The sequence below is a fragment of the Streptomyces sp. NBC_00876 genome (genome assembly GCF_045207435.1).
Taxonomy (GTDB): domain Bacteria; phylum Actinomycetota; class Actinomycetes; order Streptomycetales; family Streptomycetaceae; genus Streptomyces.
In genome coordinates this window covers 976,229-1,031,708 of sequence record NZ_CP108800.1, presented here as the reverse complement: position 1 = coordinate 1,031,708, position 55,480 = coordinate 976,229, and the positions used below count along the sequence as shown (strand labels likewise).

General features: G+C 71.5%; 53 protein-coding genes, 1 pseudogene and 1 riboswitch (2 of these 55 cut by a window edge). Of the genes and pseudogenes, 21 read left to right on the top strand and 33 right to left on the bottom strand.

Features of this window, described 5'->3' with window-relative positions:
- The 3 genes in view from bioD to bioB are tightly spaced (at most 1 nt apart) and all read right to left on the bottom strand, a layout consistent with a single transcriptional unit that may run on beyond the window.
- A protein-coding gene (gene bioD / locus OG782_RS04405; RefSeq protein WP_406448072.1) for a dethiobiotin synthase crosses the window boundary here: on the bottom strand, positions 1–282 show its beginning. It extends 408 nt beyond the left edge of the window; 282 of the gene's 690 nt are visible here — the first part of the coding sequence; its start codon is at positions 280–282; the stop codon falls past the left edge of the window.
- A gap of 1 nt (position 283) precedes the next feature.
- Positions 284–1,588, bottom strand: coding sequence for an adenosylmethionine--8-amino-7-oxononanoate transaminase (locus tag OG782_RS04400; RefSeq protein ID WP_406448071.1), 1,305 nt, complete (start codon positions 1,586–1,588; stop codon positions 284–286).
- On the bottom strand, positions 1,581–2,747 hold the full coding sequence (bioB, locus tag OG782_RS04395) for a biotin synthase BioB (RefSeq protein WP_406448070.1): 1,167 nt from the start codon (positions 2,745–2,747) through the stop codon (positions 1,581–1,583). The genes OG782_RS04400 and bioB overlap by 8 nt, the downstream gene beginning before the upstream one ends.
- A gap of 142 nt (positions 2,748–2,889) precedes the next feature.
- Here bioB and OG782_RS04390 point away from each other — a divergent pair, with 142 nt between their 5' ends.
- Positions 2,890–4,032, top strand: a complete 1,143-nt coding sequence (locus tag OG782_RS04390; RefSeq protein ID WP_406448069.1) for an 8-amino-7-oxononanoate synthase — start codon at positions 2,890–2,892, stop codon at positions 4,030–4,032.
- 169 nt (positions 4,033–4,201) lie between these two features.
- Here OG782_RS04390 and OG782_RS04385 read toward each other — a convergent pair whose 3' ends face one another.
- Positions 4,202–4,408 (bottom strand): DUF397 domain-containing protein, encoded by a 207-nt coding sequence (locus tag OG782_RS04385; protein WP_406448068.1) that lies wholly within the window; start codon positions 4,406–4,408, stop codon positions 4,202–4,204.
- A gap of 24 nt (positions 4,409–4,432) precedes the next feature.
- Positions 4,433–5,293 carry a helix-turn-helix domain-containing protein gene (locus tag OG782_RS04380; RefSeq protein ID WP_406448067.1) on the bottom strand — a complete coding sequence of 287 codons (861 nt, stop codon included), beginning with the start codon at positions 5,291–5,293 and terminating at the stop codon, positions 4,433–4,435.
- A gap of 209 nt (positions 5,294–5,502) precedes the next feature.
- Between OG782_RS04380 and OG782_RS04375 the strand changes: the two genes are divergently transcribed.
- A complete protein-coding gene (locus OG782_RS04375) occupies positions 5,503–5,934 on the top strand; it encodes an ATP-binding protein (RefSeq protein WP_406448066.1) in 432 nt (143 codons plus the stop codon).
- A 121-nt stretch (positions 5,935–6,055) separates the two neighbouring features.
- Here OG782_RS04375 and OG782_RS04370 read toward each other — a convergent pair whose 3' ends face one another.
- Entirely contained in the window at positions 6,056–6,976 is a 921-nt protein-coding gene (locus OG782_RS04370; RefSeq protein WP_406448065.1) for a LysR family transcriptional regulator, read from the bottom strand.
- A gap of 72 nt (positions 6,977–7,048) precedes the next feature.
- On the opposite strand from OG782_RS04370, the gene OG782_RS04365 reads away from it, so the two are divergent.
- Positions 7,049–7,693: a LysE family translocator gene (locus OG782_RS04365; RefSeq protein WP_406448064.1), complete on the top strand. Its 645-nt coding sequence runs from the start codon at positions 7,049–7,051 to the stop codon at positions 7,691–7,693.
- A gap of 33 nt (positions 7,694–7,726) precedes the next feature.
- Here OG782_RS04365 and OG782_RS04360 read toward each other — a convergent pair whose 3' ends face one another.
- The 3 genes from OG782_RS04360 to OG782_RS04350 form a co-directional block, all read right to left on the bottom strand.
- Complete coding sequence (locus OG782_RS04360) at positions 7,727–8,200, bottom strand: C40 family peptidase (protein ID WP_406448063.1); 474 nt, start codon at positions 8,198–8,200, stop codon at positions 7,727–7,729.
- Between the two features lie 3 nt (positions 8,201–8,203).
- Positions 8,204–8,399: riboswitch (cyclic di-AMP (ydaO/yuaA leader) on the bottom strand.
- A gap of 305 nt (positions 8,400–8,704) precedes the next feature.
- Positions 8,705–9,013 carry a hypothetical protein gene (locus OG782_RS04355; protein WP_406448062.1) on the bottom strand — a complete coding sequence of 103 codons (309 nt, stop codon included), beginning with the start codon at positions 9,011–9,013 and terminating at the stop codon, positions 8,705–8,707.
- Between the two features lie 7 nt (positions 9,014–9,020).
- Entirely contained in the window at positions 9,021–9,656 is a 636-nt protein-coding gene (locus tag OG782_RS04350; protein ID WP_406448061.1) for an ATP-dependent Clp protease proteolytic subunit, read from the bottom strand.
- Between the two features lie 846 nt (positions 9,657–10,502).
- On the opposite strand from OG782_RS04350, the gene OG782_RS04345 reads away from it, so the two are divergent.
- Positions 10,503–10,787, top strand: coding sequence for a type II toxin-antitoxin system Phd/YefM family antitoxin (locus tag OG782_RS04345; protein WP_406448060.1), 285 nt, complete (start codon positions 10,503–10,505; stop codon positions 10,785–10,787).
- A gap of 65 nt (positions 10,788–10,852) precedes the next feature.
- Here the strand turns inward: OG782_RS04345 and OG782_RS04340 are convergent, their stop codons facing one another.
- The gene (locus tag OG782_RS04340; protein WP_406448059.1) at positions 10,853–11,845 is read right to left on the bottom strand and encodes an ABC transporter permease; all 993 of its coding nucleotides are present in this window, start codon (positions 11,843–11,845) and stop codon (positions 10,853–10,855) included.
- Between the two features lie 109 nt (positions 11,846–11,954).
- Here OG782_RS04340 and OG782_RS04335 point away from each other — a divergent pair, with 109 nt between their 5' ends.
- From OG782_RS04335 to OG782_RS04300, 8 genes are all read left to right on the top strand, one after another.
- The gene (locus tag OG782_RS04335) at positions 11,955–12,584 is read left to right on the top strand and encodes a TetR/AcrR family transcriptional regulator (RefSeq protein ID WP_406448058.1); all 630 of its coding nucleotides are present in this window, start codon (positions 11,955–11,957) and stop codon (positions 12,582–12,584) included.
- 138 nt (positions 12,585–12,722) lie between these two features.
- Positions 12,723–13,025, top strand: a complete 303-nt coding sequence (locus OG782_RS04330; RefSeq protein ID WP_406448057.1) for an urease subunit gamma — start codon at positions 12,723–12,725, stop codon at positions 13,023–13,025.
- A gap of 13 nt (positions 13,026–13,038) precedes the next feature.
- Positions 13,039–13,350 carry an urease subunit beta gene (locus OG782_RS04325; protein ID WP_406448056.1) on the top strand — a complete coding sequence of 104 codons (312 nt, stop codon included), beginning with the start codon at positions 13,039–13,041 and terminating at the stop codon, positions 13,348–13,350.
- Positions 13,343–15,064 (top strand): urease subunit alpha, encoded by a 1,722-nt coding sequence (locus tag OG782_RS04320; protein WP_406448055.1) that lies wholly within the window; start codon positions 13,343–13,345, stop codon positions 15,062–15,064. Before OG782_RS04325 ends, OG782_RS04320 begins: the two co-directional genes overlap by 8 nt.
- Positions 15,065–15,077: 13 nt before the next feature.
- Positions 15,078–15,740 carry an urease accessory protein UreF gene (locus OG782_RS04315; RefSeq protein ID WP_406448054.1) on the top strand — a complete coding sequence of 221 codons (663 nt, stop codon included), beginning with the start codon at positions 15,078–15,080 and terminating at the stop codon, positions 15,738–15,740.
- A 35-nt stretch (positions 15,741–15,775) separates the two neighbouring features.
- A complete protein-coding gene (ureG, locus tag OG782_RS04310; RefSeq protein WP_406448053.1) occupies positions 15,776–16,453 on the top strand; it encodes an urease accessory protein UreG in 678 nt (225 codons plus the stop codon).
- Positions 16,450–17,223 carry an urease accessory protein UreD gene (locus OG782_RS04305; RefSeq protein WP_406448052.1) on the top strand — a complete coding sequence of 258 codons (774 nt, stop codon included), beginning with the start codon at positions 16,450–16,452 and terminating at the stop codon, positions 17,221–17,223. Before ureG ends, OG782_RS04305 begins: the two co-directional genes overlap by 4 nt.
- Positions 17,224–17,432: 209 nt before the next feature.
- The gene (locus OG782_RS04300; RefSeq protein ID WP_406458840.1) at positions 17,433–18,956 is read left to right on the top strand and encodes an alpha/beta hydrolase; all 1,524 of its coding nucleotides are present in this window, start codon (positions 17,433–17,435) and stop codon (positions 18,954–18,956) included.
- A gap of 65 nt (positions 18,957–19,021) precedes the next feature.
- Here the strand turns inward: OG782_RS04300 and OG782_RS04295 are convergent, their stop codons facing one another.
- The 13 genes from OG782_RS04295 to OG782_RS04235 form a co-directional block, all read right to left on the bottom strand.
- Positions 19,022–20,071, bottom strand: coding sequence for an NAD-dependent epimerase/dehydratase family protein (locus tag OG782_RS04295; RefSeq protein ID WP_406448051.1), 1,050 nt, complete (start codon positions 20,069–20,071; stop codon positions 19,022–19,024).
- A 64-nt stretch (positions 20,072–20,135) separates the two neighbouring features.
- Positions 20,136–20,849 carry a lysophospholipid acyltransferase family protein gene (locus OG782_RS04290; protein WP_406448050.1) on the bottom strand — a complete coding sequence of 238 codons (714 nt, stop codon included), beginning with the start codon at positions 20,847–20,849 and terminating at the stop codon, positions 20,136–20,138.
- A 291-nt stretch (positions 20,850–21,140) separates the two neighbouring features.
- Complete coding sequence (locus tag OG782_RS04285; RefSeq protein ID WP_406448049.1) at positions 21,141–23,258, bottom strand: glycoside hydrolase family 6 protein; 2,118 nt, start codon at positions 23,256–23,258, stop codon at positions 21,141–21,143.
- Positions 23,259–23,481: 223 nt separating this feature from the next.
- Positions 23,482–24,975: a GH12 family glycosyl hydrolase domain-containing protein gene (locus OG782_RS04280; RefSeq protein ID WP_406458838.1), complete on the bottom strand. Its 1,494-nt coding sequence runs from the start codon at positions 24,973–24,975 to the stop codon at positions 23,482–23,484.
- Between the two features lie 44 nt (positions 24,976–25,019).
- The gene (locus OG782_RS04275) at positions 25,020–27,776 is read right to left on the bottom strand and encodes a glycoside hydrolase family 48 protein (RefSeq protein ID WP_406458836.1); all 2,757 of its coding nucleotides are present in this window, start codon (positions 27,774–27,776) and stop codon (positions 25,020–25,022) included.
- Between the two features lie 148 nt (positions 27,777–27,924).
- Entirely contained in the window at positions 27,925–29,457 is a 1,533-nt protein-coding gene (locus tag OG782_RS04270; RefSeq protein WP_406448048.1) for an endo-1,4-beta-xylanase, read from the bottom strand.
- Positions 29,458–30,232: 775 nt separating this feature from the next.
- Complete coding sequence (locus OG782_RS04265; RefSeq protein ID WP_406448047.1) at positions 30,233–30,631, bottom strand: cupredoxin domain-containing protein; 399 nt, start codon at positions 30,629–30,631, stop codon at positions 30,233–30,235.
- 3 nt (positions 30,632–30,634) lie between these two features.
- The gene (locus OG782_RS04260) at positions 30,635–31,216 is read right to left on the bottom strand and encodes a hypothetical protein (protein ID WP_406448046.1); all 582 of its coding nucleotides are present in this window, start codon (positions 31,214–31,216) and stop codon (positions 30,635–30,637) included.
- Between the two features lie 212 nt (positions 31,217–31,428).
- Positions 31,429–31,587 (bottom strand): hypothetical protein, encoded by a 159-nt coding sequence (locus tag OG782_RS04255; RefSeq protein WP_393055031.1) that lies wholly within the window; start codon positions 31,585–31,587, stop codon positions 31,429–31,431.
- A 66-nt stretch (positions 31,588–31,653) separates the two neighbouring features.
- A complete protein-coding gene (locus OG782_RS04250; protein ID WP_406448045.1) occupies positions 31,654–32,604 on the bottom strand; it encodes a cytochrome c oxidase assembly protein in 951 nt (316 codons plus the stop codon).
- 118 nt (positions 32,605–32,722) lie between these two features.
- Positions 32,723–33,748 carry a 6-phosphofructokinase gene (locus OG782_RS04245; protein WP_406448044.1) on the bottom strand — a complete coding sequence of 342 codons (1,026 nt, stop codon included), beginning with the start codon at positions 33,746–33,748 and terminating at the stop codon, positions 32,723–32,725.
- A gap of 143 nt (positions 33,749–33,891) precedes the next feature.
- Positions 33,892–34,620, bottom strand: a complete 729-nt coding sequence (locus tag OG782_RS04240) for a type 1 glutamine amidotransferase (RefSeq protein ID WP_406448043.1) — start codon at positions 34,618–34,620, stop codon at positions 33,892–33,894.
- Between the two features lie 34 nt (positions 34,621–34,654).
- Positions 34,655–35,893, bottom strand: coding sequence for a MurT ligase domain-containing protein (locus tag OG782_RS04235; protein WP_406448042.1), 1,239 nt, complete (start codon positions 35,891–35,893; stop codon positions 34,655–34,657).
- 254 nt (positions 35,894–36,147) lie between these two features.
- Between OG782_RS04235 and def the strand changes: the two genes are divergently transcribed.
- Positions 36,148–36,702, top strand: coding sequence for a peptide deformylase (def, locus tag OG782_RS04230; protein WP_406448041.1), 555 nt, complete (start codon positions 36,148–36,150; stop codon positions 36,700–36,702).
- A gap of 14 nt (positions 36,703–36,716) precedes the next feature.
- Here def and OG782_RS04225 read toward each other — a convergent pair whose 3' ends face one another.
- A complete protein-coding gene (locus OG782_RS04225) occupies positions 36,717–37,367 on the bottom strand; it encodes a TetR family transcriptional regulator (RefSeq protein ID WP_406448040.1) in 651 nt (216 codons plus the stop codon).
- A 172-nt stretch (positions 37,368–37,539) separates the two neighbouring features.
- Here OG782_RS04225 and OG782_RS04220 point away from each other — a divergent pair, with 172 nt between their 5' ends.
- Entirely contained in the window at positions 37,540–38,769 is a 1,230-nt protein-coding gene (locus OG782_RS04220; RefSeq protein ID WP_406448039.1) for an acyl-CoA dehydrogenase family protein, read from the top strand.
- 154 nt (positions 38,770–38,923) lie between these two features.
- Positions 38,924–39,322, top strand: a complete 399-nt coding sequence (locus tag OG782_RS04215) for a hypothetical protein (RefSeq protein WP_406448038.1) — start codon at positions 38,924–38,926, stop codon at positions 39,320–39,322.
- Between the two features lie 42 nt (positions 39,323–39,364).
- Here the strand turns inward: OG782_RS04215 and OG782_RS04210 are convergent, their stop codons facing one another.
- Together OG782_RS04210 and OG782_RS04205 are read right to left on the bottom strand one after the other, a co-directional pair.
- Positions 39,365–39,853 (bottom strand): glutathione peroxidase, encoded by a 489-nt coding sequence (locus tag OG782_RS04210; RefSeq protein ID WP_406448037.1) that lies wholly within the window; start codon positions 39,851–39,853, stop codon positions 39,365–39,367.
- Positions 39,854–39,888: 35 nt separating this feature from the next.
- Positions 39,889–40,893 (bottom strand): Lrp/AsnC family transcriptional regulator, encoded by a 1,005-nt coding sequence (locus tag OG782_RS04205; RefSeq protein ID WP_406448036.1) that lies wholly within the window; start codon positions 40,891–40,893, stop codon positions 39,889–39,891.
- 150 nt (positions 40,894–41,043) lie between these two features.
- On the opposite strand from OG782_RS04205, the gene OG782_RS04200 reads away from it, so the two are divergent.
- From OG782_RS04200 to OG782_RS04190, 3 genes are all read left to right on the top strand, one after another.
- Entirely contained in the window at positions 41,044–42,603 is a 1,560-nt protein-coding gene (locus OG782_RS04200) for an amidase (protein WP_406448035.1), read from the top strand.
- 106 nt (positions 42,604–42,709) lie between these two features.
- Positions 42,710–44,140 (top strand): MFS transporter, encoded by a 1,431-nt coding sequence (locus OG782_RS04195; RefSeq protein ID WP_406448034.1) that lies wholly within the window; start codon positions 42,710–42,712, stop codon positions 44,138–44,140.
- A 47-nt stretch (positions 44,141–44,187) separates the two neighbouring features.
- Entirely contained in the window at positions 44,188–45,435 is a 1,248-nt protein-coding gene (locus OG782_RS04190; protein ID WP_406448033.1) for an amidohydrolase family protein, read from the top strand.
- Here OG782_RS04190 and OG782_RS04185 read toward each other — a convergent pair.
- Positions 45,405–45,971, bottom strand: coding sequence for a GNAT family N-acetyltransferase (locus OG782_RS04185; protein WP_406448032.1), 567 nt, complete (start codon positions 45,969–45,971; stop codon positions 45,405–45,407). The genes OG782_RS04190 and OG782_RS04185 overlap by 31 nt on opposite strands.
- A gap of 13 nt (positions 45,972–45,984) precedes the next feature.
- On the bottom strand, positions 45,985–46,557 hold the full coding sequence (locus OG782_RS04180) for a helix-turn-helix domain-containing protein (protein WP_406448031.1): 573 nt from the start codon (positions 46,555–46,557) through the stop codon (positions 45,985–45,987).
- A gap of 171 nt (positions 46,558–46,728) precedes the next feature.
- On the opposite strand from OG782_RS04180, the gene OG782_RS04175 reads away from it, so the two are divergent.
- Positions 46,729–47,163 (top strand): hypothetical protein, encoded by a 435-nt coding sequence (locus tag OG782_RS04175; RefSeq protein ID WP_406448030.1) that lies wholly within the window; start codon positions 46,729–46,731, stop codon positions 47,161–47,163.
- A 31-nt stretch (positions 47,164–47,194) separates the two neighbouring features.
- Here the strand turns inward: OG782_RS04175 and OG782_RS04170 are convergent, their stop codons facing one another.
- Together OG782_RS04170 and OG782_RS04165 are read right to left on the bottom strand one after the other, a co-directional pair.
- Positions 47,195–48,535, bottom strand: coding sequence for a chloride channel protein (locus OG782_RS04170; RefSeq protein WP_406448029.1), 1,341 nt, complete (start codon positions 48,533–48,535; stop codon positions 47,195–47,197).
- A 132-nt stretch (positions 48,536–48,667) separates the two neighbouring features.
- Entirely contained in the window at positions 48,668–50,089 is a 1,422-nt protein-coding gene (locus tag OG782_RS04165; protein WP_406448028.1) for a DUF2252 domain-containing protein, read from the bottom strand.
- A 166-nt stretch (positions 50,090–50,255) separates the two neighbouring features.
- On the opposite strand from OG782_RS04165, the pseudogene OG782_RS04160 reads away from it, so the two are divergent.
- Positions 50,256–52,039, top strand: a pseudogene (locus OG782_RS04160) (glycoside hydrolase family 15 protein).
- A gap of 23 nt (positions 52,040–52,062) precedes the next feature.
- Here the strand turns inward: OG782_RS04160 and OG782_RS04155 are convergent.
- Positions 52,063–53,832 carry a cation:proton antiporter gene (locus OG782_RS04155; RefSeq protein ID WP_406448027.1) on the bottom strand — a complete coding sequence of 590 codons (1,770 nt, stop codon included), beginning with the start codon at positions 53,830–53,832 and terminating at the stop codon, positions 52,063–52,065.
- A gap of 212 nt (positions 53,833–54,044) precedes the next feature.
- Positions 54,045–54,734, bottom strand: coding sequence for a hypothetical protein (locus tag OG782_RS04150; protein WP_406448026.1), 690 nt, complete (start codon positions 54,732–54,734; stop codon positions 54,045–54,047).
- A 67-nt stretch (positions 54,735–54,801) separates the two neighbouring features.
- Between OG782_RS04150 and OG782_RS04145 the strand changes: the two genes are divergently transcribed.
- Positions 54,802–55,026 carry a DUF6011 domain-containing protein gene (locus OG782_RS04145; RefSeq protein WP_406448025.1) on the top strand — a complete coding sequence of 75 codons (225 nt, stop codon included), beginning with the start codon at positions 54,802–54,804 and terminating at the stop codon, positions 55,024–55,026.
- 4 nt (positions 55,027–55,030) lie between these two features.
- On the opposite strand, the gene OG782_RS04140 is transcribed toward OG782_RS04145, so the two are convergent.
- A protein-coding gene (locus tag OG782_RS04140) for an acyl-CoA thioesterase (RefSeq protein WP_406448024.1) crosses the window boundary here: on the bottom strand, positions 55,031–55,480 show its 3' portion. Its footprint extends 432 nt past the window's final position; only the last 450 of its 882 coding nucleotides appear in the window; its start codon lies beyond the right edge, outside the window; its stop codon occupies positions 55,031–55,033.

Genomic DNA, 55,480 nt, shown 5'->3' with positions numbered 1-55,480 from the left:
GGCCGCGGCGATCTCGTACGGGCGCACCGGCGCCATCCCTGCGCGCCGGGCGGCCGTCGCAGGCGCCAACGGCTCGGGGAAACGGGCCAGTTCGACCGCCGTCACATGGCTGCCCGCCAGCCGGGCAACCTCGGCGGCGTCGCCCGGCTCACCCGGTTCCAAGCCCGTCTGGGCCGGTTTGAGCACGGCCACCCGATGGCCCGCACAGGCCGCCGCGACGGCCGCGGTCACGATCGTCTTGCCGATCTCGGTGCCGGTTCCGCTCACCACGAGAATGTTCATCTCAGCCCTCCCGCGCCGCCGCGCACACCGCGCGGCAGATGCGCGCCACATCGTCGTCACCGGTCACGTACGGGGGCATCGTGTACACGAGATCGCGGAACGGCCGCAGCCATACGCCCTCGCGCACCGCCGCCCGGGTCGCCGCCGCCATGTCCACCTCGTGATCGAGCTGGACGACGCCGATGGCGCCCAGTACCCGCACGTCCCGGACCCCGGGCAGGTCCGCCGCAGGCGCCAGACCGTCGCGCAGACCGGCCCCGATCCGCTTGACCTCCTGCTCCCAGTCCTGGCCGAGCAGCAGATCGATGGAGGCGCAGGCCACCGCGGCGGCGAGCGGATTGCCCATGAACGTCGGACCGTGGGCGAGCACCGGTACCTCGCCGCGCGAGATGCCGTCGGCCACCTCAGTCGTGCACAGCGTCGCCGCCATCGTCAGATAGCCGCCGGTCAGCGCCTTGCCCACGCACATCACATCGGGTGAGACACCGGCGTGGCCGGCGGCGAACAGCCGGCCCGTCCGCCCGAATCCGGTCGCGATCTCGTCGAACACCAACAGCACACCGTGCTCGTCGCAGGCCTCGCGCAGCACGCGCAGATACGCGGGGGAGTGGAACTGCATCCCACCCGCCCCCTGGACCACCGGCTCCACGATCACGGCGGCCAGCTCATCGGCGTGGTGCGCGATCAGCTCCCGCAGATGCGCCGTGTACGCGGCGTCGGGCTCCGCGTCGAAACCGGCCGGCGGCGCGTCGGCGAAGACCTGGCGGGGCAGCGCCCCCGACCACAGCTCGTGCATGCCGCCCTCGGGGTCGCAGACCGACATCGGCTGCCAGGTGTCCCCGTGGTAACCCCCGCGCCAGGTCAGCAGCCGCTGCTTGGCCGGACGTCCGGCCGAGCGCCAGTACTGCAGGCACATCTTCACGGCGACCTCGACCGAGACGGAACCCGAGTCGGCGAGGAAGACGTGCTGAAGCGGTTCCGGGGTGATCTCGACCAGCCGGGCAGCCAGCCGCACGGCGGGCTCGTGCGTGAGCCCGCCGAACATCACATGGCTCATCCGGCCCAGCTGGTCGCGCGCCGCCTCGTTCAGCACCGGATGGTTGTACCCGTGCACGGCCGACCACCATGAGGACATGCCGTCGACCAACTCGTGCTGCCCGTGCGCCGGTTCGGCGAGCCGGAGTCGTACGCCGGACGCGGACTCCACGACCAGCGGGTCCTGCCGGCCGGGCATCGGGCCGTAGGGGTGCCAGACGTGCGCCCGGTCCAGCGCCAGCAGCGCGGCGGGGGAGAGCGGCTCAGGCATTGGGGGCGAGATCCGTGCCCGCGCCGCGCCTGCGGACCGCCACCAGGTCCGTGCGCGCTCCCGGGACCTCGGCCTCCTGCGCGGTGTCCGTCGCGGAGGCGTCGCCGCACGGCTCGCATCCGCCGGAGTGCGAACCGCAGCCGCCGCCCGCGTCCGTACGGTGCCCGGGCAGCGTCGTCGTCCCGGCGCCCTCCACCTCGAACCCGGCGTCCGCGATCATGTCGAGGTCCGCCTGGCCCGCCTGGCCCTCACTGGTCAGGTAGTCGCCCAGGAAGATCGAGTTGACCAGGTTCAGGGCCAGCGGCTGCATCGAGCGAAGATGGACCTCGCGCCCGCCCGCGAGCCGCACCTCCACGTCGGGGCAGACGAACCGCACCATCGCCAGGATGCGCAGGCAGCGCTGCGGCGTCAGGTTCCACTCCTTGGCGAGCGGGGTCCCCTCGAACGGGATCAGGAAGTTGACCGGTACCGAATCGGGGTCGAGCTCGCGCAGGGCGAAGACGACGTCGACCAGGTCCGCGTCGCTCTCCCCCATGCCGGCGATCAGCCCGGAACAGGCGGAGAGACCGGCGGCCTGCGCCTGGTGCACGGTCTCCACCCGGTCCGCGTAGGTGTGAGTGGTCGTGATGTCCCCGTACGTCCCCTCGGACGTGTTGAGGTTGTGGTTGTACGCGTCGGCGCCCGCCGACCGCAGCCGGTCGGCCTGTCCGTCGGAGAGCAGACCGAGGCAGGCGCACACCTCGACGCCCTCGTTCTGTTCCTTGATCGCCTCGATGGTCTGCGAGACCCGGTCGACGTCCCGGTCGGTCGGGCCGCGGCCGCTGGCGACCAGGCAGACGCGCTTGGCGCCCCCGGCCACTCCTGCGGCCGCCGCCTTCGACGCCTCGTCCGGCTTCAGCCAGGTGTACTTGAGGATCTCGGCCTTGGAGCCCAGCCGCTGCGAACAGTACGAGCAGTCCTCGGGGCAGAGACCGGACTTCAGATTGACCAGATAGTTCAGCTTCACCCGCCGCCCGAACCACTGACGGCGCACCTTTCCGGCCGCGGCCACCACGTCGAGCAGCTCTTCGTCCGGGGTTGCCAGGACGGCGAGCGCTTCTTCACGGGTCGGCAGCTCGCGCCGCAGCCCCTTGTCCACCAGCGTGTTCAGGAGGTCCATGGCGATGATCCTGACGCACGGCACCGCTCCGAGCCAAGGAGGAACCGGACAACAGAGTCCGCGGAGGGTGTGTGCATTGCCACACCATGCCTGATTGCGACCCCGGCTAGGGTCTGTGAGCTGCCTACAAAAGGGACCGTCCATGTCCTTCACCCCGTTCGACTGGATCGACGACGAGGCCCTCCGCCGCGCGGACGCCGGGCTCGTCCGCAGGCTGCGGCCCCGGAGCGCCGAAACGGAACTCCTGGATCTCGCGAGCAACGACTACCTCGGCCTGACCCGGCACCCGGAAGTCACCGCCGCGGCGGCCGAGGCGGCACGCTGCTGGGGCGCCGGGGCCACTGGCTCCCGGCTCGTCACCGGTTCGACCGCACTTCATGCGGAACTCGAACGAGAGCTCGCGGACTTCTGCGGATTCGAGGCCGCGCTCGTCCTGTCCTCGGGCTACGCCGCCAACCTCGCGGCCCTCACCGCCCTCACGGGCCGGGGCTCCCTCATCGTCTCGGACGCGGGCAACCACGCCTCCATCGTCGACGGCTGCCGGCTCTCACGGGCCGAGACCGCCGTCGTTGCGCACGCCGACCCCGAGGCCGTGCGCAAGACCCTGCACGCGCACACGGGCCGGGCGCTGGCCGTCACCGACTCGGTCTTCTCGGTCGACGGCGACGCCGCCCCGCTGGCCGGACTGGCCGCTGCCTGCCGCGAGGAGAACGCCGCACTCCTCGTCGACGACGCGCACGGCCTGGGCGTGCTCGGCGACGGAGGGCGCGGCGCGCTCGCGGCCACCGGTCTCGCCGGCCGTGAGGGCGTCGTCGCCACACTCACCCTCTCCAAGTCCCTGGGCAGCCAGGGCGGAGCGGTCCTCGGCCCGGCCCGGGTCATCGACCACCTGGTCAATACCGCCCGCACGTTCATCTTCGACACCGGGCTGGCGCCGGCCGCCGCCGGCGCCGCCCTGGGCAGCCTGCGGCTGCTGCGCCGCGAACCGGAGCGCGCGGGCCGGGCCCGTACGGTGGCCACCGCGCTGTACGAGGGGCTGACCGCGGCGGGGCTGACCGCGGTCCGCCCCGACGCGGCCGTCGTGTCCGTGCGCGCGCCGTCGGCGGATGCCGCGGTGCGCTGGGCCGCCGACTGCCGTACGGCGGGGATGGCGGTCGGGTGTTTCCGGCCGCCATCGGTCCCGGACGGCATCTCCCGGCTGCGGCTGACCGCGCGCGCCGATCTGACGGACGAGCAGATCGCACACGCGGTGGCGCTCGTGCGGCGGACCGCACCGGCCGGCTGACCCAGCAGGGACCGCCACCCGGCGCCGTGCGCCGCGGTGTCAGCTGACCCGACCCACCACTGAGAGTGGAGACAGCCATGGTGTCAGCCGACCGAATCACCACTCGGAGTGGAGACAGCCACGGTGTCAGCCGACCGAATCACCACTCGGAGTGGAGACAGCCGCGACGTCAGCTGACCGAATCACTGCTCAGAGTGGAGACGAAGGACGTCCAGGCCGCCGCCGAGAACTGCAGAGCCGGCCTGGACACGTCCTTGGAGTCGCGCACGGCCAGTCGCCGCAGGCCCAGTTGCGCGGCTTCCACGCAGTTGTTCATTCCCGTGCTGCGGCTGCTGCGCCGCCACCGTAACGCGTGCTGTGCGAGTCCATCCGGCATGACGCTCCCTCGGGCAGTCCGGGGTCACCGACCGCCGCGGTCGATTGCGGCGATCAGGTCCAACGAGTGCTCCGGCGACAGCGCGTGCGCCTGCAGAGTGCGGAAGGCCGAGCTGTACGCCTCAAGGTCTTCTTTCCGCTCCAGGTAGAGGCTACTCGTCAAATGGTCAAGAACGACCACGTCTAGATCAGAAGCGGTCGGAAATGAGAAAATAACGAACGGTCCGGTGAGTCCCACGTATCCGCCCACCGAGAACGGCAGTAACTGCAGCTGTACGTGAGGAAGCTGGGCGATCCGGGCGAGGTGACGCAGTTGCTCGCGCATCACCCGGCCACCGCCCACCTCCCGCCGCAGCACGGCCTCGTCGAGTACCGCGGTCAGCCGCAGCGGCGGATCACTCCGGAGCACGCCCTGCCGGGCCAGCCGCACTTCGACCAGCGAGTCCAGCTGACCGGAGGGCAGCCCGTCGAGCGATGCCCGGGTCACCGCGCGGGCGTAGTCGGCGGTCTGCAGCAGACCGGGCACCACCGATGTCTCCAGCGTGCGCGCCGTGCGCGCCTGCGACTCCAGGCTGATGAAATCGCGGTACTGCGGGGGGATCAGACCCCGGTACGCATGCCACCAGCCTGCGCCCCCGCCGCCCGCCGAACCGGCAAGTGCCTCCAGGACCTCGCGCAGCTTCGGGTCGTCCATGCCGTACGTGTCCAGCAGCCGGGACACGTCCCCGGGCCGCACTCCGCTGACGCCGGTCTCGATCCTGCTGACCTTCGACTGGTGCCACCCGAGCAGGCGCGCCGCGTCCCGGCTCGTGAGTCCCGACGCGTGGCGCAGCCTCCGCAGCTCCTCCCCGAGCTTGCGGCGTCGCACCGCAGGGCCGTGCTGCATGTGATGTCTCCCTCCCACTGCCTGCCGAGCCGACAGTGTGGCGCCCGTACGGGGCATCCGGGGCAGAGTTCACCGCTTCGAGCGACAGATATATGCATATCTTGGCGGATCGCCGTCACAGAGGGCAGCATCAATGGCAATCTGGCGCGAAGCGAAACCCGGACCGTCGATCGCGGGGCCGGTAGCGGGTGGGAAAGGGACGGCTCGCCATGGCAGACCATCAAGAAGCAAGCGTCACTCTGCCGAGCGAGCCGGTCTCGGTCTCCGCGGCCCGGAGATATGTGGCCCGGATACTGGCCGAATGGGGACTGCCCGACGACACCGAGACTGCCGACACCATCCGGCTCATCGTCTCGGAGCTCGCGACCAACGCGGTCCAGCACACGTTCGGGCAGTCACCCACCTTCACCGTGGACCTGAGGCTGGAGCGTGAGGAGCAGCTGCGTCTCGGGGTGACGGACAGTCACCCCCGCTGGCCGCAGAAGCTGCCCGCGGCCGTCCAGCAGGACAACGGACGCGGCATGGTGATCATCCGCTCGCTGGCCAAGGAGTACGGGGGCCGGCTGACCGTCACCCCCACCCCCGACGGCGGCAAGACCGTCTGGATCGCGCTGCCGTGGCACGTGCCTGTCCAGCAGTGAGCGGTGCCGTGGAGGGTTCCCGTCCAGCAGTGAGCGGTGCCGTGGAGGGTTCCCGTCCGGCAGTGAGCGGTGCCGTGGAGGGTTTCCGTCCGGCAGTGAGTGCTTCCGGCGGCCGCCACGCTCACTGCGGCGCCGCGGCCGCCCGTCCGAAGCCACTGCGCAGCAGGGCCCGCAGCGTCGCCGCCGCGGCGCTCGTCCCTTCGCCGCGGTGCACCACCGAGATCGTCCTGCTGAACGCCGCCGGCTCCAGCCGCCGGACGGCCAGTGGCGTCGGCGACATCGCGGCGACCATCTCGGGCACCACCGCCATCCCGATGCCCGCACTGACCAGGGCGCACACCAGCGCATAGCCGGGCGACTCGCAGACCACCGCCGGCAGCGCCCCCGCCTCGGCGAGTGCGCTCTCCACACCCCGGCGCGGCGGATGGGTGGGCGCGCTGCTGATCAGGGGCCGGCCCGCCAGCTTCGTCACCGGGAGCCGACCGCTGCCGTCGGACAGGACCTGTCCGACGGCGGTGATCAGCACCAGCTCCTCGATCAGGAGCGGCTCGGCCAGGACGCCCGAGGGCAGCGCCGTCGCGGCAGCGGGCTCGTAGGCGTGGGTCAGCGCCAGATCGACCTCGCCCGCCGCCACCGCGGCCACCCCGTCCGGCGGCTCGTACTCCGTGACGACCAGCTCCACGTCCGGGTGCGCCCGGCGGAACGCGCTCAGCACGGGGGGCAGCAGATGGATACCCGCCGTGGTGAAGGTGCCGACCCGCAGGCGCCCGCCGGAGAGCCCGGCGAGACGGGCCAGTTCGTGACGGGCCTGATCCATCTCGTCCAGGACCCGCCGGGCGCGCCCGGCGAGCAGTTCGCCCGCCGCCGTCAGCCGGGCCCCCCGGTGGTGGCGCACCAGCAGGGCCGCCCCCGCCTCCCGCTCCAGCTTGGCGAGCTGCTGGGAGAGGGCCGGGGCGGTGTAGCCCAGGCGTGCGGCGGCCCGGGTGATCGAGCCGGCCTCGGCGACCGCCACCAGCGCCGCGAGCCGCGTCGGGTCGTACATTAAGCATTCCTTTTGGCAGACCCAGGAGATTGCAAGTACATGCTAAAGGCTCCTGGGGTCCAGGGTGGAGCCATGGACGCACAACTGACCGCCTTCATCGGGGTCGCCGCCGCCATGGTCGCGCTGCCCGGCGCCGACTTCACCGTCGTCGTACGCAACGCCCTCGCCTCGCGGGCGGCGGGAGTGGCGACCGCGCTCGGAGTCGCCGGAGGGTTGCTCGTCCACACCGCGCTCGCGGTCGCCGGACTGGCGGCCGTGCTGGTGGCTGTGCCGGTGCTGTTCCGGACCGTCCAGCTCCTGGGCGGCGCCTATGTGCTCTATCTGGGGATCAGTGCCCTGTACGCGGCCAGGCACCGCACGGGCCGGGCGCCGGGCCCCGGGGACGGGGCGGACGGCGGGCGGGCCGTCGACGGGACCGGGCGTGCCCTGCGCCAGGGATTCCTCACCAACGCACTGAACCCCAAGGCGCCCGTACTCTTCCTCAGCCTCCTTCCGCAGTTCGTCCCGGCAGGGGCCGCGCCGCTGCCCAGGACACTGCTGCTCGCCGCGATCGTGGTGCTGCTGGCGCTGATCTGGTTCCCGGCCGTGGTGCTCCTGGTGGACCGCCTGGGCCGGTGGCTGCGCCGGCCGCGTACCGCCCGGGCGATCGAGGGCGGCAGCGGCGCGGCGCTCACCGTACTGGGGCTGGTCCTGGTGACCGGCCCGCTGCTGCACTGACGCAGGGGCCCGGTCCAGGACGGGGAAGGGGCCTCAGCGGACCCGTCCGTAGTAGACGCTCTTCGACCAGATCTTCTCCAGCCGGACCACGGCGCCGGTCTTGGGCGAATGCCAGATCTTCCCGCTGCCCGCGTAGATGCCCACGTGGTAGATGCTGCGGCCGGAATGGAAGAAGACCAGATCGCCGCGCTGCCGGTTGGAGGACGAGATGTGGCGGGTCTTGTTGTACTGCTGCTGGGCGGTGCGCGGGAGCGTCTTGCCCGCCTTCTTGAACGAGTAGAGCGTCAGACCGGAGCAGTCGAAGCGGCTGGGGCCCGTGGCGCCCCAGCGGTACGGCGCCCCCTTCTTGGACGCGGCGACGTTGAGCGCCTTCATCGAGTGGGTCGCGGCCTGGGCCTCGGCCGCGGCGCCGGGAACGAACAAGGTGCCGCCGACGGCGGCGAGAGTCATCACCGAGGCCGTCGTGGCCCGGGCAAGCAGAGACGGGACATGAACCTGCGCAGACATGCGCAACCCTTCGTCAGCCGCCTGTGAAGGATGACCTGTCGGGTTCGGGCTGGCGAAGTTGCCCGGCCGCGGATGCGGCTTCACCCCGAGGGACGACCGGAAATCCGGTCGGCCCGTTGTGCTCGGGTCCTCCACTCCTGCCGATCCACTCCTGTCGACCAGGCATCCGGACGGCGGCAGGACTCGGCGTCCGCCCGGACCGCCCCGCCGCGGTGGCGGGGGCTTGTCGTCCCAGGGATCTTGACTCACCGAGTGCCTGATTTCCGAGGTGAAACGACGATATGTGAGGCTCATCACCACTGACCCGTTCGGGTGGACAGGTGGCTATTCGGGAAACTGCCTGCCCGTGCCGACCGGTGCCGTACCAGCGAAGAAACGGGAGATTTCACCCACCGTCCACCTCGAAAACGCAAATTGAGTTGTCCCTCGTGCGAGCTAACGCCTACGCCGAACGAGCGAGAAAACTCGGTCCCCCCGCCGGGCGTGTCGCGGTGGGGGAGCCGGTCAACTCGGCGGGGCGGGGGGCACGATGACCCGCGCGGCGCGCCGTTCCCCGTCCAGCACGCGCAGCGCCCGGGTCAACGTGGCCGTATGGATCAGTGCTTCGCCCCGCGTGTGCATCAACGCGAGCGCGTCCCGCAGCGCGACCGAGTGCGAGGCCAGCGCCTGGGCCGCGCGCAGGGCCTGGTAGGTGTCGCCGCCGCGGGCCGGATTGATCCGGCCCACCTGGTCCAGGACTTGCAGGTAGCGGTCGATGAACTCGCCCTCCGCGCGGGTCAGGGCGGGCAGTGGCGTGAACTCCGGGGGCGGCATCGGGGATTCACCGCCCGGTGTGCGGCGCCGGCGACGGTCCGCGGTTCTGCAGGATGTGGTCGATCAGCCCGTACGCCTTGGCTCCCTCGGCGTCGAGGATGAGATCGCGCTCGGTGTCGGCGGTGATCTGTCCGGCGGAGCGGCCGGTGTGACGGGCCAGCATCCCGGTCAGCGTGTCGCGCATCCGGGCCACTTCCCGCGCCTCGATCTCCAGGTCGGAGGGCTGTCCCCGTACCGGCTCGGCGAGTTCGGGCTGCTGCACCACCACGCGGGCGCCGGGCAGGGCGTGCCGTCGCCCGGGGGTGCCCGCCGCGAGCAGCACGGCCGCGCCTGCGCCCGCCTGGCCGAGGCAGAAGGTCTCCACCTCGCAGGAGAGGTACGCCATCGTGTCGTAGAGCGCGGTCATGGCGCCGAACTCGCCGCCGGGAGAGTTGATGTAGAGCGAGACCGGCCGGTCGGGCGCGTCGTACTCCAGATACATGAACTGCGCGATCAGGTCATTGGCGGCCGTGGCGTCGACGGGTGTGCCGAGGAAGACGACCCGTTCGGCCAGCAGTTTGGAGTACGGATCGAGGGTGCGGGTTCCCTGGGACGTGCGCTCGGTGAACTCGGGCAGTACGTAGCGGGCGGCGGGGCGGTGCATGGCGGGGCCTCTCCTCCGGGGTGCCGGGCGCCGGAGGGCGACGTGCACCTGTCTGTAGAAAATGTACAGGACGTACAGAAGATTGTGATGGGTAGGCCCTGGTGATCCACTGAAATCCCCGGGACGGATGCTGTTCTGACTGTTCGTGAGGGCGGACATCCCGCCAAATGCTGGACGCCTTGGTCATCAGGCTGCTTCGCCCTCGCTGAAACCGAGTGGGAAGTGAGGCGGTCCGAGGTGATGCCGGGCCCTCGGGGCTCGGGTGGAGCCGGGCAGCGTGTCGGCACGGAGCTCCAGGACCGGGCTTGTGACGCCGGGGTGACCCGCGCGACGCGGCCGGGGCGAGGTGTGCTCGCGGCTGAGGTGGCCCACGGGTCATTGGGCGGCATGGGTGGTGCACCCCATGCGTGCGGCGACTCCGACGGCTCCTGCCGGCCGGTGACCACCCTGCTTCGGACGAGTCCGAGCAGGCTGCCACGCGGCAGCCGCCCCCCACGAGGACGATTGCTGTGGGCCCCGGCCCAGGCGCCGGCCAACCGGCCTTGAAGCAACCTCGACCCCACGGGCGTGGACTAGATCCTCGGCGGGCTGCAGGCGGACATGACTCTGGACCTCTGCCCTCTGATCCGGGTGCCCCGAAGTGTCCGGGGCCCGGGATCAGGCGTGGCGCTCGCTCTCACCGACGGCGCGGCCCTGCCGCGCCCCGAACCGGCCGACCGGCTCCGGCCGGGCGCGCCGTCTCGCACGGCGCGGGCCGGACGAGAACGTGCGGGAGCGTCTGACCTGGACGATCGCTGTCGCCATGGACCAGGGCCGACCAGCTGGACATTACGTAGGCTGGGGAGCATGGCCTACGAGATTCCGGTGACGCAAGCCCGAGCTGAGCTCGCCGAACTGATCAACCGAGTCGTCTACGGCGGCGAGCGCGTGGTCGTGACGCGGCACGGCAAGCCGCTCGTGGCGTTCGTATCGGCTGCTGACCTGGAGCGACTTGAGAGCGATGAGGCGGCGGAGCAGGAGCAGGTGATCAGCTCGGTCTCCTCGATCGGCACCTCGCCGTCCGCTGCGGGCGAACGGCGCCGTTTCGGGATCGCCGCCGAACACCGGGGACATCAGGCCCCGGGGAGCTGACCCGGACGCGAGGAGGCCGTGCACCCCGGCGGTTGCGGGGTGCACGGCCTCCGGTCGTGGATGGCTCAGCCCGCCAGGGCGGGCTGCCGCGCGGGTTCGGCGTCGGGTGCGTGGGGTGCCGGGGGCCGGCGGCGGCCGCCGATGACCACCGCGGCCAGTCCGAGTGCGGCCCACAGGGCCAGGGTCAGAGCAGGTCCACCCGCCGCGTGTCCGTCGAAGAACGCGACCGACCGCAGCAGTGAACCGCCCGCGCCCGGCGGCAGCCACTGGCCGATCGTCCCGACCGGCGCGGGAAGCAGTTCGGGAGCGCTGGTCACTCCGGAGAACGGGTTGCCCACGAGCACCATCAGCAAGGCCCCGAGGCCGACGCCCGCCGGGCCGATCAGCGCCGCGAGGCCCGCCACCGTCCCTCCGATGGCGAGCACGGTGAGGCCGAGGGTCCCGGCTTCGCTCCACCAGCCGCCGGTGATGACGCCGAGCCAGCTGTCGGTGAGCGCGGTGGCGATGATCCCCGCCAGGGCGGCCACGCCGAGCAGCGCGACGCCCGCCCGCCCGCCGCGCAGCCGCAGCAGGGTCACGGCCGAGCCGGCGGCCACGCCCGCGATGGCCAGCGGCAGGATGCTCGCGCCGAGCACACTGCCGCGCGGATCCGCGGCCGGCGCCGCCACCACGTCCGTGACCGGCACCGTAGTGCCGGCCGGGAGGGATGCGGTCAGGGCGTCGTGCAGCAGCTGGGCGACCACGGGGCCGGCCGCGGACGCGGTCAGCAGTTCAGGGCCCTTCGCGGTGGCGACCACCGCGCCGTATACGGCCCGGTCCTGGATCGCGGTGCGGGCCGCCCCCTCGGAGTCGTACCGATGGACCTCGAAGGCGCCGACGCGCTCCTCGAGCTGTCGCTGGAGCTGATCGGCGGCCGGTGCGGAGCCGGCGACGCCGACGGGCAGCTCCCGGGGTGCCATCCGGGCGGCGGGCCAGGCGAAGGCCCAGAGGGCGAGGGCCACCACCGCGGGGACCAGCAGAACGACCGCCACCAGGCGGCGGTTCGGGGCAGCGGACATGACGGGGGCCTCGATTCAAAGAGAATGATCGTTCGTTTTACTTGACGGCGCCACTGTCCTGCCGCGTGGCCCGCTTGTCAAGAAAGAACGTTCGTTTTAGATTGGGGTCATGGCCCGTGTATCCCAGGAACACCTCGATGCCCGCCGCCGGCAGATCCTCGACGGTGCGGCCCGCTGCTTCGCCCGCGACGGATTCCACGGCACCTCCATGCAGGACGTCCTGAAGGAGGTCGGGCTGTCCGCGGGGGCGGTCTACCGCTACTTCAGTGGCAAGGACGACCTGATCGCGGCCATCGCGGGGGAGGCGGTCGGCGGTGTCCGCGAGGCGTTCGAGCAGGCGGCCCGCCTCAGCCCTCCGCCGGCGCCCGATGTCCTGATCGGGAGCGTCGCGCGCACCCTCTTCGGTGGCGAGGCGGATGCGGCGCGCGGCCTGGACCGGCGGGCCTATGCCGGTCTGATCGTGCAGGTGTGGTCGGAGACCCTGCGCAGCGAGCGGCTGGCGAAGACTCTCGGCGAGGCCTACGCGGGCCTGCGGGCGGCGTGGGCCGAACTGGTCGGGGTGTACCGCGAGACCGGCGCGCTCGCCGCCGACGTGCCGGACGACGATGTCGCCCGCACCCTGATCGCCACCGCGCAGGGGTTCATCGCCCAGCTCGCCATGTTCGGTGACGCCGGTCCCGAGTTCCTGGAACGCGGCCTGCGGGGGCTGATGTCCATGGATCTGCAAAAGATCAGTTAACGCGCCGGAAAAACTTCGGCTCTAACGTGCAATACCTCGCCGTGCGGCACCGGTTCGACATTCAACAGACTGTTGAGGGCGGCTAGTGTCTCGCTGCGCCCAGGGCCGGTACTGGGCGGACGACTGTGAGGTGGACACGTGCAACTGACCCCGCACGAGCAGGAACGCCTGCTCATACATGTAGCCGCGGATGTGGCCGAGAAGCGGCGCGCACGCGGACTGCGGCTCAACCACCCCGAGGCGATCGCCCTGATCACCTCCCATCTGATGGAGGGTGCGCGCGACGGCCGTACGGTCTCCGAGCTCATGGCATCCGGACGCAAGGTGCTCACCCGCGACGACGTCATGGACGGCATAGCCGAGATGGTCCATGAGGTCCAGGTCGAGGCGACCTTCCCGGACGGCACCAAGCTCGTCACCGTCCACGATCCGATCGTCTGACGGGGCGCCGCTCATGATTCCCGGAGAGATCCTGTACGCCGAGGGCCCCGTGCCGCTCAACGCGGGCCGGCCCGTCATCCGTCTCACCGTCCTCAACGCGGCCGACCGGCCGGTCCAGGTCGGTTCGCACTACCACTTCGCCGAGGCCAACCCCGGCCTCGCGTTCGACCGGGCGGCCGCCCGCGGACTCCGGCTGAACATCGCGGCCGGCACCGCTGTCCGTTTCGAGCCCGGCGTCCCCGTCGACATCGAACTCGTGCCCCTGGCCGGACGGCGCGTCGTCCCCGGCCTGCGCGGCGAGACCGGAGGCCCTCTCGATGGCTGAGCTCCACCGCGCCGTGTACGCCGACCTGTTCGGCCCCACCACCGGCGACCGGATCCGCCTCGCCGACACCGATCTGCTCGTCGAGATCGAGGAGGACCGCTGCGGCGGCCCCGGACTCGCGGGCGACGAGGCGGTGTTCGGCGGCGGCAAGGTGATCCGCGAGTCCATGGGCCAGGCCCGCACCACTCGTGCCGAAGGTGCCCCCGACACCGTCATCACGGGCGCCGTCGTCATCGACCACTGGGGCATCGTCAAGGCCGACATCGGTATCCGCGACGGCCGGATCACCGGAATCGGCAAGGCCGGCAACCCCGACACGATGGACGGTGTCCACCCGGACCTCGTCATCGGGCCGGAGACCGAGATCATCGCGGGGAACGGCAAGTTCCTCACGGCCGGAGCCGTCGACGCGCATGTGCACTTCATCTCGCCGACCCTCCTCGACCAGGCACTGTCCAGCGGCATCACCACCCTCGTCGGCGGCGGCACCGGTCCGGCCGAGGGCACCAAGGCCACCACCATCACGCCCGGCCCCTGGCACCTTGCCCGGATGTTCGAGGCGCTGGAGGCCTACCCCGTCAATATCGGTCTGCTCGGCAGGGGCAACACGATGTCCCGCGAGGCCATGCACTCCCAACTGCGGGCCGGGGCGCTCGGGTTCAAGATCCATGAGGACTGGGGTGCGACGCCCGCCGTCATCGACGCCTGCCTGGGTGTCTGCGAGGAGACCGGCGCCCAGCTCGCCATCCACACCGACACGCTCAACGAGGCCGGCTTCGTCGCCGACACCCTGGCGGCCATCGCAGGTCGCTCCATCCACGCCTACCACACCGAGGGCGCGGGCGGCGGGCACGCTCCCGACATCATCAGCGTCGTCTCGGAGCCCTACGTTCTGCCGAGCTCCACCAACCCGACGCGGCCGCACACCGTCAACACCATCGAGGAACACCTCGACATGCTGATGGTCTGTCACCACCTGAACCCGGCCGTGCCGGAGGATCTGGCGTTCGCCGAATCACGGATCCGGCCCTCCACCATCGCGGCCGAGGACATCCTCCACGACCTCGGCGCGATCTCGATCATCTCCTCCGACTCCCAGGCCATGGGACGCATCGGTGAGGTCGTCATGCGCACCTGGCAGACCGCCCATGTGATGAAGAGGCGGCGCGGCGCACTGCCGGGCGACGGGCGGGCCGACAACCACCGGGTCCGTCGCTATGTCGCCAAATACACCATCAATCCGGCGGTGGCCCAGGGGCTCGACCGGGAGATCGGCTCCGTGGAGACCGGCAAGCTCGCCGACCTGGTCCTGTGGGAACCGGCCTTCTTCGGGGTCAAGCCGCAGACCGTCATCAAGGGCGGCCAGATCGCGTACGCGCAGATGGGTGACGCCAACGCCTCCATCCCCACCCCGCAACCCGTCCTGCCCCGCCCGATGTTCGGCGCGGTCGGCCGGGCCCCGGCCGCCAACTCGTTCAACTTCGTGTCGGGCGCGGCGATCGAGGACGGGCTGCCCGAGCGGCTCGGCCTGGGGAAGCGGTTCGTGCCGATCACCAGCACCCGGGGCGTCACCAAGGCGGACATGCGGGAGAACGACGCGCTGCCGAGGGTCGACGTGAACCCCGACAGCTTCGCCGTGACGATCGACGGCGAACCGGTCGAACCGGCCCCCGCCGCCGAACTTCCCATGGCCCAGCGCTACTTCCTCTTCTGAGAACGGGCCACCGATGAGCCGTGCAGCTCTGCTCGTCCTGGCCGACGGCCGGTTTCCCGCCGGTGGACACGCCCACTCCGGTGGCGCGGAACCGGCCGTCGAGGCAGGACGCATCCGTAACGCCGAGGACCTCGCCGACTTCTGCCGGGGCCGCCTGAACACCGCAGGACTCACGGCCGCCGCGCTTGCCGCGGCGGCCGCCCACGGGCACGACCCGCTGGCCCTGGACGAGGCCGCCGACGCCCGTACGCCCTCACCGGCGCTGCGGGCCACCGCCCGAAAGCTCGGCCGGCAGCTGATGCGGGCCGCCCGCGCCACCTGGCCCGGCCCTGAACTCGACGCGCTCGCCCTGGCCCGGCCGCGCGGCGCCCACCAGCCCGTCGTGCTCGGCCTCACCGCCCGCGCGGCGGGGCTCGGGCCCGAGGACGCCGCGTACTGCGCCGCGTACGAGTCGGCCGGCGGACCGGCCACCGCCGTCGTCCGACTACTCTCCCTCAACCCGTTCGAGGCCACCGCCGTCCTCGCCCGGCTCGCCCCCGACCTCGACCGGATCGCCGGGCTGGCGGCCGCCGCCGCACGCGGAAGCATCGAGGAACTGCCCGCGGCCTCGGCCCCCCTGCTCGACATCGGCGCCGAAGCCCATGCCGCACGGCCGGTCCGGCTCTTCGCCTCGTAACGCCCCCGGACCCGCAACATCACAGGAGCCGCACCATGCACCTCGACCACTCCCACCCCGGCGCGGCCGCGATCAGCGCCGACGCCGCACGCCCGGACGGCACCCGGCGGGCCCTGCGCATCGGACTCGGCGGACCCGTCGGCTCCGGCAAGACCGCGACCGTCGCCGCGCTCTGCCGCACCCTGCGCGACCAGCTGTCCCTCGCGGTCGTCACCAATGACATCTACACCCGGGAGGACGCCGCCTTCCTGCTGCGCAACGCGGTGCTGCCGCCCGAGCGGATCCAGGCCGTCGAGACCGGGGCCTGTCCGCACACCGCGATCCGCGACGACATATCCGCCAACCTCGAAGCCGTCGAGGACCTGGAGGACACCGTCGGGCCGCTCGATCTCATCCTCGTCGAATCCGGCGGCGACAACCTCACGGCCACCTTCTCCAAAGGGCTGGTCGACGCCCAGATCTTCATCATCGACGTGGCGGGCGGCGACGACATCCCCCGCAAGGGCGGTCCCGGAGTCACCACGTCCGACCTCCTCGTGATCAACAAGACCGACCTGGCTCCCTACGTCGGCTCCGACCTCGGGCGGATGGCCCGGGACGCCGCAGAGCAGCGGGGCGAACGGCCCGTCGCCTTCACCTCGCTCACCTCCGCCGAAGGCGTCGGGCCCGTCGCCGACTGGGTGCGGGGGCAGCTCGCCTCCTGGACCGCATGAGTGTCCGGGCCACCGCCCGCATCACCGCCGTACGCGACAGCCGCGGCACCACCTCGCTCCCCGTCCTGGAGAGCGACGGGCCGCTCGCCCTGCGCCGGACGAGATCCGTGCTCCCCGGATCCGCCCGGGTCACCGTCGTCGGCGCGATGAGCGCACCCCTCGGCGGAGACCGGCTCGCCCTCGAGGTGCGGGCCGCGCGAGGGGCCCGGCTGACCGTCGACGCGGCCGCGGCCACCGTCGCCCTGCCCGGACCCGGGCCGTCCGCGCAGCCCGCCCGCTACGACATCGCCCTGAACGTGGAGCAGGACGCCCGGCTCGACTGGCTTCCCGAACAGCTCATCTCGGCGCACGGAAGCGTACTCACCATGACCACCCGGGCCGAACTCGCCCCCACCGCACGGCTGATGCTGCGCGAGGAGCAGATCCTGGGCCGCCACGGCGAGATCACCGGCACGCTCATCAGCAGGCTCACCGTCCACCGCGCCGGGCGGCCGCTCCTGGACCAGCAGGTGGCCTACGGGCCCGCGGCCCCCGGCGGCTGGGACGGACCGGCCGTGCTCGGCGGACACCGGGCGGCCGGTCAACTCCTTCTCGTGGAACCGGCATTCGAGGAGAAGGGCCCCGAAAGCCGGGTGCTGGGGCCGACCGCCGTCCTCACCCGGCTCGCCGGTCCCGCCGTACTGGTGACGGCCCTCGCAGCCGACGCCCGGGAACTGCGCACCGTGCTGGATCGGGCATCGGACGAGCTGACGTGCACCGCGAGCCGCTGAACACCGCTGAGCGGGACACCGGTAACCGGTTATCGATTCGATAAAGAAGTGGGTGTGTGATCTGTTCTCGGACACCTCACAGACGACAGGATCCGCGAGAGGTACCTACTGAACGGCGCCGCACCCAAAGGCGCTTCACTATGGGGAGGTTCCACTTGAGACGCACAGCAGCGCTCGGCTCGGCCGGCGCTCTGATCGCGGGCACGCTCATGGCGGGTGCGATATCCGCACCCGCCGCCACTGCCGACGGCCGCCACCACAGCGGCTCCGAGGCACGCGGAGCGCAGCTGGCCGCAGCACGCGCGGCCAGGGCCGGCATCGACTGGGCGGACTGCCCGGCCGACTGGGCCATCGCCAAGCCGATCCAGTGCGGATGGGTCACCGTCCCGCTCGACTACGCCAAGCCCGACGGCAAGCAGATCCGTCTCGCCGTCGACCGGCACGTGAGCACCGGAACCAGCAGCGAGCGTCAGGGCGCCCTGATCTACAACCCGGGCGGCCCCGGCGGCTCGGGCATGGCGTTCCCCAAGCGGATAGCCACCAAGAGCCCCCTCTGGGTGAACACGGCCAAGGCCTACGACTTCGTCGGCTTCGACCCGCGTGGCGTCGGCCACTCGGCGCCGATCTCCTGCATCGACCCGCAGGAGTTCGTCAAGGCGCCCAAGGCCGACCCGGTCCCGGACTCCGAGGCCGACAAGAGCGCCCAGCGCAAGCTCGCCGCCGAGTACGCGGACGGCTGCGCCGAACGCAGCGGCGAGATGCTGCCGCACATGACGACGCCGAACACCGCACGGGACCTGGACGTCATCCGTGCCGCGCTCGGTGAGAAGAAGCTCAACTACCTGGGCGTCTCCTACGGCACCTACCTGGGCGCCGTCTACGGCACCCTCTTCCCGTCCCATGTCCGCCGCATGGTCGTCGACAGCGTCGTCAACCCGGCGAAGGACAACATCTGGTACCAGGCCAACCTCAACCAGGACATCGCCTTCCAGAAGCGCTGGGACGACTGGAAGACCTGGGTCGCCGCCAACGACGCGTCCTTCCACATCGGCGACACGCCCCAGAAGGTTGAGCAGGAGTGGCTGAAGCTGCGCGCAGCCGCCAAGAAGAGCCCGATCGGTGGCGTCGTCGGACCCGCCGAGCTCATCGGCTTCTTCCAGAGCGCCCCGTACTACGACTCCGCCTGGGCGCCCACCGCCCGGACCTGGAGCGCCTACCGGGCCGGTGACACCCAGGCACTGATCGATGCCGCCGCCCCCGACCTGTCGGACACGGCGGGCAACATCCGGTCCGAGAACAGCAACGCCGTCTACACGGCGGTCGAGTGCGCGGATGCCAAGTGGCCCACCAGCTGGCAGAAGTGGGACCGCGACAACAGCCGGCTGCACAGGGACTACCCGTTCATGACCTGGTCCAACGCCTGGATGAACCTGCCCTGTGCGACCTGGCAGGCCGAGCAGCAGACGCCGCTGGACGTCCGCACCGGCAAGGGCCTGCCCCCGGTGCTGATCGTGCAGTCCACGCGTGACGCCGCCACTCCCTACGAGGGCGCCGTCGAGCTGCACAAGCGCTTCAAGGGCTCGCGCCTCATCACCGAGGAGGGCGCCGGATCGCACGGCGTCACCGGCCTGGTCAACCCCTGCATCAACGAGCGGGTGGACAGCTACCTGCTCACGGGCAACACCGACCGGCGCGACGTGACGTGCACCCCGCACGCCACGCCCAAGCCGTAGCACCTGAGTGACAGGACGGGCCGCCGGCAGGATTCCGGCGGCCCGTTCGCATGGGCGCGCCCGCCTCACGCCGTCCGGTCGTACCGCTCCAGCCAGGCGTCCTCCGCCGCGTAGTCGAAGAGCCCGGTGCCGTAGGACCGCACCATGGCCGGGTACGCGTCCGTCCAGTCGCGGTCCGCCAGCTGCGCGGTGATCCACGCGACCGTCTCCGGCAGCGACTCGGCATAGCCCGTCACCGGCCGGTACCCGAGCTCGCGCTCCGCGGCCGTCATGTCGTACACGACGGGATGCGCGCTGCTCCAGGGCGTCGAACCCACATCCTCCGCCGTGGGTTCGCCCGGCATCAGTACGGTCTGCGACCGCCGCCCCAGTACCGCGTCCACCGCCTCGCCGATCTCCGCGACCGTCGGTGCCTGCGGATCGGCGGCGTTGAGCACGCGCGAGCCGGGCCGCAGGGCGGCGAGCCGGATCAGCTCCGCCGCGTTGGCGGAGTGGACCGGATGGAAGCGCGAGGATCCCCCGTAGGCCAGCACCCGCCGGGCGCGGCCGTCCAGGGCCCGCTTCACGAAGTAGAGCTCGCGCGGCGAGCGGCAGTACGGACCGTGGACCGCACCCGCCCGCAGCAGCGTCACCGGCAGGGCGTCACCGGCCGCCAGGAGATCCTGTTCCAGCCGGATCTTCCGGCTTGCGTACGTGGCCCCGCCCGGTGCGACGGTGCGCTGCGACTCCGGGATCGGGACCGGATAGCACGGAGCCCCGTCCGGCTCTCCCTGCGTGTCGAAACTGCGGCCGCGGTCGTCCTCGTAGACCGCACCGCTGGAGACGACCACCGCCGAGCCGATCCGGCCGCCCAGCTCCGTCAGCTGCCTGGCGTGCTGCTCCCCGTACGCCACCATGTCCACCAGTACGTCGCAGCCGTCGCCGAGGGCCGCCGCCAGGGCGCCGTCCTCGTCGCGGTCCAGCGCCACCGTCCGGACGCCGCCGTCCCAGCTCGCGTCACGGCCACCGCCGCGCGAGGCCGCGGTCACCTCCCAGCCGTCCCCGACGAGCGAGCGCACCGCCGCCCGCCCGATCTGCCCCGTAGCACCCAGCACCCATGCGTGTCCCTTGCTCATGCACCGCACGCTAGGCGGCTCCCGGCGCCCTGACCAGCGGGGTTCACCGACCGCGAATCCGCTGTCAGCGTCGGCGCTTGGGGAACTTCCCCGCGCGCTTCGACTGGTCGGCCGCCTTCGCCTTGGCCGCGTACTCGTCGACGTACTCCTGACCGGAGAGTCCGAGGATCGCGTACATGATCTCGTCCGTGACCGCGCGGATCGCCGCCCTCTCGTTCTCCAGGCCGGCGTAACGGGAGAAGTCCAGCGGCTCGCCGAAGCGGATGGTGACCTGCTTGATGCGCGGGACGACCTTTCCGGGCGGCTGGATCTCGAACGTGCCGACCATCGCGCACGGCACCACCGGCGCCTGTGCCCGGATCGCCATCACCGCCACACCGACCTTGCCCTTGTAGAGCCGGCCGTCGTGCGAACGTGTCCCCTCCGGATAGATGCCCAGCAGCTCGCCCCGGCCCAGCACCCCGAGCCCCTCACGGATCGCCGCCTGCCCCGCGTCCTTCCCTGACCGGTCCACCGGAATCTGTCCGGCGCTGCGGAAGAACGCGGCGGTCAGCCGTCCCTTCACACCCGGCCCGGTGAAGTACTCCGCCTTGGCGAGGAAGGTGATGCGCCGCTTGATGATCGCGGGCATCAGGAAGTGGTCGGAGAACGACAGATGGTTGCCCGCGACGATGGCCGCGCCGTCGGCCGGGATGTGCTCAGCACCCTCGATGACGGGGCGGAAGAACAGTCGCAGCAGCGGCCCCAGGACGACGTACTTGAGCAGGTAATAGAACACGGCACCTCTCTCCGGTCTGCCGGACGGCCGCCAGGGTGGCGTTCGGCCTGGTCCGGCCATGTGACTGTCAGTTTCCCGCAGAGTTGACCGCTACCCCTTCATGCGGGGGTTTCGCCGTCGGCGGGGCGCCGCGCGGCGAGGTGCCGGTCGTACGGCGGACGGGGCGGTGCCGAGGGGTCGCGCGCATGACACCGCCCCCTGCCGGTTTCTCCGGCAGGGGGCGGGTCGGACGTGAACCCGGGGCCCGGCCCCGTCACCGTGTCAGTACGGGGACGGAGGCCGCAGGCAGGGTCAGGGGGCGGTGCCCCAGGAGAGCGCACCGGCCACGTACACGCCGATCTTCGACGCGTCGGCGAAGGTCGTGGACGTCGAACGGCTGTAGTCGTCCGCCTCGTTGAAGTTGGACCAGTCGCTCTTGTTCAGCCGCAGCTGCATCTCACCGGTGGAGGCGCCCGCCGCCAGGGTGCCGCTGCCGAAGCCGACCTCCAGGTAGTGACTGGCACCGGCCGCCGAACCGGCGGACTTCACGCCGTGCGTCAGGGTCCCGCAGCCGATGACCGCGTAGTCGCACGAGGTGCCGAAGGTGGAGGCACCCGCCTCGGGCGTGAACCAGTAGCGCAGCTTCACCGTGGACAGGTCCACCGCGGTGCTGCCGGTGTTGACCAGCTGCAGACCCATGCGGATCTGGTTGTCGGTCGCCGAGGAGTCGGTGTTCTTGTACTGCGCCTTGAGAGCGCCCGTTCCCGTACCGCCGCCCGCCGAGGTGGTGACGGACAGTGCGGCGGAGGCCGCCGAGACGTTGCCGGCCGCGTCCTTGGCCTTGACCGTGTAGCTGTAGGCGGTCGAGGCGGTCAGACCCGCGTCGGTGTACGAGGTCGTGGTGGAGGAGCCCACCTGCGCACCGTCGCGGAACACGTCGTAGCCGCTCACACCGGTGTTGTCGCTCGACGCCGTCCAGGACAGCGAGACGCTGCCGCTGGTCTTCGCCGTCGCGGTCACACCGGTCGGCGCGGTCGGCGCCTGGGTGTCGCCGTCGCCGCCGCCGGGGGTGCCGTCGAGCGCCGGGTAGGCGTTGCGCACGAGCTCCTGGAACTGCGCGGAGAACCAGTGGCCCGCGAGCGGGGAGTTCGGCAGCGCGCCCGTCAGGTTGTTGCCGTTGCGTCCGTTACCGGTGTACGTGGGGTCGCACATCCGGTCGAAGCCCTTGCCCTCGTCGTTGTCGATGGGGGCGCTGTTGCCGTCCGACTCGCCCGGGGGCTTGGCCCAGACGTACGCGTCGATGCCGGGCTCGGGTGCGGTGGTGGGACGCTCGCCGATGCCGGCGCCGCTCTGGTTGCACCAGTTGCCCGCGTGGATGCGCCGGTCGACCCGGCCACCGTCGACATAGGCGTCCACACCGGTCGTCGGACCCGGGCCGGCGGGCCGCCGGCTGCCGCCCCAGCCGTTGCGGGCCGTGTCGATCAGCATGCCGATGTCCGAGGCGAAGCCCTGGCTCACCAGCTCGGTGCGCAGCGCCTGTGCGAACGACAGCTCATCGACGTAGTAGTTCCAGTCCACCCACTTGGACTGGCGGACCGTGGTGCCGTTCACCGAGTCGGTGATCTTGAGGTTCGGCTCCTTGAGAGCCGAGTAGTTGGCCGTGTTCACGATGAAGCCGGTGACGTCTGCGACCGTGGCGCCCTCGGACGTGGCGGCCTTCTTGAACTCCTGGGCGGCGGGGACGAAGTTGGAGTCCCAGCCCAGCCAGCCGTGGTGGGCGGCGTCGATGTAGTTGTAGACGTTGGGAATGGCTCCCAGGGTGTGCAGGGCGTAGCCGACACCCTTCTCGTAGTTGCCGTTCGCCTTCATCGTGGCGCAGGCCTCGGTGGAGCCGGCCGAACCGCCCGCGTTGGTGACCAGGTTGGGCAGGGAGTCCGGCTCGATGATGGTGACGATGCGCAGGCTCGCGTACGCCGGGTCGGCGAGGATGTCGGAGATCGGGTCGATGTACTCGTTCTTGTACCGGTCGAGCTCGGTGGGGCCGAGTTCACCGTTGGACGCCAGGGCGGCACAGTCGCGGCCCGGCAGATCGTAGATGACGACCTGGAACAGGTTCGCGCCCTGGTCGAGTGCGGTGTCCAGGTGCTCGCGCAGGCTCATCGCGGTGGCCGAGCCCTCGATGGCCGCGATGCGGTCCATCCAGACGAAGCCCGGCTCGTCGGCGATGGCGCTGCCGCCCGGCTCGGCCGCCGCCTTGGCGGACCAGTCGGGGTTCACGTACGCCGTGGAGCCCACATAGGGGTTGTCGACCCGGGCCGCCGCGGCGGCGGGGGTGGGGATGGCCACCGCCAGTGCCGCGCCCATGGCCAGGGCGGAGACTGCGGCCAGCCTTCGGCGTAGCCCGTGCATGATGGTGCCTCTGGTACTCATTGCGGCTCCGTGCTCCTCTCGTGCGCCCGCGGAAGCTCTCCGCGGACGGTTCATGGGGGTGTGCTGCATGGGGGCGGGGGCCCCCGGGGCCGCCGTCGGCGTAGACGGTGGCCCGCGGTGTGTCCGTGAGGACGGGGGTGGTTCCCCGATGGCGGGCGCAGCGGGGTGGGATGGAAGACCCGCCATCGGGAGTTCAGTGGGTGACCGGCCGGTCAGCGGCAGGTCACGGGGCGGTGCCCGAGACCAGGGCGCCGTTGATGTACACCCCGGCCTTCGAGGCGTCGGCGAAGGCCGTGTTGGCGGCCCTGCTGTAGTCGTCGGTCTCGTCGAAGGCGGACCAGTCGGCCTTGTTGAGCCGCAGCTGGAGCTCCCCGGTGGAGGCGCCCGCGGCGAGGCTGCCGCCGGTGAAGCCGACCTCCAGGTAGTGGTCGGCGCCCGGCCGGGAGCCGGCGGCGGCCACGCGGTGGGTGACCGAGCCGCAGCCGATCACCGCGTAGTCGCACGAGGTGCCGTACGAGGCGGTGCCGGACTCACCGCTGAACCAGTAGCGCAGCGTGACCTCGCTCAGGTCGACCGCCGTGGTGCCGGTGTTGACCAGCTGGAGTCCGGGCCTGATCTGGTTGTCGCCCGGCGACGAGTCGTTGTTCTTGTACTGCGCCTTGAGCGCGCCGGCCGTCCCGCCGCCGCCCGCCGCGGTGGTCGCCGGGACCTCGGCGGAGGCCGCCGAGGTGTTCCCCGCCGCATCCCTGGCCCGCACGGTGTAGCGGTGCGAGGACGAGGCGGCGAGGCCCGTGTCGGTGAACGAGGCCGAGGAGGTGGAGCCCGCCTTCACCCCGTCGCGGTAGACGTCGTACCCGCTGACCGCGGTGTCGTCCGTCGCCGGGGTCCAGGACAGCGAGACGGAGCTGTCCGTCGTGCCGGTCACCGCCACGCCCACCGGCACGGTCGGGGCCTGGGTGTCCTGCCCACCGCTGCCGGACCCGGTGCTCGCCTCGAACGAGAACCCGTTCATCCCGAGTCCCTGACCGCCCTGCCAGATCTCGAACCCGGCCTCGGCGTCGATCAGGTAGTGCGACGGGTCGATCGACCCACGGCCGACGCCGTCGTCGATCAGCCCCTTCACATCGAAGCCGGCGAGCTCGGTGGCGCCGCCCTGGAGGACGTACGAGATCACCTTCCAGCCCGAGGCGCCGGGACCGGTCCAGACGTCCCAGGTCCGGCCGTCGAGCTGCACCGTCGCGGTGCGGGAGCCGATCGGCTGGACCCCGCCGCGGTGGTTCATCCAGATCATGACCTCGGTGCCGTCCGGCTGGTCGTCGGTGACCGGCGCCGAGTTGAACCAGATGTCCATCGACACGTTGTACGCGCCGGAGTCGACCTGGGTGGTCGACCAGTCGGTGCGTACGCTGCCCAGTTCGTCGACCCGCAGGGGCAGTCCGCTGTCCGAAGTGCAGGCTCCCCAGTGACAGCCCTTGTAGCTGGAGGGGTACGTCGCCGGAGCGCCGTTCGTCGGCAGGGAGAACGAGGACTTGGTGACGCTCCAGGCTCCCGTGTCCGGGTCGACGCTCACGCACTGCTCGGCTTCGGAGTTCCACTCGTTCTGCTGGTAGAGGTACTCCCCGCCCCGCAGTTCGGTGGTTCCCCACTGGCTGCAGTCGGTGACCGGCGCCGCCGATGCGGGCGCGGCACCGGTGAGCAGCGACGCCGCGGCGAGCATCAGCGCCGCCGCCGTCCCGGCCAGGGCCGGGAACCGCAGGCCCGTCACGGCGCGACCCCCCAGGCCAGGGCGCCGGCGACATAGGCACCGACCTTGGAGGCGTCCGCGTACGCGGTGTTGGCGGCCCTGCTGTAGTCGTCGCTCTCGCTGAAGTTCGACCAGTCGCTCTTGTTGAGCCGCAGCTGGAGCTCGCCCGTCGAGGCGCCGGCGGCCAGCGTGCCCGCACCGCCCGTGAAGCCGACCTCCAGATAGCGGTCGGCACCCGTCTTCGGGCCGGCCACGGCGACCACCGAGTGGGTGATGTTGGCGGAGCCGAGCGCGGCGTAGTCGCAGTACGTGCCGAAGGTGCTCGGGCCGCCGTCGGAGGTGAACCAGTAGCGCAGCTTCACCGTCGACAGGTCGATCGGGGCGCTGCCGGTGTTGACCAGTTGCAGCCCCATGCGGATCTGGTTGTCGGTCGCGGAGGAGTCGGTGTTCTTGTACTGGACCTTGACCGCGCCCGTGCCGGTCGAACCGCCGCTCTTGGTGGTGGCGGTGACCGCGGCCGACAGTGCCGAGGTGTTGCCGCCCGCGTCCCGTGCCGCGACCGCGTAGCTGTACTCGGTGGACGCGGCGAGGTCCGCGTCGGTGAACGCCCGGGTGGTCGCGTTCCCCGCCAGCACTCCGTTGCGGTACACGTCGTAGCCGGTCACGGCCACGTTGTCGGTGGCGGCCGACCAGGAGAGCGACACGCTGCTGCTGGTCGTCGCGGTCACGGTCAGACCGGCCGGAACCGTCGGGGCCTCGGTGTCCCCGCCCGGCTCGCCGCCGCCCTCCACCAGCAGCTCCGCGTAGATCGCGAAGGCCAGTGCGAGCGCGGCCTGCGCCCAGAACCGGTGGTAGGTGAAGGTGGGGGCCGCGCCGCCGTCCAGGTAGGCCTGCACCTTCGGCCAGTCCGGGTCGTCCTTGTACCAGCTGCGGATGTCGATGAAGGTCGAACCCGGCTCGATGGTGTCGCCGTTGGGCATGGTGCCCGACCATCCGGCCGGGATGTACACCTCGTCGTTGAACCGGTTGTAGTCCTTCCTGGTCTCCGGCACCGAGATGCCCTTGTCGGTGGTGTTCAGCGCCATCGCGTCCAGCAGCGCCTTGGCCAGCGCCGCGGCGTCCTCGTCACCCGACTTGGCGGCGTAGTAGGTGAGCGTCTTGACGTACGCGGCGCCCACACCGACGTCGTTGGCGTAGTCCACGACCGTGACGTGCAGAGCGGAGTTGTTCCCCGGGCTCGCCGCGTTCCAGGTGTCCGGCTGACCCGTCCAGTTGAGCGTCGACGGGAAGCGGAAGCTGCCGTCGGCGCCGACCGTCGTCTCGGACGAGGCCCAGGCGACCCACTTGGACAGCACCGCCTTCGCGGACGCGTTGCCCGTCTCGTGGTAGTACGCGGCCAGGCGCTCCATGCCCCAGGCCTGGAAACCGAACCAGTTGTTGCTCGCCGGGTCGTGGTAGACCGGCTGCCAGTCGTAGGCCATGCCGTAGAAGGTGGACGTGCCGGCCGGCGGCTCGCCGTAGCTCCCTTCCCAGCTGTTGGTGCAGCCGCCCGCGAAGGCGCCCTCGCTGGACTGCAGCCAGGTCAGGAACTCCAGCTGCCGGGTGAGGCTCTTGGACCAGTCGCCCCTGGCCGTGGCCGACTTGGGGGTCAGCGACGGCACGTTGGACAGCGCCCAGGCCGCCAGCGGGTTCTGGTAGCCCTGGTGGGAGGCGCCGTCACCGATGCGCCAGGCCCAGCCGCCGCCGCTGCCCGCGGCGGCGCCGCCCCAGGCGTAGTACCAGGACAGCAGGTAGTGCTGGGAGTCCCGGCCCGATGCGGCCGGGCAGGAGGCCGGGTCGGTGCAGTCGCCGATCCGCTTGAAGTACTTGTCGAACATGGCGTAGCGGAGGAAGTCGCCCATCTTGGCGGCCTTCGCGACCGAGGCCGCGACCTCGCTCCCCTTGCCCTGGTCCGAGGCCCAGCGGTACGCCCAGTAGGCAGCCTGCACCGCGCGGGCGTCGGCGTCCGGCGCGTTGGTGTACTTCCACTGCTTGGCATAACTCGCGTCGCCGACGAACAGGTCCAGATACCCGTTGGGACCGCCGTACTTGAAGAGGTCGGTGGTCGGCTGCGGGACCGTCTCCCACACCGACTCCTGGGCGCCGCGCTGGTAGGTGTTGATGTACGAGGCTCCGGCGCCCGGCCCGGACTCGCCACCGGTACCCGGCTTGTTTCCGTAGCCGTAGACGTTGTCCAGGTCCATCAGCCAGTGCATGCCGTAGACGTCCATCGTCCCGTAGGACGAGGCGAGTTCGGTGGCCAGCGGGTCCGTGCCGACCTTGACCGTGCCGTCCAGGGCGGAGGGGTAGCCGCTGGGCAGCGGGTGTTCCGGGGCGTAGGTCGCGGGAGCCGAGGGGTTGTAGGAGTCGGCGGTCGACTGGTCGGCGTGCTGGGGAATGATGGTCTTCTCGGCCACCGCCCAGGCCGCGTTGAACGGTGCCCAGTCACCGGTGACCCGGCCGTACGCCGCCTCCAGCCACATCCAGAAACTCACGGCCTCCGACGTGGTCTGGTGGCCGTGGTCGGGCGCCTCCACCATCAGGGTCTCGACCGAGTGGTACGGCAGGCCCTCCGGGCTGAAGTAGCCGTTCGCGGACGCCTTGATCTTGCCGTACTGGGTGAGGAAGGCCTGCGTGTACGGGTCGTCGGCCGCGGCCGCCCTGGCGCTGCCGCCGGCCGCGGAGGTGGCGGGCCTGGCGACGGCGGTGCCCTGCGCCAGGCCGGCGGCGAGCATGCTGCCGCCCAGGGCGCTGCTGAATGTTCTACGTGATATCGACACAAATCCTCCATTGGCGGGTGTCGTTGGGGGAAGGGAGGAGGTGAAAGCGGGGATGGCGGGGAAGGGGGTGGAGCGCAGGAGTGCGGGCCGGTGCGGCCGGAGGTCAGGGCTCGATGCCCCAGACCAGCTCGCCGCCGGCGTAGACGGTGACCTTCGGGGCGTCCGCGTAGGAGGTGCCGGCGTTGTGGCTGTAGTCGTCCGACTCGTCGAAGTCCGACCAGTCCGTCTTGTTCAGCCGCAGCTGTATCTCGCCGGTCGTGGCGCCCGGTGCCAGGCTGCCGCTGCCGAAGCCCACTTCGAGGTAGTGGTCGGCGCCGGCCTTGGGGGTGCTCACGGCTGCGACCCGATGGGTCACGGTGTTGCAGCCGATCGGGGACCAGTCGCACCAAGTGCTGTACGTGGAGGCGCCGTTGTCGGAGGTGAACCAGTACCGGATCGTCACCTCCGGGAGGCTGGCCGCCGTCGCTCCGGTGTTCACGAGTTGGAGACCGGGCTTGATCTGGTTGTCACCCGCCGAGGAGTCGCTGCTGCGGTACTGCACCTTCAGCGCGCCGGGGTCGCCGCCCTCCCCGCCGTCGTCGCCGCCCAGCGCGGTGCGCACGGCGTCGTAGGCGGGCTTCGGCGTCAGGTTCTCGTCGTACAGGTTCGCGGAGCCCTGACCCGGGAAGGTGCCCGGAACCCAGGAGTACTTGTCCGTGTAGTCCCAGACGGTGATCCCCACGCAGCGCTCGACGGCCAGACAGGCCTCGGTCACCTGCCGGTAGTACGCGGACTGGGTGGCCGCTTTGGTGGCGTCGGCGGGCAGCTGCATGCGTACATCGAGTTCGGTGACGGCGACATCGAGACCCAGGTCGGCGAAGCGCTGCATGTTCGCCCGCATCTCGTACGGGAAGCCGTACTGGACGGCCAGATGTGCCTGCATCCCGACCCCGTCGAGCGGCACGCCCTCGTCGACCAGCTTGCTCGCCAGCGCGTACATGGCATCGCTCTTCGCGCCGAGACCTTCGATGTTGTAGTCGTTCAGGTAGAGCTTGGCGTCCGGGTCCGCGGCGTGCGCGGTGCGCAGGGCGGTGGCGACGTAATCGCTGCCCATGGCGGTGTGGAAGGGGCTGGCGCGGTAGGTCCCGTCCTCGTTGAACGGCTCGTTCACCACGTCCCACGCGGCGACCTTGCCGCGGTAGTGCGTGGCCTCCTCGGTGATGTGGTTCTTCATCGCCGCCTCCACCTGCGCCGGCGGCAGCGAGCCGACCCAGCCGGGCAGCTGGCTGTGCCAGACGAGGGTGTGGCCGCGCACGGTCTGGCCGTGCTGCTGCGCGAAGTCGGTGACCACATCGCCCTTGGCGAAGTCGAACCGGCCCTGCACCGGCTCGGTGGTGTCCCACTTCATCGAGTTGCCCGGGGTGATCTGCCCGAACTCGGAGCCCAGAGTGGCCGCGTAAGCGGCGTCGGGCAGTTCGGGATTGTCAGTGGCGGAACCGAAGTACTTGCCCTGTGCGGCGGCGAGTTCATGCAATGTGCCCTGCGGGGCGGCCGTCGCCGGTCCGCCCGCCAGGGTGGTCGCGAGGGCGAGGGCGCCGACCAGGAGGGCCGGGAGCCCTCTGGTGCGGCGGGGTCTGCAGCGCTTCACCAAGCTCATGACGAACGCCTTCCTCGGCCGGGCAGCGTCGAGCGTTACGGGGAGCGCGGCTGCGCCCCGTAACACCCTTGTCGTCACCCGGTGTTGGGGGAGAAGGGAGGGGAGTGGAGTGTGCAAGTCTTGATTGTGGGAGCGCTCCCAAAGTGGCGTGGCGACAGGCACCTGTCAAGAGTTAAATCACAACTGCCTTAAGAGCGCGTTAACTCGGACGCACGCCGAACGGGCGCTTCGCGCGGGGCCGTTGGCGGTCCCGGGAGGAGTGCCGGGCGCCGGTCGGGATGCGTGGTCCAGCCGGGCTCACGGACGTGCTCGCGCAGGCGCGGCCGGCGCCCGTGCGCGGGCTGTGCCGCGCCCGCCGCACGCGTTCGCATTCGCGCGCGAACGGCTGCGCGCCGTCGCCCTTCGGGCCGGCCCGTGACGGCGGGTCCGCATACAGCCGGTGACGGATGGCGAGGCCCGGCTCCCTGCGCGCCGGTGGCGGACCGCCCGCGCCGCACCGCCCGGCCGAGGGGCCGCACCGTTCGCAGTCGCAGAGGAACCGGCAGGACAGGGCCCTGCCGGACGCGGACTCCAGCGCCGCGGCAGGCGCCACCCGCAGGGTGGACGGAGCGCGCTGCCTGACCGGCCGTCCGCACACCATGCGCGACAGAGCGTGATGGGAGGGTGGCGTGGTGCGGGAGGGGCGAACGGGGTCCAAGCGGTGCCCGGAGGCCCTTGGCTGCCATACGCGATGGCGTACGGCGGCCAAGGGCCGTGGCATGGAAAACCGAGGGTCTCAGCGGACCGTGAGCGTTCCGTTCATCGTCGGATGGATGGTGCAGATGTACGGATACGAGCCCGGCCGGGCCGGAGCGGTGAAGGTGACCGTTTGCCCCGACTTCACCTGGCCGGTGTCGAAGGCCTTGTCGCCGGTGGCCGTCACCGTGTGGGTCGCCGCGTCCTTGTTGGTCACCGTGATCTTCGTGCCCGCAGCCACGGTCAGCGAGGCCGGGTGGAAGGCGAAGTCCTTGATGGTGATCAGTGCGCCGCCGCGCGGGGACGGTGAGGCCGAGGACGGGCTCGGGGAGGGGGAGGATCCGCCTCCGCCTCCGGAGCAGCCGGTCAGCGCGGCCACGCAGACGGCCGACACCGCGACGGCGACGCGGGCCCTGGCGGGAAGCAGTGCGAGGAGCATGGATCAGTAGCCTCCGCCGCCGCTGGAGGACGACGAGGGTGACGGGGAGGACGACGAGGGTGACGGGGACGACGACGGGGACGGCGCGGTCTTCGTGATCTTGTTCCCGGCCGGGTCGAGCACGTACCACGCCGCACCGAAGGCGTTCGACCCCTGACCGTTGGTGTCACCTGCGCTCGTGTCGCCCGCGTAGTGGTACAGCGGGTGCCCGTTGTAGGTGATCTGCTTGCTGCCGTCGGCACGCGTGGTGGTGCCCAGCAGGCCGGCGTTCACACCCTTTCCGGCGACCGGCTTCCCGGTGGTCGTCACGGGCGGCCAGGCCTGCGCGCAGTCGCCGTCGCAGGTCGACTTGGAGGAGGTGTCCGCCCCCCAGAGGTAGAGGGTGCGTCCGTCGCCGTCGACGAGGATCGTGCCGAGCGGGCCGGACACCGAGGCCACGGTGGCCGCTGCGGAGGCGGGCGCCGAGGCCGGCTTCGAGGTGGCGGTCGCGGACGGGGTGGCGGTGGTGCTCCCACTGCCCCCGCCGCTGTCCGAACACGCTCCGAGGGTGGCGGCCAGTACCGTCGCCAGTACGGCAGCGGACAATCCTGCGCGATATCCCACCATGAACTCCACGGGCCGGGGGCCGCCTGACGGCAGCGCTGTGGGCCCCAACGTAGGGTCCGGGCGGCCCCGGCCCGCGCAGGCGCTCGGCGCGTACCCCAGGCAGGCACCGTCCGGGCGTACGCGACCGGGCCCCGTCGCGCGGGCCGGAGCGACGGGGCCCGGTCGTGTGCGCCGCGGGTGTCCCGGCCGGCTCAGGTCTCGCGTGTGGCGACCATTCCCATGGTGATCAGCCCCAGCACCACCCAGCCGAACCAGAGCCAGCCATTGCTCCCCAGGGCCACCGTGTAGGCGGTGACCGCCACCAGGGCGCCTACGGTGAGTACTCCCATTGTCTTCGTGGATCCGGACATGCGCGCACCCTCCTCATCGGCCGCGCGGCCGTGGATGCCATCGTCTCCCCGAAAGCACGTCCACCGCTACTGTCCGCGCGCCTGCAGCGAGGCGAGATACGCGTTGTACGCCTGGAGCTCCTGGTCGCCGTCCCGGTCCGCGGCCCGGTCCGAACGCTTCGCCGTCCGCTGTTCCGAGCGGTACCACTGGAAGACCAGGGCCACCAGAACCAGCACCGACGGGATCTCGCTGAACGCCCAGGCGATACCGCCCGCCGCGTTCTGGTCGGACAGGGCATCGATGCCGAGCGAGGCCGGGGGATTCTCGTAAACCTTCACCATCGGCTGGCTCGCCATCATCAGCGCGATGCCGAAGAAGGCGTGGAACGGCATCCCGGCGAACAGCTCCAGCATCCGCATCAGATAGCCCGGGCGGTGCGGCCCCGGGTCGATGCCCATGATCGGCCAGAAGAAGACCAGCCCCACCGCCAGGAAGTGCACCATCATCGCGAGGTGCCCGGCCGTCGAACCCATCAGGAAGTCGAAGAGCGGGGTGAAGTACAGGGCGTACAGGCTGGCGATGAACAGCGGGATGGTGAACACCGGATGCGTGATGATCTTCATGTACCGGCTGTGCAGCAGCATGAGCAGCAGTTCGCGGGGCCCCTTGGTGCCACGGCTCGCGACCGGCAGGGCGCGCAGCGCCAGGGTCACGGGAGCGCCCAGGAGCAGCAGGATCGGCGACAGCATGCTGATCACCATGTGCTGCACCATGTGCACGCTGAACATGACCATGCCGTAGTCGTTCAGCTTGGTGCACATCACCAGCGCGATGCTGAGCACGCCGACGACGAAGAAGACGGTCCGGTTGACCGGCCACTCGTCCCCGCGTCTGCGCAGCCGCACCACCGCGTACCCGTACAGGAGCACCGCGAGGACGCAGCCGGTCAGGAAGAACGGGTCCGCGGAGAACTGGAGGCCGCGTCCCAGCGTGAACGGCGGCAGATCCATGTTCATGCCGTGCCCGCTGTGATCCATCTGTTCACTCCTGATGGGGACGCCGGGACGTCCCCGTTTCGTGCCGGTTGTCCCGACCAGAGTAGAACTGCCCCCGGCCGCGTTCGCGGCCGGGGGCAGTCTCAGGTCGTGGCGTCGCTCAGAGCACGCACTCGGCTTCGGAGTACCGCTCGGCGGGGACCGTCTTCAGCGTCTCCACGGCGTCGGCCAGCGGGACCATCGTGATCTCCGTGCCGCGCAGCGCCGTCATCATGCCGAACTCGCTGCGGTGCGCCGCCTCCACCGCGTGCCAGCCGAAGCGGGTGGCGAGGACGCGGTCGTACGCGGTCGGCGTGCCGCCGCGCTGCACATGGCCGAGTATCACCGGGCGGGCCTCCTTGCCCAGGCGCTGCTCGAGCTCGATGGAGAGCTGGGTGGCCACGCCCGCGAAGCGCTCGTGCCCGTAGATGTCCTTCACACCGGTGTCGAACTCCATGGAACCTGCGCGCGGCTTGGCACCCTCGGCGACCACGACGATCGCGAACTTCTTGCCGGCCGAGAAACGCCGGCCGACCAGCTCGGTCAGCTCGTCGATGTCGAAGGGGCGCTCCGGGACGACGATGGCGTGCGCACCGGCCGCCATGCCCGAGTGCAGGGCGATCCAGCCGGTGTGGCGGCCCATGACCTCGACGATCATGACCCGCTGGTGGGACTCGGCGGTCGTCTTCAGCCGGTCGAGGGCCTCGGTGGCCACGCCCACGGCGGTGTCGAAGCCGAAGGTGACGTCCGTGGACGCGATGTCGTTGTCGATCGTCTTCGGCACGCCGACGATGGGCAGTCCCGCCTCGGACAGCAGGTTCGCCGCCTTGAGCGTGCCCTCGCCGCCGATCGGGATGATCGCGTCGAGGCCGAGGTCGGCGACATGCCCCCTGGCCGTCTCGACGCCGCCGCGCAGATGCGCGGGCTGGACGCGCGAGGAGCCCAGGATCGTACCGCCGCGGGCGAGAATGCCGCCGACCGCGTCCAGGTCGAGCTTGCGGTAGTCGCACTCCAGGAGGCCCCGCCACCCGTCGTGGAAGCCGATGACCTCGTCGCCGTGGTCGACCACAGCGCGGTGGACGACGGAACGGATGACGGCATTGAGGCCGGGGCAGTCGCCGCCGGAGGTGAGCACACCAATTCGCATTGCCCGGGAAACCTTTGCAACGTGGGCCGACGACCGGACCACGTCGTCCGGTTGAATCCCCGCCACCCTACCGGCGCAGGGTGGCGGGACCGAACCCGGCGTCCGCCTGCTGGACTCCGCTCAGACGAGCGAAATGAGCCTCATCAGGCGGGCTGCGTCGCCGAGGCGATCCGCTCGGCGCGCAGCGCCTCGTACCAGCGGTCGTCGGTCGGCGGCAGCGCGTTCACATCGAGGGCCAGTTTCAGCAGCAGGTCCGCCATCAGCGGGTTGCGCGCCATCACGGGCCCGTGCATGTACGTACCGAAGACGGTGTCGTTGTACGCCCCCTCGGTGCCGTCGCCGGTGCCGTTGCCCCGGCCGAACTGCACCCGGGCCAAAGGACGTGCCGTCGGGCCGAGATGGGTGACGCCCTGGTGGTTCTCGAAGCCGGTGAGCGGCGGCAGCCCGAGGTGCGGGTCGATGTCCGCGAGTACGTCGCCGACGCACCGCGCACCCTCACCGCGGGTGGACACCACATCGAGGAGCCCGAGGCCCTGCTCGCGCTCACCGAGGTCGTTGATGAACTCGTGCCCCAGGATCTGGTACCCGGCGCAGACCGAGAAGATGATCGCGCCGTTGGACGCGGCCCGGCTCAGACCGCCGTCGCGGCGCAGCCGCTCCGCGGCGAGACGCTGCGGCCGGTCCTCACCGCCGCCGATCAGATAGATGTCGCCGGACGTGGGCACCGGCTGGTCGCTGCGCACGTCGACGCGCGACACGTCGAGTCCGCGCTGACGGGCCCGTCGCTCCACGACGAGGGCGTTGCCCTGGTCGCCGTAGGTGCTCAGCAGGTCCGGGTAGACCCACACCAGCCGCAGGCTGTTGTTGCTCATGCTTCGTCCTCTCCGGAGGGGGCCGGGGCCGGGGTCAGTTGCCGACACGACGGCGCAGATCCTGGAAGGCGGTGTAGTTGGCGATGACCTCGATACGGCCCGGCGGCGCGTACTGCACGGCCTCGTCGAGGTTCTCGCAGACCCGGAAGTCGAGACCGGCCACCTCGAGGCGGACCGCGAGGTCCAGCTTGCGGTCGCCGAGCACGAAGATCGGGTGGCCCGCGAGCTGGGTGTAGTCCACGTCCCACAGCCACGAGGTGTCCGTGCCGTCCGCGCCGCGGGCGTTGACGGAGAGGATCACCGGGGTGGGCGGCGGATCGATCAGGGAGAACGTCTCCAGCCAGCCCGCCGGGTTCTTCGCCAGCAGCAGCCGCAGCTCACGGCCGAGGAAGGTGACCACGTCGTAGCGGCCCGCGACGGCCTGCACCTGGTACATCCGCTCCAGGGCGACCTGCGGCGGCACCCCGAAGACGGCGGCCACGGCGGCCGAACTGGTGGCATTGGCCTTGTTGGCGCGGCCGGGCAGCTGGAGGTGGATCGGCCACGCCGAACCGTGCGGGTCGAGCACGTAGTCGCCGTGCAGGACCCAGCTGGGCGCAGGGCGGCGGAAACCGCACTGACCGCAGAACCAGTCGTCACCGGGGCGCTGCATCACACCGCCGCAGGACGGGCAGGACCAGGCGTCGTCCTTCCACGCCTGGCCGGCCGCCACCCACACCACATTGGGGGAGGAGGAAGCCGCCCAGACGATCAGCGGGTCGTCGGCGTTGGCGACGATCACGGCCTTGGAGCCGGACAGCCCCTCACGCCACTTCTCGGCCAGCATCCGGGTCTCCGCGGCCCGGTCCAGCTGGTCGCGCGAGAGGTTGAGCAGCGCGATCACCTTGGGTGTCGTGTCGCGGGCGACGCCCGCGAGGTACTTCTCGTCGACCTCGATCACGCCGTACTGCGCGTCCGAGCCGCCGGCCAGGGCCGAGGTGATGCCCGCCGGCATGTTCGCGCCGAGCGCGTTCGACACGACCGGGCCCGCAGCCCGCAGCGCCTCCGCGATCAGCCGGGTCGTGGTCGTCTTGCCGTTCGTCGCCGACACGAGGATCACGTCCAGGTGCTGCGCCAGCCGCCCGAGCAGGTCGGGGTCGAGCTTGAGCGCGACCCGGCCGCCGATCACCGATCCGCTGCCCCGCCCGGCCGCTCGCGACACCGCCGCAGCGGCCTTGCCCGCCGTCACGGCCAGCTTGGCCCGCGGCGACAACGGCTCCGTGTTGCCTGCCATCGTCCTAGATCCTCCTTGCATCGGTCCGCACCCAGCCTATCGATGTCCGGCGCGCCGGAGGCACGGCGGCACCGTCCGGGCCGTGGAGTTCCTGTGGAACGTGCACCCTCGGCGCCGGGGTGAGCGGGTGGCCGGCCCGCGGTGAACACCGGTGCCGGGCGGGGCCGGGGACCTCCCGCGGCCGGGCGGACCTCTCCTCGGCGACGTGTGCGCAGGTGGCGGCGGTGTGTCGGGGGGATTCGGCGGAACGTACGATGGCCGCCATGCGAAACCGCCCCATCCCCGGCAGTTCAGGACTCGTCCGGACCATGAGCCTGCAGGGCGACCCCGTGCTCCACGCCGCGTGCGAGCCGGTCACGGAGTTCGGGCCCTCTCTCGCCCGGCTGGTGGAGGACCTGTACGCCACGATGTACGCGGCGCAGGGCGTCGGGCTCGCCGCCAACCAGGTCGGTGTGCCGCTTCGGGTCTTCGTCTTCGACTGCCCCGACGACGAGGACGTCCGCCACCTGGGACATGTGGTCAATCCCACGCTCGTCGAGGCGGACGGCCTCACCGTGCGCGGTCCCGAGGGCTGTCTCTCGCTCCCGGGGATCGAGGCCGGCACACCGCGCTTCGACCGGGCCGTCGTCGAGGGTTTCACGGTCGGCGGCGAGCCGGTACGTATCGAGGGGACCGGGTTCTTCGCCCGCTGCCTCCAGCACGAGTGCGATCACCTCGACGGCACGGTCTACACGGACCGGCTGACCGGACTGCGCCGTGCGCGGGCGCTGCGTGCGGCCCGCCGGGCGCCCTGGGGTCGCACCGGCTGACCGGCCCCTCCCGGTCAGAAGCCGGGGCCGCCCGGACGGTCGCTCACGGCGGCCAGCCTGCCCCAGAGCAGATCGGCCAGGCTGCGCACCAACTGCTCGCGCGAGCAGGGGCGTTCGCCGAGCCACCAGTCGCCCGCCGCGTGCATCATGCCGACGATGCCGTGGCCCCAGATCCGCGCCATCTCCTGGCTGTCCGGCCCGAGATCGACCCGCTCAGCGATGACGGTGGCGAGCTCCTCGCCCAGCCGGCGCAGCAGGGGTGCGGAGTGCCGCCCGACGTCGAAGCCCTGCTCGGGCGAGGGCACCGCGTCGTCGGACGGGTGCATCAGGAAGCGGTAGACCTGCGGACGGGCCTCGATCGCGGCGAGATAGGTGTCGAGCGTCGCCTCGACCCGCTCGCGGCGCTCGGCGGGTGCGTCGAGCGCGGCGCGCAGGGCGCTCAGCAGGGCGTCGGTGTGCCGCTTGGCGAGGGCGCGGTAGAGGCCGCCCTTGTCGCCGAAGTGCCGGTAGAGGATGGGCTTGGTGATTCCGGCCTCCGCCGCGATGGCGTTCATCGAGGCCCCGGGGCCGTCCCTGAGCACCACACGGTCGGCGGCCTCGAGCAGTTCGCGGCGGCGGCGCTCGGCCGCGGTCCGCTGCCGCTCGGCCTGTCGTGTGCTCTCCATGTCGCTTCTCCCACCCCTGACCGTGCAATGTCCGTCCTGCCTGCGCAACGTAACACCCTGGCCAGTGCCGTGCGGTTCGCCGGCCGAGCTGTTGACAGAGGCTACTTGTCGGTAACAGACTGTTGTTACCGGAAGTAACGATCGATGTCCGAGGCAGTACGTGGAGGGGAACATGGCCGAGTTCACGCTCGAGCTCAACGACGACCAGAAGCAGGTCCGTGACTGGCTTCACGGCTTCGCCGCGGACGTGATCCGTCCGGCAGCTTCGGAGTGGGACGAGCGTGAGGAAACGCCCTGGCCCGTCATCCAGGAGGCGGCCAAGGTCGGAATCTACTCCCTCGACTTCTACGCCCAGCAGTTCTTCGACCCGACGGGCCTCGGAATCCCGATGGCGATGGAGGAGCTGTTCTGGGGCGATGCCGGTATCGCCCTGTCGATCGTCGGTACGGGCCTGGCGGCCGTCGGCGTCCTCGCCAACGGCACCGAGGAGCAGATCGGTACCTGGATCCCGCAGATGTACGGCGATGCCGACGATGTGAAGGTCGCCGCCTTCTGTTCCTCCGAGCCCGACGCCGGCTCGGACGTCGCCTCGATGCGTACCCGCGCCGTGTACGACCAGGCCAAGGACGAGTGGGTCCTGAACGGCACCAAGACCTGGGCGACCAACGGCGGCATCGCCAACGTCCACGTCGTCGTCGCGGTCGTCGACGCGGAGCTCGGTTCCAAGGGGCACGCCTCCTTCATCGTGCCGCCGGACACCGCCGGGCTCTCCCAGGGCCAGAAGTTCAAGAAGCACGGCATCCGTGCCTCGCACACCGCCGAGGTCGTCCTGGAGGACGTGCGGGTGCCCGGCCACTGCCTGCTCGGCGGCAAGGAGAAGCTCGACCAGCGTCTCGCCCGGGCCCGCGAGCGCGCCGCCTCCGGCGGCGGCGAGCGGGTGAAGAACGCGGCGATGGCCACCTTCGAGGCGTCCCGCCCGGCCGTCGGCGCCATGGCGGTCGGCACCGCCCGTGCCGCGTACGAGGTCGCCCTCGACTACGCGAAGACCCGGACCCAGTTCGGCCGCCCGATCATCGACAACCAGGGCATCGCCTTCCAACTCGCCGACATGCGCACCCAGATCGACGCGGCCCGTCTGCTGGTCTGGCGCGCCTCCTGGATGGCGACCGCGGGCAAGCCGTTCGAGTCCGCCGAGGGCTCCATGTCCAAGCTGTACGCCAGCGAGACCGCCAAGAAGGTCACCGCCCAGGCGATCCAGATCCTCGGCGGCAACGGCTTCACCCGCGAGTACCCGGTGGAGCGGATGCATCGCGATGCCGCGATCTACACGATCTTCGAGGGGACGAGCGAGATCCAGCGCCTGGTGATCGCCCGCACGCTGTCCGGGATGCCGATCCGCTGACGCACCGGCCCCGGCGCCCCATCCGGCCCCCGTTTCCTGCCGCACAGGCCGGAGGCGGGGGCCGGTCCGTCTGCCGGTGCCGGATGGTGTGCGCGTGGCATGTCCCTGTAGATTCCCCGTGAAGATCGTGGCCGGCCGATGGAGGGGGCAGTACATGCGGAGGTCCACCACGGGTCGTGTCGCGGCCGCTGCCGCCGTCGCGTTCGGGCTCGTCGTCGCCGCACAGGGCACGGCGTCCGCCGCGCCGAAGTCGGTCGACGCGAGCTTCGGCGGATACGGCGGATGGAACCCCGACCCCTACGGCGACATCCCCGGCGACGCGATCCGCGCCTGTGACACGTCCGCGGACGGCTGGTCGATCGAGGTGAAGCTCGACATCGGCCGCGACGGCACCTGGGACCGGACCGTGAACACCCGCGGTCACAACTCGCCCTACTGCAGCCCGTGGAAGAGCGGCAACATCAAAGAGGGCACGCCCGTGAGCATCCAGGTGGCGAACGTGAACGACGGCGTCACCTACCCCAAGGGCTCCCTCCTGCTGAGCCACGCCTGACGGCGGTCCCCGCCCGTCGCGCGGGCGGGGCGCCGGAAGTCCTCAGGCGGGAAGCAGGGCCTCGATGGCGGCGACGACCTCAGGGGCGTCCGGCTCCGTGCGGGGGCGGATGCGGGCGACCGGCTCGCCCGCGGGGGAGATCAGGAACTTCTCGAAGTTCCACTGGATGTCACCGGCCTCCCCGTCCACGTCCGCGAGCCGGGTGAGCTCCACGTAGAGCGGGTGCCGGCCGGCGCCGTTGACATCGGTCTTCGCCAGCAGCGGGAAGCTCACCCCGTACGTCGTCGAGCAGAATGTCTGGATCTCCTCCGAGCTCCCCGGCTCCTGGCCGCCGAACTGGTTGCACGGGACGCCGAGCACGGTGAAGCCCCGGTCCCCGTACTCCTTCTGGAGCCGCTCGAGACCGGCGTACTGCGGGGTCAGCCCGCACTTGGAGGCCACGTTCACCAGCAGGACCGCCCGGCCGCTGTAGGCGCCCAGTGTGGTCGGCTCGCCGGTGAGGGTGTGGAGCGGGATGTCGTGCAGCGTCATGGGTGTCTCCTCGTCGGTGTCTTCCGGAGCCATTCTTACGCCCACAGGTTCATCGGTACGAAGCCGACCGCCCGGCCGTCTGGATCCAGCAGCCTGCCCATCAGCTTCACCGCGCGCAGCGCGACCGCGCGGTCGGCGATCCGCAGATGGGGGAGGGCGGCCGCGAGCCGCACCTCGAGGTCCTGGGCGTCCACCAGGGACGAGACCCAGACGGTGGCGATCAGATTCTGCGGACCGGCCAGTCCCAGACACTGTCTGATCTCCGGAAGCTTCGCCAACTCCCGTGCGGTGGAGTCAAGATGCTCGGCGGCCACGGTGCCGAAGAAGGTCACCGCGACCGGTGAGCCGGACAGTGAGCGGGTCAGATCGCAGCGCAGCACCAGCCGGCCCGACTCCAGCAGCCGGTTGAGCCGGCGGCTCGCCGTGTTCACCGAGACGCCGAGCACCTCGGCGAGCTCGCTGAGCGACATGCGCCCGTTCTCGCCTATCGCCGTGACGAGTTCGGCGTACTCGGGCAGATGCTGGGAATCGCCCAGGGCCGAGCGGCGGGACGCGGCCAGCGCCTCCTGCTGGGAGCGGCTCAGGCTCGTCAGCCGCCACACACTGCCCTCCGTGTAACTGCGGGTGACCAGATGTGCCCGGGTCGCCATGATGCCGGGAATGGTCCCGAGCCGGTCCACGATGTAGCGCGAGAGCGCGCCGAAACCGGTGGCCATCGCCGTGACCAGCAGATCGCGGCCGCCCGCCGCATGTTCCACGGTCACCGCGTGCGGGTCCGCCGACAGGAGCTCCGCGACCGCCCCCGCCTGCCCCGGCGCGCAGTCGATCTCGATCAGCGCACCGGCACCGGAGCCGCCGTACGGATACGCCGTGACCCAGGCGTGGCCCGCCGCGCGCAGCCGCTCCCAGCGCCGGGCCACGGTCGCGGCGTCGACGTCCAGGGCCTTCGCCAGGTCGGTCCAGGCTGCCCGGGGGTTGATCTGCAGGGCGTTGACCAGGGCCAGGTCCAGCTCGCTCAGTGAGGGGAGGTTTTCAGTCATCGAAGGTCCGTATTGGGAGGCGAGGTGGGAGAAAACTGCATTCGATCACTATTCATGACAGGGATAAGCAATCTCGGGTCGATTGTTGATCGGAGATTAGCATCGCCGTACTTCATCAGAACCAGCCACATCCCACGTCAGAGGTGCACTGTGCAGCAGCCTTTCGCCACCCTCGCCGACGCCGCCTCGGCCCTTCGGTCGGGCGCCGTCGGCAGCGCGGAACTCGTCGCCGCCGCGCTCGCCGACGCGGAGGTGCTCGATCCGCTGCTCGGTGTGTACGTGACCCGCTTCCCGGAACAGGCGATGGCGGCCGCCCGCGCGGCCGACTCCCTCCCCGCCGCCGCGCGCGGCGCGCTGCACGGGCTGCCCCTCGCGATGAAGGACAACCTCGCCACCGTCGAGGGCCCGGCCACCGCACAGAGCCCCGTCCACGACCCGCACTGGTGGCGCGGGCTCGACGCGCCGGCCGTCGCCCGGCTGCGCGGCGCCGGGGCGGTCGTCCTGGGCAAGACCACCATGGCCGAGTACGCCATGGGCCGCCCCGATCCCGCCCACTCCTTCCCGGTGCCCCGCAACCCCTGGGACCCCGAGCGCTGGACCGGCGGATCGAGCACCGGGAACGGCGCGGGCATCGCCTCCGGGCTCTTCCTCGGCGCCCTCGGCAGCGACACCTCCGGCAGTGTCCGGCTGCCCGCCGCGCTCTGCGGCGCCACCGGCCTCAAGACCACCTTCGGACTGCTGCCCCTCGACGGCTGCGTCCCGCTCAGCCCCTCGCAGGACGTCCTGGGCCCGATGGCCGTCACCGCCCGCGACTGCGGACTGCTCCTCGACGCACTGACCGGCCGGCCGCGGCCCGCCCCCGCGGCCGACGGGGTGCGCGGACTGCGCATCGGAGTTCCGTACGGACTGCTCGACGCACCGGGCATCACCGCGGAATGCCGCACCGCCTTCCAGGATGCGCTGCGGACCCTGCGTGAACTCGGTTCGGAGATCAGGGAGTTCGAGCTCCCGGAGTTCGGCGGTCTGCTCGCGGTCAACGCCGTCACCATGCTCGCCGAGGCCTTCGCCGTACACGGTGAGCGGCTCGCCGCCGACTGGGACGGGCACGGCCGGAGCTTTCGCCGGCTGGCCGCCGCGGGCGGACTCCTCCCCGCCCACCTCTACCTCCGGGCCCAGCACACCCGCGAACGGCTCACCGCGCAGCTGCTGGAGCGGATGGACGGCCCCGCCGGCGTCGACCTGATCGCCACCCCGACCTGGCCCGCACCCGCGCGGCCGTACGCGCAGGAGGCCGCACCCGGCGAGGAGCTCAACCTCACCGCCGTCTGGAACCCCACCGGCTTTCCGGCCCTCGCGCTGCCCATGGGCGCCGGCCCGGCCGGACTGCCGCTCTCCCTCCAGCTGGCCGGCCGCCCCCGCAGCGAGCACACCCTGATCGCCGCGGGCGAGGCCTACCAGTCGGCCACCACCTGGCATCTGCGCCGGGCCGCGCCCGACCCCCGGCAACGGCCCGCCCCGCTCCAGGACCCGGACCACGCCGGGACGGTCCCCGTGTCCCCGGCGCCGCCCGCACCCACCCCGGACGACGTATCCGCCGACGCCGGGGCGGCGCTGGCCGCGATCGGGATCACCCCGGGCCCCGCCGACCTGGCCGTCGTACGGGCCGTGGCCCGCTCACTGTTCGACGCGGGCCGTCGGCCCGCCGCCTGACCCCGGCCGGGCGGGGCCCGCCCCTCCCGAAGCCGCTCCCGAGATTCCCCTGCCCCACCACCACCCGCCGCGCCCATGCGCGCGGCCGTGCCCAAGTGGAGAACCCATGTCGCGTATCCAGCCCACCGCGGGCGCCGGCGCGCCCGGCCTCGGCGCCGCCCGCGTCGCCGCGGTCGTCGGATTCCTGGTCTTCGTCGAGCTCACCAGCGGCATCATCCAGGGGATGATGCCGACCCTGCTGCCGGAGCTCGGCACCGTATTGAACGTCGGTGCGGGCGACCTCAACTGGGTCAACGCGGCACAGCTCCTGGCCGCCGCCGTCTCCGTGCCGCTGTTCGGCCGGCTCGGGGACATGTACGGCCACCGGCGGCTGCTGCGCATCGCCGTCCTGTGCCTCGCCGTCGGTTCCGTGCTCGTCGCCTGGTCACCGTCGTTCGAGGTGCTGCTGGTCGGCCGGGTGCTCCAGGGACCGCTCGCCGCGCTGCTGCCCCTGGAGATCGGGCTGGTCCGCGACCGGCTGGACGCCGCGGGCGCCCGCAGCGCCATCGCCATGCTCGTCGGGGCGCTGACCTTCGGCGCCAGCGCCGGCATGGTCATCGCCGGACTGCTCCGTGAGGTCATCTCCTCCGTGCACGGCGTCCTGTGGATCCCGGCCGCCGCCACCGTCCTGTGCGCCGGAGTCGTCTTCTTCCTGGTGCCCGAATCCAAGACCCGGGCCCAGGGCAGAGTCGACTGGGCCGGCGCCGGACTCCTCAGCATCGGGCTCGCCACGCTGCTGCTCGGCATCTCCCAGGGGCCCAAGTGGGGCTGGACCGACGCAGCCACACTCGCACTGTTCGCCGTCGCCGCGATCACCCTCGTCGCCTGGGTCCTGGTCGAACTCCGCGTCGCGGAGCCGATCGTGGACATCCGCCTCACCGTGCAGCGCACCCTGCTCCCCGTCTATGCGGCGAGCTTCCTGCTCGGCACCGCTCTCTTCGGCGCCCAGACCGCCCTGGTGCTCTTCGTGTCCTCACCCGGCGACAAGCTCGGCTACGGATTCGGCTACGACGCGCTCGGGATCGCCTGGCTGATGCTGCCGTCCGGTGTCATGGCCTTCATCGCCTCGCTGTTCGCCTCCCGGCTCTTCAAGCTCATCGGCGGACGCGGCACCCTCGCGCTCAGCGGGGTCCTCATGGCGATCGGCTATCTGTTCCTGATCGCCGCCCACGACGACCCCTGGCAGTTCGTCGTCGTCAACGTCGTCGTCGGCACGGGCGTCGGTCTCGCCCTCAGCGCGATGCCCGTCCTGATCGTCGACTCCAGCCCGCACGAGCGCACCGCCATCGCCACCGGCATCTACAACACCGCCAAGACCGTCGGTGGTTCCGTCGCCGGAGCCGTGTTCGCGGCCATCCTCACCGCCCTCACCTTCAAGGGCACCAAGATCCCGACGATCGACGCCTACACCACCGTGTGGTGGTGCTGCGCCGCGGTCTCGGTCCTCGTCGCCGTCGCCGCGGCGGTCGTGGCCCGCCCCGCGAAGTCCGCCAACTGAACCACCGTCCCGCCCCCTTGCGCCCTCTCCAGGGAAGGAACAGCGCCATGCCCGCCCCCACCACATCCGTACTCCTGCACAACGGCCTGCTCATCGACGGAACCGGGAGCGAACCGGTCCTCGACGGTGCGGTCCTCATCGAGGACGGCCTCATCCGGTGGGCGGGCCGCACCGCGGACGCTCCCGCCACCACGGCCGCGACCCGGCGCATCGACGTACGCGGCGACGCGATACTCCCGGGCTTCATCGACTGCCACGTCCACATGGCCGCGCCGGGAACGGCGATGAGCCATGCCGAGATCGCCACGATGCCGCACAGCCTGCTCACCTTCCTGGCCGGGCCCCGCATGAAGCAGACCCTCGAAGCCGGTGTCACCACGGCGCGGGACCTCGGCGGCGCCGACGCCGGACACCGGCGGGCCGTCGAATCCGGCCTGCTCGTCGGCCCCCGGCTCCAGGTCGCGGTCTCCATGCTCAGCCCGACCGGCGGGCACGGCGACTTCCGGGCCGGCAACGACGACCGGCCCAACAGCAACCCCATGGGACGGCTGGCCGACGGACCCGCCGAATGCCGCAGGGCCGTGCGCGAGGTGCTGCGCCAGGGCGCCGACTGCGTCAAGATCGCAGCGACCGGCGGGGTGTGGAGCCCCACCGACCAGCCCGACGACGACGGCTTCCTGGAGGACGAGATCCGTACGATCACGGAGATCGCCGCCGGACACCGGGGCAAGAAGGTCGCCGCCCACGCCCAGGGCCGGGGCGGGATCCTCAACGCCGTGCGCGGCGGCGTCGCCAGCGTCGAGCACGGCTACGAGATCGACGACGAGGCCATCGGCCTGATGCTGGAGCGGGGCACCTTCCTCGTGCCGACGCTCACCACCGCCAACACCGACCCGGATCCCGCGAAGGCCGCCCCCTGGGCGTACGCGAAGAAGAAGCACTGGCAGGACGTCGCCCGCCGGCACATCCCGCGCGCCATCGAGCGGGGGGTGCGGATCGCGATGGGCACCGACTGCGGCATCGCCGAGCACGGCACCAACCTGCGCGAGCTCGGACACCTCGTGGACTGCGGCATGACCCCGATGGGCGCGCTGCGCGCCGGCAGCGCCGAAGCCGCCGAACTCATGGGACTCGCCGCCGAGATCGGCACCCTGGAGCCCGGCAAGCGCGCCGATGTCGTGATCGCCCGCGGCAACCCGCTCGAGGACATCCGGGCCCTCGGCGACCCCGCGAACATCCTGCTGGTCATGAAGGACGGCGTCGCCTACAAGGACGTCGAAGGGCTCGCGGCCTGAGCGGGCGCCGAACCGTCCCGGCCGACCGCCTTGTAGTAGAAGGTGGTCGGCCTCAGGACACCGGCCGGGTCACCGGCGTAGTCCGGAACGGAACCGCACTCCGTCCAGCCGGCCGAGCGGTACAGCCGCTCGGCCGGACTGCCGCTCTCGGTGTCCAGGACCATCAGCGTGACGCCGTCCCCGGCCGCCGAGCGCTCGACCGCGTCCAGCAACGCCCGGCCCAGCCCCCGGCCGCGCGCCGACGGACGGACCATCAGCTTGGCGACCTCGGCGCGGTGACGGGCATTGGGCAGCGGTGCCCGGGCGAGGCCGATGGTCCCCGCGATCCGCTCACCGTCCCGGGCGATCCAGACCTGGTGGTGCCCCGCGTCCACGGACCCGGCGCGCTCCCGCCACCAGCGCGCGGCGGCGCCCCGGTCCAGCGGTGCCAGGAACCCCACGGAGGATCCGCCGTCGACCGTCTCCACCAGGAGAGCGGCCAGCTCATCGGCGTACGTGACCAGTTCGGGTCCGGACACCGGGACGATCTCGGTCATGCGGCAGTTCCTTTCACGGTGCGACGATCATCAGTGCGTAACGGACCCGCTCCGGGCCCGGACAGTGGAAGCGCGAGGGGCCGCGCAGCCGGAACCGCAGGCAGTCGCCCGGACCGAGGGTGTACACAGCGGCGTCGACGGTGATCTCGACGGCCCCCTCCAGAACCCAGATGTGCTGCTCCAGGCCGGGGACCGGCGGATTCTCGTACGCGATCACCGCACCCGCGTCGAGGATGCCCTCGATCACCTCCGCGCGCAGACCGGCGTGCGGGGGCGAGACGGACCGGCGCTCGAAACCCGACCGCTCGTCCCGCCAGACCGTCTGACGCCCGGCGGGCACGAGCCGGGGCGGCTGCGTCTCCACCTCCAGCAGCAGCCGGGACATGGTCCGCTCATGGACGGTGCACAGCCGTCCGAGCTGAGCGGTGGTCGGGCTCAGCTCACTGCGTTCGATCCGGGAGAGCGTCGAGCGGCTGATCCCGCTGCGCCGGGCCAGCTCGTCCAGCGACCAGCCGCGCTCGACGCGAAGCTCGGCGAGCCGCGCCGCGAGCCCGGCCTCGACGGACCCGGCCTCACCTCTGCCCATGTCTCTCACGCTGGAGATCATATCTCTGTGCTGAGACAACCGGTGTGCGGGTTCCCGGATACGCGCCCTCGTTCTGCCGGTCGAGCGCTGTCGTGCCACGCTTGAAGCGAGGATTGCCCGGCCGGGGCGCTTCGGTCCTGCCGGGTGGCTCTGCTACCCGAGGAGGCCGCAATGGCCAGTACCAGCAGCGAACCGAGAGCCAAGCACGACACCGCCACGAAGTCCCACCCGCTCCAGACGGGCTGGACCGCCTTCGCCGCGATTCTGATGATCTTCGGCGGGGCGATGGCGATCTTCCAGGGGATCGCCGCCATCGCCAAGGACGACGTCTTCGTCACCACCCGCAACTACGTGTTCCAGTTCAACCTGACGGGCTGGGGGTGGATCCACCTCGTTCTCGGCATCGTCATCGTGCTCGCCGGCTGCGCCGTGTTCACCGGGGCCGTCTGGGCGCGTGCCGTGGGCATCGTCCTCGCCGGACTCGGCGCGCTCGCCAACTTCCTGTGGCTGCCGCACTATCCGATGTGGTCCATCGTGCTCATCGCCATCGACGTCTTCATCATCTGGGCGCTCTGCGCGGGACCCCGTAAGGGGGAGGAGTTCTGACGGGACGCCGGGGCATTCCGGGCGGGGCCGCTCACGGTGTGGGCGGCTTCGTCGCGAACGCGGCCGGCGGGGGAGTGATCCGGAGGACGACCACATAGGAGACGACCACCGACACGATCACGAGCGGCATGACGGTGAGTCCCTGGGCCCCCAGCAGCAGCGTGGCCAGCAGCACCGACGTCATCGGGAGCTTCAGCATGGCCACGCACATCGCCCCGATGCCCATGGCGAATCCGGACGTCGGGTTCAGCCCGGGGAGATGGGAGAGCGCCAGGCCGCCGGCCGCACCCACGAACATCGCCGGGAAGATCGGACCGCCCCGGAAACAGCTCAAGGAGGCGCAGTAGGCCAGCGACTTGCACGCGATGAGCACCACCAGGGTGGCCGCCGAGTACCGGGCGCTGTCCGCGAGCAGCGGGTCAAGGGCGTGCTCGCCCGAGTACAGCACCTGCGACGCGGAATTCCCGGTCCCCTGCGCGTAGATCAGCGCGAGCACCCCGACCACCAGGCCCATCACGGCGGTGCCCACCACCGTCCGCCGCTCCACCCTCGGCTGGAGGAACAGCGCCAGCCGCTGGATGGCCGCCCCCACGAGGGCGGCGCCGAGGCCGACGGCGACGGCCCAGCCGAATTCGGCGACGGTCGGGTCGTCGGCGTGCGGCACCTCGTGCAGCGCCAGTGAGTACGTCCCCAGCCCCGTCCACGAGCCGAGGCCGATGAAGACCAGCGCGCCGACGCCGGAAGCCAGGAGCCCGGGCACGAGCGCAACGCCGAGCATCATCCCCGCCAGTCCCGAGGCCTCCATCAGCAGGAACGCGCCCAGAAGCGGCGAGCCCAGCAGGGCGCTGACGGCGGCGAAGCTGCCCGCCGCCCCCACCACGGCGCTCGTCGCCGGATCGATATCGGGTTTGACCAGCCGCACCGCGTACACGGCCAGACCCCCGCCCAGCGCGATGAGCGGCGCCTCCGGACCGAGCACCGCCCCGAGGCCGAGCGCGGCGATCGCGGCGAGGGCGATGCCGGGCAGCTGCGCGGCCGAGGGTGCTCCGGTGCTCACCAGTCCCTCGGCGGGCTTGTGCCCGCCCACGCCCGGGAGATACCGGACGGTCAGCCCCACCAGCAGCCCCGCCACACCGAGCAGCGGCACCGGCCACCACGAGGGTGTCGAGGCGAAGCCCAGGGCGTCGGGCAGATCGTCGTAGGTGAGCGACTGCAGTTCGGAGACGAGGGCGAGGAAGCCGAAGGCCGCCGCCGAGATCGGGACCCCGAGGATCGCCGCCATCACCAGCAGGACCGCGTAGCCCCGGGTGCGGATCAGCGTGACGGGATCCGGGGGCTGGGCGGCGGGTGCTCCGGACGGCTTGGCCGACATGCTCGTGGTCTCCTCGGCATCGGGAACCTCACCCTGAACGCCCTGTCCTCAGGGCGTCCCCAAGGTGATACCACGATGTGGCGATTTGACTGATATGTCAGCGCTGTGTGGGTGCGGCGCGGCCGGCTGCCGTCACCCTTCGGCCGACGGCAACCGGCCGGACCGCACCGCGTCGACCAGCGCCTGGTGGTCGCGCTCGTTCCGGTCGGCGTACGACTCCGCGAACTGCTGGAGCGCCCGGTCGAACACCTCGCCGCGGCCCAGGTACGCCGCGATCGCGATCCGGTCGCCGGAGCGGGCGTGGGCCCGGGCCAGCGTGGCGCCGCACACCTCACCGAAGACACCGAGCCCCCGGGGCACCATCAGTTCCGGCTGCGCGATGCCCTTCCAGTCGCGCAGCTGCCGGATGTAGAAGTCCCGGCGCCGCCCGTCGAACCCGTCCACCCGCTCCCAGCCCAGGAAGATGTCGCTCGCCGCCTGCATCAGCCGCTGTCCGGCGACCACCCGGCTGCCCTGGTTGCGGTAGTGGCTCGCGCCCGCGTACGGGGCGAGCACCGAGGTGTCGGCCTCCTTGGCCTGCAGGAAGAGCGGGTCACCGCTGTCCCGGCCGAGCATGAGGATGATCCAGCACCGGGTACCGACACTGCCGACACCCACCACCTTGCGGGCCACATCGACGAGGCGGAATTCCGACAGCAGGGTGCGCCGGTCGGAGGCCAGACTCCGGCCGTAGCCGTCGATCATCCGGCGGAACTGCTCCTCGAAGGCGTGGCGCTCCAGGTCGGGCAGCAGATCGGCGACCGGGACGAGCAGGGGAGGGTCCGCGGCGATCCGCCGCCGGCCGCCGACCACTTCGGTGAGCTTGTCGAAGGCCTGCAGACTGTCCCGGGTACGGGCCTTGGCCATGGCGCGGGCCACTCCCTTGCGGCCGCGCTTGCGCAGCTGCTCCGTCGCCACGGTGCGCAGCCGCTCGGCGTCCGTCCGCGCATACCAGACGTCAAGGTGGCGCATACCGGCGTACCGGATCATCCACTCGCGGTACGACCGGACGGTGGCCAGCACCACGGCGGCGCGCTCCCGGTCGCTGAAGCCGTTCGCCCGGCCCGCGATGACGAGGCTGGCCGCCAGCCGCTTGACGTCCCACTCCCAGGGCCCCGGCAGCGTCTCGTCGAAGTCGTTGATGTCGAAGACCAGCTGCCGCTCGGGTGACGCCAGCAGCCGGAAGTTCAGCAGGTGCGCGTCCCCGCAGAGCTGAGCCCTGATGCCGGAGACCGGGGTGGCTGCCAGATCGGCGGCCATGATCGCGGCGGCTCCGCGGTAGAAGCGGAACGGCGACTCCGTCATGCGTCCGTAGCGGATCGGGACGAGTTCGGGCACCCTGGCCGCCGACTGGCCCTGAAGGATGTCCAGCGGGTCCGGCCGCCCAGGGGGTGGCTCGAACACGGCATGGCTCGACCGCGGCACCGCGCGACGGGCGGCCTTGCCACGCGCCGCCCGCTCGTCGGGCGTCGGATACTCGCCGCCGTACCGTACCGGGCTGATGTCCTGCGGCATCGGGACCCTCCTGACCACTGTGCGGGCACCAAGGGACGACGCTGCCCGGCTCCTCCCGATCATCGCCGGTCTGCGGCGTTCCGGCACCAGCAGCCGGGCGGCCGGGCGGTGGCGCGAGGTCCGGCGGATAGTGGAGGGTGCAGGACCTGCCCGGGATTGGACGCACATGGACCGGTACCCGCCCATAGCCGACCACGGCCTCGTGGGAGATCTGCAGACCGCCGCACTGATCTCCGCGCAGGGGGTCGTCGACTGGCTGGCGACGCCGAGGTTCGATTCGCCCAGCGTCTTCGCCGCCCTGCTCGACCACGACCGCGGAGGTTTCTTCCGGCTGTCGCCGGACGGCCCCGGCCACTCCTGCCGGCAGCTCTACTACCCGGACACCGCCGTGCTGGTCACCCGCTTCATGTCACCGGACGGGGTCGGTGAGGTACTCGACTGGATGGTCCCCTCGCTCACGACGGCGGCGACCGACCGGCACACCCTGGTGCGGACGGTGCGCTCGGTGCGCGGAACCGTCCGGTTCGGCCTGGAGTGCCGGCCGCGATTCGACTACGGCCGCGCCCCGCACGAGCTCGAACTCCGGCCGGGAGAAGCCTCGTTCCGCGCACCGGAAGGCGCCGCGCATCTGCAATCGAGCTTCCCCCTGGAGCGCGACGGCCGGGACGTACGCGGCGAAGTGACCCTGAACGTGGGCGAGCGGGCGGTGGCCGTGTTCACCACCTGCGCCGCCGGCGGAGCACCGCCGCCTGCCCCGACCGACGAAGGCGTCACCGCCGGGCTGTGGTCCGTCGTCGACTTCTGGCAGACATGGCTGCGCACCTCCACCTACCGCGGCCGGTGGCCCGGCATGGTGAACCGCTCCGCCATCACCCTCAAACTCCTCACCTACGCGCCCACCGGCGCACCGGTCGCCGCCGCGACCATGGGACTGCCCGAACAGATCGGCGGCGAGCGGAACTGGGACTACCGCTACACCTGGGTCAGGGACGGCGCGTGGCGGAGGCGACGGCCTTCACCCACTGGCTCGGCGACCGGCTGCACGACCGGGAGCACATCGACGGCGAGGCCCTGCAGACCATGTACCGCGTCGACGGGGAGCCCCTGCTGGCCGAAGAGGTGCTCGGACACCTCGCGGGCTACCGGGGATCGGCGCCGGTACGGCTCGGCAACGCGGCGGCCGGCCAGCTCCAGCTCGACATCTACGGCGAGGCCCTCTACGCCCTGTCCGAAGGGCGCGAGGTCGGCATCCAGGCGGGCTACCGCGGCTGGAAGCTCGTCTCCCGCACCCTGGACTGGCTCGCGGACTCCTGGGACCGCCCGGACGAGGGGATCTGGGAGACCCGCGGCGGCCGCAGGGACTTCACCTACAGCCGGGTGATGTGCTGGGCCGCGTTCGACCGCGGTCTGCGGCTGGCGGCCGCCTTCAGCAGGCCGGCCGACACCGTCCGGTGGACACGGGCGAGGGACGCCATTCTGGAGCAGGTGATGGAGCGCGGCTGGAGCGAGCCGGACCAGGCGTACGTCCAGCAGTACGGAAGCGCGGTGCTCGACGCCTCGCTCCTGCTGATGCCCCGGGTCGGATTCCTGGCTCCGAAGGACCCCAGCTGGCTGTCCACCCTGGACGCCATGGACCGCACCCTCGTCTCCGACAGCCTCGTCTACCGCTACGACCCGGCGGCGTCCCCGGACGGACTGCGCGGCTCGGAGGGCACGTTCAGCCTCTGCACCTTCCTGTACGTCGACGCCCTGGCCCGCGCCGGACGGCTGCGGCCGGCCCGCTACACCTTCGAGAAGATGCTCACCTACGCCAACCACGTCGGCCTCTTCGCCGAGGAGATCGGCCCGAGCGGCGAGCAACTGGGCAACTTCCCGCAGGCGTTCACCCACCTCTCCCTCATCACCGCGGCGCGCACCCTGGACGAGGCACTGGACCGGCGGGAGGACTGATCGCCACCCGCGCCGCCGCCCTTTCAGACCGCGGTGACACCGGCGGGCGGGCTCAGCAGGACGACGGTGTCACCCGCGTCCGCGACCGGGGTGAGCGCTTCTGTGACCGGCACGAGCCGGCCGTCCGGGCGCACCACGAACAGCAGCTCATGACCGGCCGGGACCGGGCCGCCGGAGGGCCGCGCCACCACCCGCGCCCCCGCCTCGTACCTGCGGGTCAGCTCGGGCCCGGTGAGCCCGGCACCGAAGAGCGATTCACCACCGGTGTACGGAGCCACCACCCCGTGACTCGTGGCGGGCGGCCCCAGACGGTGGACCGGGCCCTCGACGCTCTCCCGGAGGGTCATCGACGCGAGCGCGTTGAAGTCGTCCTCATCGGTGAGCAGCAGCACCCCGGTGATCCCTTCGAGCTCCGCACCCGCGCCGGTGGCCGACGCGAGCAGCTCGCCGGGCGCCAGCTTCAGCCCGGCCTGCTCGATCCGCGCCCGCTCACGGCCGGCCCCCGCCCACATCAGGACGTCCAGTCCCGATGAACGCAGGGCGCACGCCAGGTCGACCGCCCACGGCGCACCCCCGACCAGCAACGGCCTGGACCGGGCCGGGCGCAGCACGCCCAGCCGCCGGGCCACCGGGAACGCCGTCAGGCCGTACAGCATGACCGTGGCGACGATCACCACGAAGGTCGCCGGGAGGATGTGCTCGGCGCCGGCGATGTGGCTGTCGACCAGTTCGGCCGAGAACGTGGAGGCCGTCGCCGCCGCGACGATGCCGCGCGGCGCCATCCAGCCGATGAACCACCGCTCCCGGCGCGGCACATCGGTACGGAGCGTCGCGAGGTGGGCCACCAGGGGCCTGGTCACCAGGACGAGCAGTGCCACCAGTGCGAGCGAGGGAAGCACCACGTGCCGCAGGGACGCCGGTGTGACCGTGGCCGAGATGGAGATGAAGAGCAGACCGATGATCAGTGAGACCAGCGTGTCGAAGAAGGGCCGCCGTGCGGGGAGGTCCAGGCCCGGCAGATTGGCCATGGCCATCCCCATCACGACGGCGGAGATCAGGCCCGTGTCGTCGCGCAGCGCGTCACAGCCGGCCGCCACGCCGATCACGGCGGCGAACTGCACCGAGGTGGCCAGCTCCTCGCTCAGCCGCACCCGGCTCAGCAGCAGCCACAGCACGCCGGCACCGACCGCACCACCCGCCACGCCCACCGCCGTACTGGCCGCGAACCCGGCCACCTGACTGCCGAACCCCGGCCGGCCGCCCGCGAGGACCCCGTGGAAGACGAGGGCCCCCAGGATGCCGCCGACCGGGTCGATCAGCGAGCCCTCCCAGATCAGGACGCGCTGCAGGCGCTCGGTGGGCCGGACGAAGTTGAGCAGCGGCCCGACGACGGTCGGCCCGGACACGACCAGGATCGCGGAGAGCATCACCGCGGCCTGCGTGGACATGTCCAGGACCGGTACGGCGAACAGCGCGACGGACACCACGGTCAGCAGCGTCCCCAGCCAGAGCAGCCGGACCACGACCCGTCGCGTATGGCCCTTGAGCCTCCTGAGGTCCAGGCCCAGGCCGGCGTCGTAAAGGATCACCGCCACCGCCAGCGACACCAGCGGGGAGAACGCGGCGCCCAGCAGCCGTTGGGGATCGACGTCGTCGGTGAGCACACCCGCGGTGAAGCCGACGGGCAGCAGGACGAGCAGCGCCGGTACGCGCAGCCGGCTCGCCAGCAGCTGTGAGCCGACCGCGAGCACCACGATCAGTCCGATGCCCACGAGTACCTGATCCGCCGTCATCGCCGTGCCTCCTCCGGCGCGAGCGCCGGGGCAGCGGTCGCGACCCGCGGAGCACCGCGTGCGACCACCTTCCGTGGCGGCGCACGGCAGGGGCGCGAGGGCTCGCTCCGACGGGCTCCCCGACGCCCCGGTATCCGCCGTATGGGCTAACGCAGGCCGCGCGGACCGGTGCCGTACCGCTGCCGGCCGACGTCACGACCCGGGCGCACGGGTCACTTCCCGTCGTCCCAGGGGGTGCCCATCCAGCTGTCGAACGTCCGGATCAGCGCCGACAGCGCGGCCGCCAGCCGCCGGTCGACCCACTGCGCGTGCACCTGGACCTCGTCCTCGTCGGACCGGAACTCCAGCGGGACCTCCCCGCCCGCACGCCAGATGATGCGCCGCGGCCCGCGTGCCACATCACCGCTGCCGCTCAGCAGACTGCCCACACCGATGGCCACCTGGACGGGGAACAGCAGCCACCACACGTACCACCAGAAGATCCGGCCCTTGAAGCCGACAGCCTCCGGGCAGCCGGTCTGGGAGACCGTCCACCGGGTTCGCAGACCCTTGCCCGACAGGGCCTTCTCCCGCACGAGGGTGCCGACGAGTTCGCCCTGCCCGCCCCACACCTGATACACCGACACGCCCTCGCCCGCCGACGTGGTGACGACCGTGGCCAGCCGTGCACGCCGCTCCGGGCCGTCCCACATCACAAAGGAACGGGCGCCCGTCTTCCGCGCCGCGAGGTACGCGGGTATGCCGCCGGGCGGCAGTTCGCGTTCCAGGTACGCGATCACGTGGAACGGGCCGGCGGACTCGTCGGTGACGACGTGGCGGAAGCCTTCGGCCACGCCCGGCAGGATCACGTCCCCGGCCTTCCTGTCCTTGGGCAGGGCCGTCACTTTCAGGGCGCTGAGCACGTGCGACTCCTCCGTTGTCTGCGGTCGGGAAGTCGAAGCGTAGACGGGCACCTGAGAGGATCGACGCGTGGAGTCCCCAGAACCCGCCCCCGACGCCGAGCCGTTGCCCGGAACCGCTGCCGCCACCGGGCGCCGCCAGGTGCGCTGTCGCATGTGCGGCCGCCCGCTCACCGGTACGGCCTCGCGCCGTACCGGCCTCGGCCCCGCCTGCGACGCCAAACTGCACCCGGCGCCGCCGGACATCCGCACCCGTCGTCACGAGGTCGAGCAGGACCCGCTGCCGGGTACCTGAACCCTCAGGACACCGGCGCGTCCAGCCGGCGGAACAGCCCCTCCTGCACCACGGACACCAGCAGATTGCCCGCGCGGTCGTAGATCCGGCCGCGCGCCAGGCCCCGCCCGCCGGTCGCCACCGGCGACTCCTGGTCGTACAGGAACCACTCATCGGCCCGGAACGGCCGGTGGAACCACATGGCGTGGTCCAGGGACGCCATGTCGAAGCCGCGCGGCCCCCACAGCGGCTCCACCGGGATGCGCACCGCGTCCAGCAACGTCATGTCGCTCGCGTACGTCAGCGCACAGGTGTGGACGAGCGGGTCGTCACCCAGCGGACCGACCGCGCGCATCCAGACCGCGCTGCGCGGGTCCGCGCCCTTGATCTCCTCCCGCGTCCAGCGCAGCCGGTCGACGTACCTGATGTCGAACGGCTGGCGCCGCGCCATGCGCTCCAGCGCCTCCGGCAGTCC

What these genes read in the sequence shown, in the direction of transcription:
- OG782_RS04180 (WP_406448031.1), bottom strand. Translation starts at nt 46,557, where the DNA reads ATGGGCAGAGGTGAGGCCGGGTCCGTCGAGGCCGGGCTCGCGGCGCGG.
- OG782_RS04265 (WP_406448047.1), bottom strand. Translation starts at nt 30,631, where the DNA reads ATGCTCCTCGCACTGCTTCCCGCCAGGGCCCGCGTCGCCGTCGCGGTG.
- OG782_RS04345 (WP_406448060.1), top strand. Translation starts at nt 10,503, where the DNA reads ATGGCCTACGAGATTCCGGTGACGCAAGCCCGAGCTGAGCTCGCCGAA.
- ureG (WP_406448053.1), top strand. Translation starts at nt 15,776, where the DNA reads ATGCACCTCGACCACTCCCACCCCGGCGCGGCCGCGATCAGCGCCGAC.
- OG782_RS04335 (WP_406448058.1), top strand. Translation starts at nt 11,955, where the DNA reads ATGGCCCGTGTATCCCAGGAACACCTCGATGCCCGCCGCCGGCAGATC.
- OG782_RS04390 (WP_406448069.1), top strand. Translation starts at nt 2,890, where the DNA reads ATGTCCTTCACCCCGTTCGACTGGATCGACGACGAGGCCCTCCGCCGC.
- OG782_RS04255 (WP_393055031.1), bottom strand. Translation starts at nt 31,587, where the DNA reads ATGTCCGGATCCACGAAGACAATGGGAGTACTCACCGTAGGCGCCCTG.
- OG782_RS04325 (WP_406448056.1), top strand. Translation starts at nt 13,039, where the DNA reads ATGATTCCCGGAGAGATCCTGTACGCCGAGGGCCCCGTGCCGCTCAAC.
- OG782_RS04185 (WP_406448032.1), bottom strand. Translation starts at nt 45,971, where the DNA reads ATGACCGAGATCGTCCCGGTGTCCGGACCCGAACTGGTCACGTACGCC.
- OG782_RS04195 (WP_406448034.1), top strand. Translation starts at nt 42,710, where the DNA reads ATGTCGCGTATCCAGCCCACCGCGGGCGCCGGCGCGCCCGGCCTCGGC.
- OG782_RS04340 (WP_406448059.1), bottom strand. Translation starts at nt 11,845, where the DNA reads ATGTCCGCTGCCCCGAACCGCCGCCTGGTGGCGGTCGTTCTGCTGGTC.
- OG782_RS04205 (WP_406448036.1), bottom strand. Translation starts at nt 40,893, where the DNA reads ATGACTGAAAACCTCCCCTCACTGAGCGAGCTGGACCTGGCCCTGGTC.
- OG782_RS04385 (WP_406448068.1), bottom strand. Translation starts at nt 4,408, where the DNA reads ATGCCGGATGGACTCGCACAGCACGCGTTACGGTGGCGGCGCAGCAGC.
- OG782_RS04380 (WP_406448067.1), bottom strand. Translation starts at nt 5,293, where the DNA reads ATGCAGCACGGCCCTGCGGTGCGACGCCGCAAGCTCGGGGAGGAGCTG.
- OG782_RS04355 (WP_406448062.1), bottom strand. Translation starts at nt 9,013, where the DNA reads ATGCCGCCCCCGGAGTTCACGCCACTGCCCGCCCTGACCCGCGCGGAG.
- OG782_RS04175 (WP_406448030.1), top strand. Translation starts at nt 46,729, where the DNA reads ATGGCCAGTACCAGCAGCGAACCGAGAGCCAAGCACGACACCGCCACG.
- bioB (WP_406448070.1), bottom strand. Translation starts at nt 2,747, where the DNA reads ATGGACCTCCTGAACACGCTGGTGGACAAGGGGCTGCGGCGCGAGCTG.
- OG782_RS04315 (WP_406448054.1), top strand. Translation starts at nt 15,078, where the DNA reads ATGAGCCGTGCAGCTCTGCTCGTCCTGGCCGACGGCCGGTTTCCCGCC.
- OG782_RS04215 (WP_406448038.1), top strand. Translation starts at nt 38,924, where the DNA reads ATGCGGAGGTCCACCACGGGTCGTGTCGCGGCCGCTGCCGCCGTCGCG.
- OG782_RS04190 (WP_406448033.1), top strand. Translation starts at nt 44,188, where the DNA reads ATGCCCGCCCCCACCACATCCGTACTCCTGCACAACGGCCTGCTCATC.
- OG782_RS04250 (WP_406448045.1), bottom strand. Translation starts at nt 32,604, where the DNA reads ATGGATCACAGCGGGCACGGCATGAACATGGATCTGCCGCCGTTCACG.
- OG782_RS04210 (WP_406448037.1), bottom strand. Translation starts at nt 39,853, where the DNA reads ATGACGCTGCACGACATCCCGCTCCACACCCTCACCGGCGAGCCGACC.
- OG782_RS04165 (WP_406448028.1), bottom strand. Translation starts at nt 50,089, where the DNA reads ATGCCGCAGGACATCAGCCCGGTACGGTACGGCGGCGAGTATCCGACG.
- OG782_RS04280 (WP_406458838.1), bottom strand. Translation starts at nt 24,975, where the DNA reads ATGCTCGCCGCGGCGTCGCTGCTCACCGGTGCCGCGCCCGCATCGGCG.
- OG782_RS04370 (WP_406448065.1), bottom strand. Translation starts at nt 6,976, where the DNA reads ATGTACGACCCGACGCGGCTCGCGGCGCTGGTGGCGGTCGCCGAGGCC.
- OG782_RS04240 (WP_406448043.1), bottom strand. Translation starts at nt 34,620, where the DNA reads ATGAGCAACAACAGCCTGCGGCTGGTGTGGGTCTACCCGGACCTGCTG.
- OG782_RS04155 (WP_406448027.1), bottom strand. Translation starts at nt 53,832, where the DNA reads ATGACGGCGGATCAGGTACTCGTGGGCATCGGACTGATCGTGGTGCTC.
- OG782_RS04285 (WP_406448049.1), bottom strand. Translation starts at nt 23,258, where the DNA reads ATGAGTACCAGAGGCACCATCATGCACGGGCTACGCCGAAGGCTGGCC.
- OG782_RS04400 (WP_406448071.1), bottom strand. Translation starts at nt 1,588, where the DNA reads ATGCCTGAGCCGCTCTCCCCCGCCGCGCTGCTGGCGCTGGACCGGGCG.
- OG782_RS04295 (WP_406448051.1), bottom strand. Translation starts at nt 20,071, where the DNA reads ATGAGCAAGGGACACGCATGGGTGCTGGGTGCTACGGGGCAGATCGGG.
- OG782_RS04365 (WP_406448064.1), top strand. Translation starts at nt 7,049, where the DNA reads ATGGACGCACAACTGACCGCCTTCATCGGGGTCGCCGCCGCCATGGTC.
- OG782_RS04235 (WP_406448042.1), bottom strand. Translation starts at nt 35,893, where the DNA reads ATGGCAGGCAACACGGAGCCGTTGTCGCCGCGGGCCAAGCTGGCCGTG.
- OG782_RS04275 (WP_406458836.1), bottom strand. Translation starts at nt 27,776, where the DNA reads ATGCTCGCCGCCGGCCTGGCGCAGGGCACCGCCGTCGCCAGGCCCGCC.
- OG782_RS04375 (WP_406448066.1), top strand. Translation starts at nt 5,503, where the DNA reads ATGGCAGACCATCAAGAAGCAAGCGTCACTCTGCCGAGCGAGCCGGTC.
- OG782_RS04245 (WP_406448044.1), bottom strand. Translation starts at nt 33,748, where the DNA reads ATGCGAATTGGTGTGCTCACCTCCGGCGGCGACTGCCCCGGCCTCAAT.
- OG782_RS04270 (WP_406448048.1), bottom strand. Translation starts at nt 29,457, where the DNA reads ATGAGCTTGGTGAAGCGCTGCAGACCCCGCCGCACCAGAGGGCTCCCG.
- OG782_RS04170 (WP_406448029.1), bottom strand. Translation starts at nt 48,535, where the DNA reads ATGTCGGCCAAGCCGTCCGGAGCACCCGCCGCCCAGCCCCCGGATCCC.
- OG782_RS04360 (WP_406448063.1), bottom strand. Translation starts at nt 8,200, where the DNA reads ATGTCTGCGCAGGTTCATGTCCCGTCTCTGCTTGCCCGGGCCACGACG.
- def (WP_406448041.1), top strand. Translation starts at nt 36,148, where the DNA reads ATGGCCGCCATGCGAAACCGCCCCATCCCCGGCAGTTCAGGACTCGTC.
- OG782_RS04320 (WP_406448055.1), top strand. Translation starts at nt 13,343, where the DNA reads ATGGCTGAGCTCCACCGCGCCGTGTACGCCGACCTGTTCGGCCCCACC.
- OG782_RS04220 (WP_406448039.1), top strand. Translation starts at nt 37,540, where the DNA reads ATGGCCGAGTTCACGCTCGAGCTCAACGACGACCAGAAGCAGGTCCGT.
- OG782_RS04350 (WP_406448061.1), bottom strand. Translation starts at nt 9,656, where the DNA reads ATGCACCGCCCCGCCGCCCGCTACGTACTGCCCGAGTTCACCGAGCGC.
- OG782_RS04225 (WP_406448040.1), bottom strand. Translation starts at nt 37,367, where the DNA reads ATGGAGAGCACACGACAGGCCGAGCGGCAGCGGACCGCGGCCGAGCGC.
- OG782_RS04305 (WP_406448052.1), top strand. Translation starts at nt 16,450, where the DNA reads ATGAGTGTCCGGGCCACCGCCCGCATCACCGCCGTACGCGACAGCCGC.
- OG782_RS04300 (WP_406458840.1), top strand. Translation starts at nt 17,433, where the DNA reads ATGGCGGGTGCGATATCCGCACCCGCCGCCACTGCCGACGGCCGCCAC.